Origin of the sequence: Polaribacter sp. ALD11, assembly GCF_002831685.1 — a bacterium.
Lineage (GTDB): Bacteria > Bacteroidota > Bacteroidia > Flavobacteriales > Flavobacteriaceae > Polaribacter.
Genome location: NZ_CP025119.1, coordinates 1,935,344 through 1,993,014, shown reverse-complemented (window position 1 = coordinate 1,993,014; position 57,671 = coordinate 1,935,344). Strand labels below are relative to the sequence as shown.

52 protein-coding genes, 1 tRNA gene, 1 pseudogene and 1 riboswitch (2 of these 55 running past the window's edge) are annotated in these 57,671 nt (G+C 30.5%); of the genes and pseudogenes, 30 read left to right on the top strand and 24 right to left on the bottom strand.

Annotated elements, in window-relative coordinates; translation table 11 throughout:
• From CW731_RS08915 to CW731_RS08880, 8 genes and pseudogenes are all read left to right on the top strand, one after another.
• Positions 1 to 428, top strand: the end of a protein-coding gene (locus CW731_RS08915) for a quinol:cytochrome C oxidoreductase (RefSeq protein WP_100946392.1). The gene continues 1,024 nt to the left of window position 1, outside the view; the window shows 428 of its 1,452 coding nt (coding positions 1,025-1,452); its start codon lies beyond the left edge, outside the window; the stop codon is at positions 426 to 428.
• A gap of 35 nt (positions 429 to 463) precedes the next feature.
• Entirely contained in the window at positions 464 to 1,471 is a 1,008-nt protein-coding gene (locus CW731_RS08910; protein ID WP_100946391.1) for a cytochrome c oxidase subunit II, read from the top strand.
• A 34-nt stretch (positions 1,472 to 1,505) separates the two neighbouring features.
• Positions 1,506 to 3,287 carry a cbb3-type cytochrome c oxidase subunit I gene (locus CW731_RS08905; RefSeq protein WP_100946390.1) on the top strand — a complete coding sequence of 594 codons (1,782 nt, stop codon included), beginning with the start codon at positions 1,506 to 1,508 and terminating at the stop codon, positions 3,285 to 3,287.
• A gap of 132 nt (positions 3,288 to 3,419) precedes the next feature.
• Entirely contained in the window at positions 3,420 to 4,442 is a 1,023-nt protein-coding gene (gene ruvB / locus CW731_RS08900; RefSeq protein WP_100946389.1) for a Holliday junction branch migration DNA helicase RuvB, read from the top strand.
• A 32-nt stretch (positions 4,443 to 4,474) separates the two neighbouring features.
• Entirely contained in the window at positions 4,475 to 6,202 is a 1,728-nt protein-coding gene (locus CW731_RS08895; RefSeq protein WP_100946388.1) for a SulP family inorganic anion transporter, read from the top strand.
• Between the two features lie 147 nt (positions 6,203 to 6,349).
• Entirely contained in the window at positions 6,350 to 7,756 is a 1,407-nt protein-coding gene (locus tag CW731_RS08890) for a rhodanese-like domain-containing protein (RefSeq protein ID WP_100946387.1), read from the top strand.
• Between the two features lie 5 nt (positions 7,757 to 7,761).
• Positions 7,762 to 8,127: a rhodanese-like domain-containing protein gene (locus CW731_RS08885; RefSeq protein ID WP_232734655.1), complete on the top strand. Its 366-nt coding sequence runs from the start codon at positions 7,762 to 7,764 to the stop codon at positions 8,125 to 8,127.
• 47 nt (positions 8,128 to 8,174) lie between these two features.
• A pseudogene (locus tag CW731_RS08880) lies at positions 8,175 to 8,300 on the top strand (hypothetical protein); the annotation flags it as partial.
• A gap of 260 nt (positions 8,301 to 8,560) precedes the next feature.
• Here CW731_RS08880 and CW731_RS08875 read toward each other — a convergent pair.
• The 7 genes from CW731_RS08875 to CW731_RS08845 form a co-directional block, all read right to left on the bottom strand.
• On the bottom strand, positions 8,561 to 9,424 hold the full coding sequence (locus tag CW731_RS08875) for an RNA polymerase sigma factor RpoD/SigA (protein WP_100946384.1): 864 nt from the start codon (positions 9,422 to 9,424) through the stop codon (positions 8,561 to 8,563).
• 294 nt (positions 9,425 to 9,718) lie between these two features.
• On the bottom strand, positions 9,719 to 12,154 hold the full coding sequence (locus CW731_RS08870; protein WP_100946383.1) for a TonB-dependent receptor: 2,436 nt from the start codon (positions 12,152 to 12,154) through the stop codon (positions 9,719 to 9,721).
• A 135-nt stretch (positions 12,155 to 12,289) separates the two neighbouring features.
• Positions 12,290 to 12,380: riboswitch (TPP riboswitch) on the bottom strand.
• 184 nt (positions 12,381 to 12,564) lie between these two features.
• Positions 12,565 to 12,969, bottom strand: coding sequence for an alternative ribosome rescue aminoacyl-tRNA hydrolase ArfB (arfB, locus tag CW731_RS08865; protein WP_100946382.1), 405 nt, complete (start codon positions 12,967 to 12,969; stop codon positions 12,565 to 12,567).
• Positions 12,970 to 13,032: 63 nt separating this feature from the next.
• Entirely contained in the window at positions 13,033 to 13,692 is a 660-nt protein-coding gene (locus CW731_RS08860; RefSeq protein WP_100946381.1) for an AAA family ATPase, read from the bottom strand.
• Positions 13,653 to 14,285: a nicotinamide riboside transporter PnuC gene (pnuC, locus tag CW731_RS08855; protein ID WP_100946380.1), complete on the bottom strand. Its 633-nt coding sequence runs from the start codon at positions 14,283 to 14,285 to the stop codon at positions 13,653 to 13,655. The genes CW731_RS08860 and pnuC overlap by 40 nt, the downstream gene beginning before the upstream one ends.
• A gap of 65 nt (positions 14,286 to 14,350) precedes the next feature.
• On the bottom strand, positions 14,351 to 15,085 hold the full coding sequence (locus CW731_RS08850; protein WP_100946379.1) for a geranylgeranylglyceryl/heptaprenylglyceryl phosphate synthase: 735 nt from the start codon (positions 15,083 to 15,085) through the stop codon (positions 14,351 to 14,353).
• A 29-nt stretch (positions 15,086 to 15,114) separates the two neighbouring features.
• The gene (locus tag CW731_RS08845) at positions 15,115 to 15,900 is read right to left on the bottom strand and encodes a helix-turn-helix domain-containing protein (protein ID WP_232734653.1); all 786 of its coding nucleotides are present in this window, start codon (positions 15,898 to 15,900) and stop codon (positions 15,115 to 15,117) included.
• A gap of 184 nt (positions 15,901 to 16,084) precedes the next feature.
• Here CW731_RS08845 and CW731_RS08840 point away from each other — a divergent pair, with 184 nt between their 5' ends.
• Positions 16,085 to 16,438 (top strand): DUF983 domain-containing protein, encoded by a 354-nt coding sequence (locus CW731_RS08840; RefSeq protein ID WP_100946377.1) that lies wholly within the window; start codon positions 16,085 to 16,087, stop codon positions 16,436 to 16,438.
• A 14-nt stretch (positions 16,439 to 16,452) separates the two neighbouring features.
• Here CW731_RS08840 and CW731_RS08835 read toward each other — a convergent pair whose 3' ends face one another.
• A complete protein-coding gene (locus tag CW731_RS08835; RefSeq protein ID WP_100946376.1) occupies positions 16,453 to 17,079 on the bottom strand; it encodes a 4'-phosphopantetheinyl transferase superfamily protein in 627 nt (208 codons plus the stop codon).
• A gap of 63 nt (positions 17,080 to 17,142) precedes the next feature.
• On the opposite strand from CW731_RS08835, the gene ahcY reads away from it, so the two are divergent.
• Together ahcY and CW731_RS08825 are read left to right on the top strand one after the other, a co-directional pair.
• Positions 17,143 to 18,456, top strand: coding sequence for an adenosylhomocysteinase (gene ahcY, locus CW731_RS08830; protein WP_100946375.1), 1,314 nt, complete (start codon positions 17,143 to 17,145; stop codon positions 18,454 to 18,456).
• A gap of 295 nt (positions 18,457 to 18,751) precedes the next feature.
• Entirely contained in the window at positions 18,752 to 19,558 is an 807-nt protein-coding gene (locus tag CW731_RS08825; RefSeq protein WP_100946374.1) for a DNA/RNA non-specific endonuclease, read from the top strand.
• A gap of 242 nt (positions 19,559 to 19,800) precedes the next feature.
• Here the strand turns inward: CW731_RS08825 and CW731_RS08820 are convergent, their stop codons facing one another.
• The 6 genes from CW731_RS08820 to xrtF form a co-directional block, all read right to left on the bottom strand.
• Positions 19,801 to 20,520, bottom strand: a complete 720-nt coding sequence (locus CW731_RS08820) for a hypothetical protein (RefSeq protein ID WP_100946373.1) — start codon at positions 20,518 to 20,520, stop codon at positions 19,801 to 19,803.
• Positions 20,521 to 20,624: 104 nt separating this feature from the next.
• Entirely contained in the window at positions 20,625 to 21,023 is a 399-nt protein-coding gene (locus tag CW731_RS08815; protein WP_100946372.1) for a heavy-metal-associated domain-containing protein, read from the bottom strand.
• A 43-nt stretch (positions 21,024 to 21,066) separates the two neighbouring features.
• Positions 21,067 to 23,310, bottom strand: a complete 2,244-nt coding sequence (locus CW731_RS08810) for a carboxypeptidase-like regulatory domain-containing protein (protein ID WP_100946371.1) — start codon at positions 23,308 to 23,310, stop codon at positions 21,067 to 21,069.
• Between the two features lie 74 nt (positions 23,311 to 23,384).
• The gene (locus tag CW731_RS08805; RefSeq protein WP_100946370.1) at positions 23,385 to 23,789 is read right to left on the bottom strand and encodes a hypothetical protein; all 405 of its coding nucleotides are present in this window, start codon (positions 23,787 to 23,789) and stop codon (positions 23,385 to 23,387) included.
• A 45-nt stretch (positions 23,790 to 23,834) separates the two neighbouring features.
• Entirely contained in the window at positions 23,835 to 24,266 is a 432-nt protein-coding gene (locus CW731_RS08800) for an exosortase F system-associated protein (RefSeq protein ID WP_100946369.1), read from the bottom strand.
• Complete coding sequence (gene xrtF, locus CW731_RS08795; RefSeq protein WP_100946368.1) at positions 24,263 to 24,799, bottom strand: exosortase family protein XrtF; 537 nt, start codon at positions 24,797 to 24,799, stop codon at positions 24,263 to 24,265. The genes CW731_RS08800 and xrtF overlap by 4 nt, the downstream gene beginning before the upstream one ends.
• A gap of 55 nt (positions 24,800 to 24,854) precedes the next feature.
• On the opposite strand from xrtF, the gene CW731_RS08790 reads away from it, so the two are divergent.
• The 7 genes from CW731_RS08790 (at position 24,855) to rodA (ending at position 32,916) form a co-directional block, all read left to right on the top strand.
• Positions 24,855 to 25,307, top strand: a complete 453-nt coding sequence (locus tag CW731_RS08790) for a GAF domain-containing protein (RefSeq protein WP_100946367.1) — start codon at positions 24,855 to 24,857, stop codon at positions 25,305 to 25,307.
• Positions 25,308 to 25,402: 95 nt separating this feature from the next.
• The gene (locus CW731_RS15885) at positions 25,403 to 25,531 is read left to right on the top strand and encodes a hypothetical protein (protein WP_302849626.1); all 129 of its coding nucleotides are present in this window, start codon (positions 25,403 to 25,405) and stop codon (positions 25,529 to 25,531) included.
• A 256-nt stretch (positions 25,532 to 25,787) separates the two neighbouring features.
• On the top strand, positions 25,788 to 27,317 hold the full coding sequence (purH, locus tag CW731_RS08785; RefSeq protein WP_100946366.1) for a bifunctional phosphoribosylaminoimidazolecarboxamide formyltransferase/IMP cyclohydrolase: 1,530 nt from the start codon (positions 25,788 to 25,790) through the stop codon (positions 27,315 to 27,317).
• Between the two features lie 78 nt (positions 27,318 to 27,395).
• Positions 27,396 to 28,424, top strand: a complete 1,029-nt coding sequence (locus CW731_RS08780; RefSeq protein ID WP_100946365.1) for a rod shape-determining protein — start codon at positions 27,396 to 27,398, stop codon at positions 28,422 to 28,424.
• A gap of 19 nt (positions 28,425 to 28,443) precedes the next feature.
• Entirely contained in the window at positions 28,444 to 29,259 is an 816-nt protein-coding gene (gene mreC / locus CW731_RS08775; RefSeq protein WP_100946364.1) for a rod shape-determining protein MreC, read from the top strand.
• 506 nt (positions 29,260 to 29,765) lie between these two features.
• Entirely contained in the window at positions 29,766 to 31,655 is a 1,890-nt protein-coding gene (mrdA, locus tag CW731_RS08765) for a penicillin-binding protein 2 (RefSeq protein WP_100946362.1), read from the top strand.
• Positions 31,636 to 32,916, top strand: coding sequence for a rod shape-determining protein RodA (rodA, locus tag CW731_RS08760; protein ID WP_100946361.1), 1,281 nt, complete (start codon positions 31,636 to 31,638; stop codon positions 32,914 to 32,916). Before mrdA ends, rodA begins: the two co-directional genes overlap by 20 nt.
• A 568-nt stretch (positions 32,917 to 33,484) precedes the next feature.
• Here rodA and rpsT read toward each other — a convergent pair.
• The 3 genes from rpsT to proS form a co-directional block, all read right to left on the bottom strand.
• Positions 33,485 to 33,736 (bottom strand): 30S ribosomal protein S20, encoded by a 252-nt coding sequence (gene rpsT / locus CW731_RS08755; protein WP_100946360.1) that lies wholly within the window; start codon positions 33,734 to 33,736, stop codon positions 33,485 to 33,487.
• Between the two features lie 33 nt (positions 33,737 to 33,769).
• Positions 33,770 to 33,841 (bottom strand) — tRNA-Glu (locus CW731_RS08750).
• Between the two features lie 105 nt (positions 33,842 to 33,946).
• Positions 33,947 to 35,425 carry a proline--tRNA ligase gene (proS, locus tag CW731_RS08745; RefSeq protein WP_100946359.1) on the bottom strand — a complete coding sequence of 493 codons (1,479 nt, stop codon included), beginning with the start codon at positions 35,423 to 35,425 and terminating at the stop codon, positions 33,947 to 33,949.
• Between the two features lie 179 nt (positions 35,426 to 35,604).
• On the opposite strand from proS, the gene CW731_RS08740 reads away from it, so the two are divergent.
• The 5 genes from CW731_RS08740 (at position 35,605) to CW731_RS08720 (ending at position 40,662) form a co-directional block, all read left to right on the top strand.
• Positions 35,605 to 36,732 carry a hypothetical protein gene (locus CW731_RS08740; RefSeq protein WP_100946358.1) on the top strand — a complete coding sequence of 376 codons (1,128 nt, stop codon included), beginning with the start codon at positions 35,605 to 35,607 and terminating at the stop codon, positions 36,730 to 36,732.
• 29 nt (positions 36,733 to 36,761) lie between these two features.
• A complete protein-coding gene (locus tag CW731_RS08735; RefSeq protein ID WP_100946357.1) occupies positions 36,762 to 38,144 on the top strand; it encodes an OmpP1/FadL family transporter in 1,383 nt (460 codons plus the stop codon).
• A 140-nt stretch (positions 38,145 to 38,284) separates the two neighbouring features.
• A complete protein-coding gene (locus tag CW731_RS08730) occupies positions 38,285 to 39,190 on the top strand; it encodes a NifU family protein (RefSeq protein WP_100946356.1) in 906 nt (301 codons plus the stop codon).
• Positions 39,191 to 39,193: 3 nt separating this feature from the next.
• Positions 39,194 to 39,925 carry a bifunctional demethylmenaquinone methyltransferase/2-methoxy-6-polyprenyl-1,4-benzoquinol methylase UbiE gene (ubiE, locus tag CW731_RS08725; RefSeq protein WP_100946355.1) on the top strand — a complete coding sequence of 244 codons (732 nt, stop codon included), beginning with the start codon at positions 39,194 to 39,196 and terminating at the stop codon, positions 39,923 to 39,925.
• A gap of 2 nt (positions 39,926 to 39,927) precedes the next feature.
• Complete coding sequence (locus CW731_RS08720) at positions 39,928 to 40,662, top strand: porin family protein (RefSeq protein WP_198519799.1); 735 nt, start codon at positions 39,928 to 39,930, stop codon at positions 40,660 to 40,662.
• A 187-nt stretch (positions 40,663 to 40,849) separates the two neighbouring features.
• Here the strand turns inward: CW731_RS08720 and CW731_RS08715 are convergent, their stop codons facing one another.
• Positions 40,850 to 41,581 (bottom strand): RNA methyltransferase, encoded by a 732-nt coding sequence (locus CW731_RS08715; protein WP_100946353.1) that lies wholly within the window; start codon positions 41,579 to 41,581, stop codon positions 40,850 to 40,852.
• 69 nt (positions 41,582 to 41,650) lie between these two features.
• Here CW731_RS08715 and CW731_RS08710 point away from each other — a divergent pair, with 69 nt between their 5' ends.
• From CW731_RS08710 to accD, 3 genes are all read left to right on the top strand, one after another.
• Positions 41,651 to 44,155, top strand: coding sequence for a BamA/TamA family outer membrane protein (locus CW731_RS08710; RefSeq protein WP_100947664.1), 2,505 nt, complete (start codon positions 41,651 to 41,653; stop codon positions 44,153 to 44,155).
• Between the two features lie 116 nt (positions 44,156 to 44,271).
• Positions 44,272 to 45,339: a class II fructose-bisphosphate aldolase gene (gene fbaA, locus CW731_RS08705; protein ID WP_100947663.1), complete on the top strand. Its 1,068-nt coding sequence runs from the start codon at positions 44,272 to 44,274 to the stop codon at positions 45,337 to 45,339.
• Positions 45,340 to 45,538: 199 nt separating this feature from the next.
• Positions 45,539 to 46,411 (top strand): acetyl-CoA carboxylase, carboxyltransferase subunit beta, encoded by an 873-nt coding sequence (gene accD, locus CW731_RS08700; RefSeq protein ID WP_100946352.1) that lies wholly within the window; start codon positions 45,539 to 45,541, stop codon positions 46,409 to 46,411.
• Between the two features lie 68 nt (positions 46,412 to 46,479).
• Here accD and CW731_RS08695 read toward each other — a convergent pair whose 3' ends face one another.
• The 4 genes from CW731_RS08695 to CW731_RS08670 all read right to left on the bottom strand — a co-directional run bounded on the left by CW731_RS08695 (position 46,480) and on the right by CW731_RS08670 (position 52,281).
• Entirely contained in the window at positions 46,480 to 46,977 is a 498-nt protein-coding gene (locus CW731_RS08695; protein ID WP_100946351.1) for a hypothetical protein, read from the bottom strand.
• A 611-nt stretch (positions 46,978 to 47,588) separates the two neighbouring features.
• Complete coding sequence (locus tag CW731_RS15585) at positions 47,589 to 50,966, bottom strand: hypothetical protein (protein WP_157812213.1); 3,378 nt, start codon at positions 50,964 to 50,966, stop codon at positions 47,589 to 47,591.
• Positions 50,967 to 51,022: 56 nt separating this feature from the next.
• Positions 51,023 to 51,517 carry a methylated-DNA--[protein]-cysteine S-methyltransferase gene (locus tag CW731_RS08675; RefSeq protein WP_100946348.1) on the bottom strand — a complete coding sequence of 165 codons (495 nt, stop codon included), beginning with the start codon at positions 51,515 to 51,517 and terminating at the stop codon, positions 51,023 to 51,025.
• Positions 51,517 to 52,281: a TatD family hydrolase gene (locus CW731_RS08670; RefSeq protein ID WP_100946347.1), complete on the bottom strand. Its 765-nt coding sequence runs from the start codon at positions 52,279 to 52,281 to the stop codon at positions 51,517 to 51,519. The genes CW731_RS08675 and CW731_RS08670 overlap by 1 nt, the downstream gene beginning before the upstream one ends.
• A 102-nt stretch (positions 52,282 to 52,383) precedes the next feature.
• Here CW731_RS08670 and CW731_RS08665 point away from each other — a divergent pair, with 102 nt between their 5' ends.
• Positions 52,384 to 53,742, top strand: coding sequence for a DEAD/DEAH box helicase (locus CW731_RS08665; protein ID WP_100946346.1), 1,359 nt, complete (start codon positions 52,384 to 52,386; stop codon positions 53,740 to 53,742).
• Positions 53,742 to 54,107, top strand: coding sequence for a Na(+)-translocating NADH-quinone reductase subunit F (locus CW731_RS08660; RefSeq protein WP_100946345.1), 366 nt, complete (start codon positions 53,742 to 53,744; stop codon positions 54,105 to 54,107). Before CW731_RS08665 ends, CW731_RS08660 begins: the two co-directional genes overlap by 1 nt.
• Before the next feature lie 79 nt (positions 54,108 to 54,186).
• Here CW731_RS08660 and CW731_RS08655 read toward each other — a convergent pair whose 3' ends face one another.
• The gene (locus tag CW731_RS08655; protein WP_100946344.1) at positions 54,187 to 54,906 is read right to left on the bottom strand and encodes a 3-ketoacyl-ACP reductase; all 720 of its coding nucleotides are present in this window, start codon (positions 54,904 to 54,906) and stop codon (positions 54,187 to 54,189) included.
• A gap of 101 nt (positions 54,907 to 55,007) precedes the next feature.
• A complete protein-coding gene (locus CW731_RS08650; protein WP_100946343.1) occupies positions 55,008 to 55,853 on the bottom strand; it encodes an OmpA family protein in 846 nt (281 codons plus the stop codon).
• A gap of 121 nt (positions 55,854 to 55,974) precedes the next feature.
• Here CW731_RS08650 and CW731_RS08645 point away from each other — a divergent pair, with 121 nt between their 5' ends.
• Together CW731_RS08645 and CW731_RS08640 are read left to right on the top strand one after the other, a co-directional pair.
• Positions 55,975 to 56,967 (top strand): FAD:protein FMN transferase, encoded by a 993-nt coding sequence (locus CW731_RS08645; RefSeq protein WP_100946342.1) that lies wholly within the window; start codon positions 55,975 to 55,977, stop codon positions 56,965 to 56,967.
• Positions 56,968 to 57,045: 78 nt separating this feature from the next.
• Positions 57,046 to 57,671, top strand: partial view of a hypothetical protein gene (locus CW731_RS08640; protein WP_100946341.1) — the 5' end (the start) only. Its footprint extends 655 nt past the window's final position; the window shows 626 of its 1,281 coding nt (coding positions 1-626); it begins with the start codon at positions 57,046 to 57,048; its stop codon lies off the right edge, out of view.

The window sequence follows — 57,671 nt, the reverse complement described above, 5'->3', positions numbered from 1 at the left end:
TTATGTTAATATGGTATGCGGATATACCAGAAGAAACGACTTATTTCGTAGCAAGATTTACAGAGTATAAATTACCTTTTTTAGGAATGGTTGTAATGAACTTTGTATTTCCAATATTGTTATTATTAAATAGTGACTTTAAAAGTAAACCTTGGTTTGTTTTTATTGGTGGTATTGTTATTTTAGCTGGTCATTATATAGATGTATTTATCATGGTGATGCCTTCAACAGTAGGAGCAAATTGGTTCTTTGGAATTCCAGAAATAAGTTCTTTATGTTTCTTTATTGGCTTAATGATTTATACAACTTTAAGATCATTTTCTAAAGCAAATACAATTCCAAAAGGAAATCCTTTCTTAAAAGAAAGTGAACATTTCCATTATTATAATATTGAACATTCAGAAGAAGGTTCAGCAGATCATCATTAACAAATAATTGAATTTAAAATTAAGAAAAGATTAATATGCTAGCTCTATTTTATATTTTTATAGGTGTTGCAATCGGTGTAAGTGTTTGGCAGATTACTAGAATCATGGATTTTAGGAGCTCTATTGCAGACGACAAAGATAATGCTGCTCAAGGTAAATACGCCATTGGTTTTATGGCCTTTTTATATGCAATGATGATTTATTGCTTAATCTTCATGAATGTAGTACTTCTACCAGAATCTGCTTCTATCGAAGGGGAACATGATGATAATTTATTTAATATTACATTTTGGTTAATTGGTATTGTACAATTTATTATGCAATTCTTAATATTTTACTTTACGTTTAAATACAGAGGTAAAAAAGGACAGAAAGCAAAGTTTTATGCAGATAGTCATAAATTAGAATTTATTTGGACAGTAACACCTGCGGTTGTTTTAGTTGTTTTGATAGGTTACGGATTGTGGCAATGGAATAACATAATGGATTTATCTGACTTGGAAGATCCTGTTGTTATAGAAGTTTATTCAAAACAATTTCAATGGGAGGCACGTTATGCAGGAGCTGATAATATGCTAGGTGTTGGAAACGTAAACTTTATTAAAGGTATCAACACAATGGGGGTTGATATGACAGATAAAAACGCAATTGATGACAAACAAGTAACTGAATTATATCTACCGAAAGGGAGAAAAATTCATTTTAAGTTCCGTTCGCAAGATGTTTTACACTCTGCTTATATGCCTCACTTTAGGGCACAAATGAATTGTGTACCAGGTATGGTTACAGAATTCGGATTTACACCTAAGTATACTACTGAAGAAATGAGGAATCAATCTGAAGTAATAGAGAAATCTATAGGTATCAATAAAATAAGAAAAGCAAAAGGAGAAGAACCTTATGTTTTTGATTATTTGTTGTTATGTAACAAAATTTGTGGAGCATCTCACTACAACATGCAAATGAAAATTACAGTTGTAGAGCAAGATGAGTATGACAAATGGTTATCAGAACAACCAACATTAGCTGAAGTTATTAAATAATTTATAATATAAAATACTACAAATAAGTAAGATTATGTCAGATCATCATCATAAAGAAACTTTTGTAACAAAATATCTTTTTAGTCAAGATCATAAAATGATTTCTAAGCAGTTCTTAGTAACTGGTATGTTTATGGGAATCATTGGTGTATTAATGTCTATGCTATTTCGTATACAACTTGCATGGCCGGATACCTCATTTTCAATTGTTGAAGCTTTTTTAGGTTCTCATCAAACGGATGGAATTATGGACCCAGATATGTATTTAGCACTAGTTACAATCCATGGTACTATTATGGTATTCTTTGTATTAACAGCTGGTTTAAGTGGTACATTCTCAAATCTATTAATTCCGTTGCAAATTGGTGCTAGAGACATGGCCTCTGGTTTCTTAAACATGGTATCCTACTGGTTATTCTTTATTTCGAGTATCATTATGGTCATATCTTTATTTGTTGAAGCTGGTCCAGCATCTGCAGGATGGACAATCTATCCTCCATTAAGTGCATTACCACAGGCAATTCCAGGTTCTGGAATGGGTATGACTTTATGGTTAATTTCTATGGCTATATTTATAGCATCGTCATTAATTGGTTCTTTAAATTACATAGTAACGGTATTTAATTTAAGAACAAAAGGAATGAAGATGACAAGACTGCCATTAACAATTTGGGCATTCTTTATCACTGCTATTATTGGTGTAGTTTCTTTCCCTGTATTATTATCTGCAGCTTTATTGTTGATTTTCGATAGAAGTTTCGGAACCTCATTTTACTTATCAGATATTTTTATTTCAGGAGAAGTCTTACACTATCAAGGTGGTTCACCTGTATTATTTGAACACTTATTTTGGTTTTTAGGTCACCCAGAAGTATATATCGTTTTATTACCGGCATTAGGTATTACCTCAGAAGTGATATCTACAAATGCTAGAAAACCAATTTTTGGTTATAGAGCAATGATTGGTTCTATAATGGCTATAGCATTTTTATCTACAATAGTATGGGGACACCATATGTTTATTTCAGGAATGAATCCTTTCTTAGGATCTGTGTTTACATTTACAACCTTATTAATTGCAATTCCTTCAGCAGTAAAAGCTTTTAATTACGTTACTACCTTATGGAAAGGTAATTTACAATTGAATCCTGCAATGCTATTTTCTATTGGTTTAGTTTCTACATTCGTAACAGGTGGTTTAACAGGATTGGTTTTAGGAGATTCTGCTTTAGATATTAATGTTCATGATACGTATTTTGTAGTAGCGCATTTTCACTTAGTAATGGGTGTTTCTGCTATCTTCGGTATGTTTGCTGGTGTGTATCACTGGTTCCCGAAAATGTATGGTAGAATGATGAATAAAACATTAGGGTACTGGCACTTTTGGTTAAGTATTATATGTGCTTACGGTGTTTTCTGGCCAATGCATTTTATTGGTTTAGCAGGTTTACCACGTAGATATTATACAAATACAAACTTTCCTATGTTTGATGACTTAGCAGACATCAACGTTGTAATTACAATTTTTGCCTTAGTAGGTGGTATTGCTCAAATTTTCTTTATTGCAAATTTCTTTATCTCTATGTATAGAGGTGAAAAAGCAACACAAAACCCATGGAGATCAAATACTTTAGAATGGACTACTCCGGTAGAACATGTACATGGTAACTGGCCAGGGAAATTACCAGTAGTTCATAGATGGGCTTATGATTATAGTAAGCGTGTAGATGCAAATGATGATGATAGTGATTACTTACATGGAGAAGATTTTGTTTTACAAACAACACCTCTATTAGAAGGTGAAGAGCCATCATAAATTATAAATTTTATCCTTGTGCAAACAAGAACCGATATAAAAATTAAAAAAAACCTTTCCAATTCGGAAAGGTTTTTTTGTTATGTAACAAAAGGTACAACATGGTATTTTATTTAATATTATCTTTGTTTTATGAATGACAATTTAAATCCTGAAAATGATAATTTATCTTACGAAGACTTAGATGTAGAAAAAAAATTACGTCCGTTATCTTTCGACGATTTTACAGGTCAAGATCAAGCAATTGATAATTTAAAAGTTTTTGTTCAAGCGGCAAATCAACGAGAGGAAGCCTTAGATCATACACTTTTTCATGGACCTCCAGGTTTAGGAAAAACAACGCTTGCTCATATCTTAGCCAATGAATTGCAAGTCGGCATAAAAGTAACTTCTGGTCCTGTACTAGACAAACCAGGAGATTTAGCTGGTTTATTAACAAATCTAGATGAACGGGATGTTTTATTTATTGATGAAATTCATCGTTTGAGTCCGATTGTAGAAGAATATTTGTATTCTGCAATGGAAGATTATAAGATTGATATTATGATTGAATCTGGCCCAAATGCTAGAACGGTGCAGATCAATTTAGAACCATTTACATTAATAGGAGCAACCACCAGATCTGGGTTGTTAACAGCTCCAATGAGAGCAAGATTCGGAATAAGTAGTAGATTGCATTATTATAAAACAGAATTACTTACTACAATTATACAAAGAAGTGCACATATTTTAAAGGTTCCTATTTCAATGGAGTCTGCTATTGAAATTGCAGGTAGAAGTAGAGGAACACCTAGAATAGCAAATGCATTGTTAAGAAGGGTTCGTGATTTTGCTCAGATTAAAGGAGACGGAAGTATTACGATAGAAATTGCAAAATATGCATTAAAAGCATTAAATGTAGATGCACATGGTTTAGATGAAATGGACAATAAGATTTTAGCAACCATTATAGATAAATTTAAAGGAGGCCCTGTTGGTATTTCTACAATTGCTACAGCAGTTAGCGAAAATACAGAAACCATAGAAGAAGTGTATGAACCCTTTTTGATTCAACAAGGTTTTATTATGAGAACGCCAAGAGGAAGAGAGGTTACAGATTTAGCATACAAACACTTGGGAAGAGTAAAAGGAATAAATCCGGGAGAATTATTTTAAAATTGCTCTAAGATTTTGAGCATCGTTAATATATGAATATTAAAAAAATAATACCAATTTTAGAATGGTTACCAAACTACAATCCATCACTTTTTAAAGGTGATTTAATTGCTGGTATTACTGTTGGTATTATTTTAATCCCGCAAGGAATTGCATATGCACTTATTGCAGGATTGCCACCAATTTATGGTTTGTATTGTGCATTGGTACCACAAGTAATGTATGCAATCTTTGGTTCTTCAAGACAAGTTGCAATTGGTCCTGTAGCAATGGATTCATTAATAGTAGCAACAGGAGTTTCTACTTTAGCTCTGGCAGGTTCAGAAAGTTATATTGCTATCGCTATTTTATTGGCTTTAATGGTAGGTTCCATTCAATTTATAATGGGGATATTTAGCCTAGGTTTTATTGTGAATTTCCTTTCTAAACCTGTTATTACTGGCTTTACTTCTGCAATTGCGCTTACTATTGGCTTGAACCAGTTTAGAAATTTATTAGGAGTAGATTTTGTTCAAAGTGATCAAATTCAGATTATATTAGAAGATATTTGGCTCCATATAAGTAATTTTAATTACCATACAACAAGTATCGGTCTGGTTTCTGTAATTATAATTATTATCTTTAGAAAGATAAATAAGAAAATTCCAAACGCGTTAATCGTTGTTATTTTGGGGATATTAATTATGAAGTTTTTTGGTAAAAGTTTTGAAGATGTTTCTATTGTGAAAGATATTCCTTCAGGTTTACCTAAATTCGGAATGCCTAGTTTCGACTTAGATCAAATGCGAGAATTGTTGCCAATTGCACTAACTTTAGTAATGGTTGGTTATTTAGAAACTATTTCCATAGGAAAATCATTAGAAGCAAAACAAGATGAATATAGAATAAGACCAAATCAAGAATTAATTGCTTTAGGTCTAAGTAACATGGTAGGTTCTTTATTTAAAGCATACCCCAGTACTTCAAGTTTTTCTCGTTCTGCTATCAACCAAGAAAGTGGTGCAAGAACAGGTATGGCAGCATTAATTTCTGTAGTAATGGTTATAATTACATTATTATTTCTTACGCCATTATTTTATCATTTACCAAAAACAGTTTTAGCAGCAATTATTATTGTAGCAGTCTTCGGGCTGGTAAATTTTAAAGAAGCAAGTTTTCTTTGGAAAGCGAATAAACTAGACTTTTGGTTAATGCTTGCTACATTTTCTGCAACATTGCTACTAGGAATTGAATACGGAATAATTGTAGGCGTAGGTTTATCATTAATTATATTGATATTTAGAACTTCCAGACCCTATGTTGCTGAATTAGGGAAAGTACCAAACTCTAATTTCTATAGGAATAAAGACAGATTTGACGAAGTTATTATAGAAGACGAAATTTTAGTCTTTCGATTTGATGCACAATTGTTTTATGCAAATTCATGTTATTTTAGAGATAAATTAGATGAAATGATGTTAAAAAAAGGAAAAACCTTAAAATTGGTTGTTTTAGATGCAGAAAGTATTAATAGAGTTGATAGTACAGGAGTAGAGATGTTGAAGGAACGGATAAAATATTGTCAAAAAAGAAATATCATTTTTTATTTTGCAGGAGTTAAAGGACCGGTAAGAGATGATTTGTTTAGAAGTGGAATTTTAGATATTATAGATTTAAATCATTTTTTCATGCGTCCAAATCAGGCAGTTAAATTCTATAAAACAGGTGATAGAAAGCATCAAGAAAAATACGCAAAATACATACACCAAGCATACGACTAAAATAAAAATAATTTTCTAATTCCTCAATGCGGTAATTTTTAAAGTAGGCATTTAAGTGAATATAAGAATTAAATAAAACTGATAAATATCATCTACTATAACTTAGTTATTATGTTATTTTGAGGTCTATAAAATGAATATTAAAATATGATTATAGAACAAATTTACACAGGTTGTTTAGCTCAAGGAGCATATTACATAGAAAGTAATGGTGAAGTAGCTATTATAGATCCTTTGAGAGAAGTACAAGATTACATAGATAGAGCAGCAAAAAATAATGCGAAGATTAATTATATTTTTGAAACACATTTTCATGCAGATTTTGTGAGCGGACACGTAACTTTGGCTGAGAAAACAGGTGCAAGAATAGTATATGGTCCAACAGCAAAAACAAGTTTCGATGCAATAATAGCAAAAGACAATCAGGTTTTTAAAGTTGGTGATATTACAATAACAGTTTTACATACGCCAGGTCATACTTTGGAGAGTTCTTGTTATTTATTGAAAGATAAAAACGGGAAAGACCATGCGTTGTTTAGTGGAGATACGTTATTTTTAGGTGATGTTGGAAGACCAGATTTAGCTCAAAAAGGAGCTATTACAGAAGAAGATTTAGCAGGATTCTTGTTTGATAGTTTAAGAAATAAAGTAATGCCATTGGCAGATGATGTAATTGTTTACCCAGCTCATGGAGCAGGTTCTGCTTGCGGTAAAAATTTAAGTAAAGAAACGGTGGGTACTATTGGTAATCAAAAAGAAACCAATTATGCTTTAAGAGCAGACATGACGAAAGCCGAGTTTGTTAAAGAAGTTACAGATGGTTTATTGCCTCCACCAGCTTATTTTCCTTTAAATGTAAAGATGAACAAAGAAGGTTACAAGTCTATAGATGAAGTTTTAGAAAATAGCGCAAAGCCATTATCTGTAAAAGCATTTGAAATTCATGCAAATGAAACAGATGCATTAATTTTAGATGTTCGTCATCAATCAGAATTTATAAAAGGTTTTATACCACAATCTATTTTTATTGGTTTAGGAGGTACTTTTGCACCTTGGGTTGGTGCATTGATTAAAGATATTAAACAACCAATTTTATTAGTAACCCCAGAAGGAGAAGAAGAAGCTACAATTATACGTTTGTCTAGAGTTGGCTTTGACAATGTTTTAGGGTACTTAAAAGGAAGTTTTGCTTCTTGGAAAGAAGCTGGTAAAGAAATTGATACTTTAGAATCTATTTCTGCGGATGTATTAGAACAGAAAATTAAAGAAAAGATGCCTGTTTTCGATGTTAGAAAACCGGGTGAATACCAAAGCGAACATATAAAAGTGGCAGAAAGTACACCTTTAGATTTTTTAAATAACCATATTTCAGAATTTCCAAAGAAAGGAAACTTCTATGTACATTGTGCAGGTGGTTACCGCTCTGTAATTGCATCTTCTATTTTAAAAGCACGTGGTTTTCATAATGTTGTTGATGTTGCTGGCGGTTATGCGGCCATTAGAAACACGTCTATAGAAAGAACCAATGCAGTTTGCCCATCAACTTTAAAATAGAAAAGATGAAAAAGATTGTCTGTATTTTTTTGATGAGCTTCTTTTTTATAAACTGTAGTTCATCAGAAGAAATAAAATCAATCTCTACAAAAGAGTTAAAAGTTTTATTAGAGAAAGAGAATATTCAATTAATGGATGTTAGAAGTCCGAAAGAAATAGAAGAAGGAACTATAAAAACGGCTCTTTTTGCTAATTATTTTGATACTGATTTTCAAGAAAAAGCATCTGAACTAATAGACAAGTCTAAACCTGTTTATTTATATTGTAGAAGTGGAAATAGAAGTGGCAAAGCATCTGTAATTTTAAAAGAAAAAGGTTTTAAAGTGGTAAATATTTTAGGCGGCTATAATCAATGGAAAAAAGAAAATTAGATATTATGATTCTAGAAATAGAAAACTTAAAATGAGGTGGTTGTGCAGCAACTATAAAAAAAGGATTGTTAAGTTTAAAAATTATGAATAAAGTTGAAGTGAATGTAGAAAAATCACTTGTTGTTGTTACTTCAGAAATTGAAAATTTAGCATTGATTAAAGAAAAATTATAGAAATTAGGTTATCCTGAAGTAGGAGATAAAAATACAATAGTCCACTAAGCAAAATACTTTGTTAGTTCTGCTGTTGGTAAAATAGATTCATAATAAAAAAGCGAACTTTTGAGTTCGCTTTTTTAATTTTAGAATTTTGCTAACACTAACATTTTCGTTACTTCCTATAAAGAGAAAAGCAATAAATACAAATACTTAATTTTTAGCACAAAAAAAATCTCAAAATATGAATTTGAGATTTTAGATAGTTGTCATTTTTATTATCCTAAATATGTTCTTAACATGTGTGTCTTAGACTTCGCCTGTAGGCGCTTAATTGCTCGTTGTTTTACTTGTCTTACACGCTCTCTTGTTAAATCGAACCGTTCGCCAATTTCAGACAAACTAGAGGCAACTTCATTACCAATACCATAATACATTTTTATGACTTTTGCTTCTTTAAAAGTAAGTGTGCCTAAAGCTCTTTCAATTTCAATTTTTAAAGATTGATTCATTAACTCCTTATCTGGTTTTGGAGAATCTTCAGATTGTAAAAGGTTGTACAAATTAGAATCTTCACCTTCGTTAAAAGGGGCATCCATAGAAACGTGTCTTCCAGAATTTTTTAAAGACTGTTCTACTTCTGTTTCAGTCATATCTAACTGCTTCGCAATCTCTTTATTGGTTGGCATACGCTGTTCGCCTTGTTCTAACCGAGCGTATATTTTTCTTATTTTATTAATACTTCCTATTTTGTTTAGCGGTAAGCGCACAATTCTAGATTGTTCTGCTAAAGCTTGCATAATTGCTTGACGAATCCACCAAACAGCATAAGAAATAAACTTAAAACCTCTAGTTTCATCAAAACGTTTTGCGGCTTTTACCAAACCTAAATTACCTTCATTTATTAAATCAGACAATTTTAAACCTTGCCCTTGGTATTGTTTTGCCACAGAAACAACAAATCTTAAATTTGCGCTAACAAGTGCATCCAATGCTTTATTATCTCCTTTTTTAATTTTCAAAGCTAATTCTACTTCTTCATCAGCAGTAATAAGTCCAATTTTACTAATTTCCTGAAAATATTTATCTAAAGATTCTGCATCACGATTGGTTACTTGTTTTACAATTTTAAGTTGTCTCATGTGTTTATTTGGATTTTTTTAAAGATTGTTACTATGAAGTTTTAAAAAGAAATACATCTTCTTAAAATTAATGGAAATTGCTCAAATAAATAAAATTTTAAAATGCAGGAAGTGTAAAATTATTCAATTGATAAGCCTCAACATATTGCTCGTTGCTGTTATTGTATGTAAAAGTAGCAGTGTTTATCATAGATTTTTAATATACAAAAAAACGAGCGATTTTTTATTAAAATCGCTCGTTTTGGGTATTTTTTAACACATTTTAATCAGTTTAGATTAAAAATAGACATTTTATTAAAATTTTAAAGTTATACCAACTAAGAAGTTTCTTGTTGCTTGCGGATAATAACCAGCACCATCTGCAGTGGTGGTTGTGCCTGGGTTAGACCAAGTGTCATTAAATGTATAGTAATAACCTCTGTCTACATATTCATTATTAAAAATGTTGTTTATTAAAGCAGAAAATACAATAGATTTAAAAATTTTGGTCGTTTTAATTTTATAAACCACATTAAGGTCTGTAGTAAAATAATTATCTAAAACATCATCATCTGAAATTGCACTGCTAAAATTACTCATAAACTGCTTGCCAACATATTTAGATAATAATGAAAACTGTAAATTATCTTTTGGTTGGTATGTAAAAATATTTCCGACAACAACATCTGGAGAAAAAGATAAATCTGTTTTACCTAAAGGTTGTGGCTCTACAATACCATCTCTAGTAATAAAAAAGTCTCTATTCTTATTAGAACTAAAAGCCGCATTTGGTCTTACAGAGAATTGATCGCTCAAACGAATGTCTGCATCAATTTCTAAACCTAATCTGTAACTGCTACCAGAAGTTGCTCTTATTGGCGCTCCAACATCATCTAAAGCTCCTGTTAAAACCAACTGATTCTTATAATCCATATAATAGATGTTGGTATTTAATTTAATGTTTTCACTTTTTAAACGCCAACCCAGTTCTAAATCATTTAAAGTTTCTGGTGTGGTAACTCCGCCTTCAAAATCATTTCTATTTGGTTCTCTGTTTGCTACAGCAAAAGAAGTGTACAAACTATTATCGTTGTTAATTTTATAGGTTAAACCAAACTTCGGATTAAAGAAATTAAACTGAGCATCTACATCAATCGGTGCTCTTTTAGAAGTAATTCCTTTGGTTTTATAATTTACAAAACGTCCTTGTAAGTCTAAATAACCAGATAGTTTTTCGCTGATATCGAACGTTGCTTTTGCAAAAACAGAAAAATCTGTTTTTTTAGCATCAGAAAAATAATAACGATCTCTAATATTTGCTGTATCTGTAAATTCTTTCCCCCAAATTACTTCACCAAAATGATCTCCTGTATAATTAGAATAAGAAATTCCTGAAATCAAATTCAGTTTGTCCGTTTTGTAATTTGTATTGAAATTAAAAACGTAAAAATCGTTATCTAACCAGCGTCTTACAATTGCATCTGTAATCGGTATTAAAGAAGTGCTTCCGTCATCGTTATCTACAGTTTTTATCTTTGTTCCAGAAAGAATGCCGTTGTAGTTATCAAAATCTAATGTACCGTCTTTGTCTAAATCACTAATTACTTCTGTATCTGCTTTAAATTGCTCAAAATATCCTGAACCTTTTGTATAGTTTAAAGCAACGTTTGTAGACCAATTATCGTTCAATTTTTCGTTCCAATGCAATTGATAATGATTCTGTTCGAAATTATCAACTTCATTCTCGTACGTATATGGGTTTTGTTTTCTGTCTTCTTTTAATTGACCTGCTGTTAAACCTTCCCAAGCTTGGTACGTTCTCTCCTTACCACCAAAAGTAATGGCTTTTATGAGCGTATTTTCATCGGTATAGCTAGCTTGCAAATAGTACGATTTTAAATCTGAAAAAGCTCTGTCTACGTAACCGTCTGAATAAATATTAGACAAACGCCCAGCAACCTCAATATGATCATTTAACTTCCCTGTACTAAATTTTACGGTATGTTTTCTTGTTCCGTAAGAACCAAAAGAATTTGAGATTTCAGCAAAAGCATCTTCCGAAACAGCATCTGTTAAAATGTTTAAACTTGCACCAAAAGCACCAGAACCGTTGGTAGATGTACCAACACCACGTTGCAATTGTAAATTCTGAGTAGAAGAAGCAAAATCGCCTAAATTTACCCAAAAAGAACCATGACTTTCAGCATCATTATAAGGAATTCCGTTTACGGTAACATTAATACGCTCACCGTTAGAACCACGTACACTCATGTAGGTATAACCAACACCAGCACCAGCATCTGAAGACGAAACCACAGAAGGCATATAATTTAGTAAAACAGGAATATCTTGCCCTAAATTACGTTTTGCAATCTCTTTTTTAGACAAGTTAGAAAACGTAACAGGCACATCTGCATTTACACGAACTGCAGAAACCAATACTTCCTCTAAAACGGTAGAATCTGGCTTTAATTGAATGATATATTCTTCATCTTGAGAAATAATAATTTTCTTTGAAATGGTTTTATAACCTAAAAAAGAAACTTCAACTGTATAGGTTCCTTTCTTTAAGTTAATGCTAAAGTTTCCATCAATATTAGTTGATGTCCCTTTTTTAAGTTCTTTAACAAAAACAGAAGCTCCAGTTAAATATTTTTCATTTTCATCTACAACTTTTCCTGAAAAGGTAAAGGATTGGGCGTTTGCAAGTGCACTTACTAGCAAGAATAAAAAAATAGTAATTTTTTTCATTTTAAAAATTTTTAAAACGAATAAAAAGAGGTAATTATTCTTGTATTTAATATTGAATAATTAGTTTTGAACGTTAATGTAAATTGAAAAAAACAGGGCTTTTTCAGTACTCACTAAAAACAGCTATTACCATGTTTCATTAACGTTCGTAATCCCTAAACAGCATTATCTGTTCTAGGTTCATTGGGTATGATCTCAGCTTTTTAAAGCACCCCTTTATGAGAACGCTGCAAAGGTAATTTGGATTTTTGGAATAGGGAACAACAAACGTGTTTTTTTAGTAGCTATTTCCTGCTTTCACTACTCGCTTTTTTTATCCTAAAAAGGAATAAAAAAGAGCTCAAACAAACCGTTCAATCAGGGCTAAACTTGTTTGAGAATTTTTTGTTTTTCTGAAATAAGTTTTATTTTTAATCGAATTTTGGTTTCTTTCTAAGGGCTTTTTTAACAGAAGTTCTTTTTTTAGTTTCAACTCTCCTTTTCATAGCACCTTTACTAGGTTTTGTTTTCCTTCTTTTTTTAGGACGAATTAAATTTGTTCTTATCAACTCTAAAAAACGTTTAATGGCAAGCTCCTTATTTCTGTGTTGAGAACGTGTCTCTTCACAAAAAAGAATGAGTACATTTTCTTTTGTTAGTTTTGATGAAAGTTTCGCCTTTAGAAGTATTATTTCGTTTTCAGAAAGCGCAAGTGAATTCTCTAAATCGAAACTTAATTCAATCTTAGAAGACGTTTTATTTACATGTTGCCCGCCAGCACCAGAGCTTCTAGTTGCTTTAAATTTTAATTCTTTTAAGAGGATTTCTGAATTCATTTTTTTGAAAGAGTTTAGAAAATAGATGCGCTGTTTTGCTTTATTTTCTTTTATATGTTTTATTTAATACTCATAAGAATTACCAAAATCATCCGTATTTTGATGTAGAAAATGCATATCTAAATCATGTAAAGAATCTGAAAATGATTGTAAATTTTCTCTATGAGCAATAATTTTATTTATTGCTTCTGTGGCATTTTTTAATCGTGTTTTTTTATCACCTTTTAATAGAAGATACGGTCTATTATTAGCTATTAAAGATTTCTCAAAAGCAGTAAACATTTCTAGACGTTGTTCTGGTCTATCACGTAAATCATCCTCTTCCCAAGGCGTATCAATATAGGTTAGCAAATACAAATCGTACGTGTTTTTACTTGCTGCTTCATTTAATTTTTCATCTACAAAACCGCCATAAAATTCCTCTGAGTACACTTTTGTTTCTAATAAATCGGTGTCGCAAATTAGAATTTTATCAGCCCTTTTAGCCAATTTATTTTCTAGTTTCATTTGTCCGATTGCAATCGGCAATAAATCTTCTTTTTCACAAGTTTTACGCTCATTATTCCATTTGTCTTGTAAATACTCACGGGCAAATTCTGGTGCCCAAACAGTGTTGTAATACCGTGCTAAATGACGAGAAAGTGTCGTTTTTCCTGAAGATTCTGGGCCAAATAAAACAACTTTTACGATGTTAATTGGGTCTTGTTTAAGTTCTTTTTCCATGCTAAATAACCAAAAATGGCAATAAAAGTAAATCCGAAATATTGAAAGCTCGTAAAAGTAAATCCTTTATAGAAATATAAAGGTATAGAAATTAGATCGCCAACAATCCAGAATAACCAGTTTTCTACTTTACGTTTTGCCATTAGCCACATACCAACAAAGAAAATTCCAGTGGTAATGGTGTCTACATAAGCAACCCAAGTTGTCCATTTATCGAAAGCTTTATAAACGATAAAAACAAAGAGCAACGCAGCAAAAAAGATGGCAACGGAAACTTTTTTTTCTTTAGTTGTTGTTAAAGAAATAGGTGTCACATCTACTTCATCCACTTTACGTGTCCAGATATACCAACCATAAACACTCATTATAAAATAATAGGCATTTATCATCATGTCTCCTAAAAGATCCCATTTATAAAGAAGATACACAAAAATAATTGTGCTAATCATTCCTGTTGGAAACACCCAAATTTTATTTTGTTTGGAATACCAGACTGATAAAAAACCAAAAAATACGGCAATAATTTCTAAAGTAATGTCTAGTTTAGAATAGGTATTGTATTGTTCGAAAAGGAAGTCGAAAATCTCTGACATTTAATTTTGTTTGAAGTTGTAAATTTAAACTTTTTTGTCAGTCTAACCCAAGAACGAGTTTTTTTCTATAATTCGTTGTTTTTAAATTCTTCAATAAAAGTGGTGTTATTTTCAAAAGCAGTGCCAATAACTACCATATCTGCACCCGCATTAAAAGCGCTCTCTAATTGTTTTTTAGAACGGATTCCGCCTCCTACAATTATAGGAATATTTAGATTTCCTTTTACAAGAGTAATAATGTTCTCGTCCACAGGAACTATGGCGCCGGAACCAGCTTCTAGATAAATTAGTTTCTTGCCAGCAAACTGACCAGCCAAAGCAGTATTTAAAATTAAATCTAAGTTTTCTTGAGCAATTGGCTTTGTGTTGCTCACTTTCTGTGTTGCTGTTTCTTTTTTTCCGTCAATTAATATATAACCCGTTGAAAGAATTTCTAAATTAGAATTTTTTAAGATCGGAGCTGCTTTTACTTGTTGCTCAATTAAATACTCAGGATTTCTCCCAGAAATAAGGCTCAAAAATAGGATTCCGTCTGCTTTATGTGAGATTTGCGAAACATCACCAGGAAATAAAATAACAGGTAAATTGGTTGCTTTCTTAATTGCAGTAACTACACTTTCTGTCTGACTATCTTTGTCGGTACTTCCGCCAACAAAAATATGTGTCGCAATAGAAGTATGGATTTTCTTAAAAAAAGCAGGAATATTTTCTAGATTCATTTTTTCAGGATCAATTAGAACTGCTAATAATTTTTTGCCTTCTTCTTTTGCTAATAAAATGTTTTGGTAGATATTCACAATTGCGAAAATAATAAATTACAAGTAGATTTCTACGAAGAATATTTTTTTCTAAAACCCATTGGTGTAAAACCAGTTTTTAATTTGAAAAACTTTGAAAAATAGGCGTAATCTGAAAACTTAAGAGTGTCTGCAATGGTAGTTAAATTGTTTTCAGAGTGAATAATTAACCGTTTTGATTCTAATATTATTCTTTCAGATATTAATTGATTTGTAGTTTTATTCAGTGCTTTTTTAACAACTCTATTCAAATGTTTTGTTGTTATGTTTAATTGGTAAGAATAAAATTTTGGTAGTTTTTCTTTATAAAAATGTTGGTTTATTAAACTTTCTAAACGCTCAAGTATCACAGAGTAACTTGGAGAAACCAACTTTTCTAAATTTACATTAGCAGTATATACTCTTGTTAAATCTATATAAATACTATTAATAATATTTGTTATTTTGAGCTCTCTTAAGGTATTTCTCTGTAGATATTCTGCATATACTTCTTGAAATTTTACTTCTATATTTTTCATTTCCTTTTTAGATAATTCTAATAAAGGTGGATTTTGATTAGAGTAGAAAAAAGGAAACGAGTTAAGTGTATGGTCTAAAAACTTTAATTCATAAAACTCTTGAGAATGGAAAAATATAAATCCTTCTGGTTTTGTTTCAAATTTCCAAGAATGTGTTTGTCCAGGTTTTAAAAAGAAGACTTTACCTGGGTTTACCCTGTAAGAGCTAAAGTCAATTTCATGTTTTCCTGTTCCCTCTGTAAAGAGAACGCATAAATAAAAATTATGACTGTGTGGTTTACTAATTAATTCTGTATTCAATTCAATATGATTTGAAAAAGAATTTATATACAAATCATTTATTGACTTGGACTCGAGAAACTGATTAATCTTTAAAACGGGTATTTTCATAATAATGTCCTAAAAACACAAAAAATGGTGATTATATTATATGCTAAATAACATTTTAGCAGCTTAATTTTGTGGTACTAATAAATTAGATCTTATGGCAAATGTAATAGATATGTTAAAATGTAAATGTCCTAATTGTAAAAAAGGCAAAATGTATAGCAAATTAGGGAATCTTCTTTTATTTAAAGCACCTAAAATGAATGCTCTATGCAAAGAATGTAATTTTAAATTTGAAAAAGAACCGGGTTTCTTTTTTGGTGCTATGTTTGTTAGTTATGCGCTTGTGGCAGCAGAAATGATAGCAAGTGTTGTCTTGTTTAAGTTCTTATTGGGTTTTTCTTATATAAATGTGGTAATTATTGCAATTACAACAGCAATTTTGTTAAGTACTATTAATTTTAGGGTTTCTAGATCTATTTGGGTTTATATGTTTTATAGTGGTGATTAGAAACTTTGTTCTTTTTAATAAGCATACACACAAGTAAAACCTTCAAACTCTAAAAACTGAATGTTATAAGAAGTAGCTTTTCCTTCATATCTAATTTCACCAGAAGTTTTTTCGTCTTCAAACTTAAAATCTTCAATATAGATATGATGTAGAAAGAGCAATTTTTTCTTTCCGTAGATTTTATACAAACTCTCTTTTGCGCCCCAAACAATGGTTAACTTACTAACCAAGGCGTCAGAATTTGCAATGGTTCTATACTCTTCAATAGGTGTGAATTTATGTGCTATTTTTAGAATTTTATCACGTTGTTTTTCAATGTCAATTCCAACATGTAGATCATCAGAAATTATCAAGCCAGAAAATGTAAAAGAATGTGTAATAGAAATAAATTTTCCGTCTTTTAAATGTGGTTTCCCAAACTCATCATAAATTAAATCTGTATCAGAATAACCAGCTTCCTTTAATAAATGGCGTACACTTAAAAAACCTCGTTGATGCAATTCCGATTTCATGCTATCTAAACGAGCTTGACTGTTTTCTGTTAGTAAAACGTTCTTATTTAATTCATTAAAAGATTCTTCAATCTTCCAAATGAGAACTTTTGTATTTTCATTAACCGTTAAACTTTTGTAAAGAGCCATACTTTTTTAAAATGGATGTCGTAACTTTGCAGTTCGAAAAATTAGAATATAAATATACATAATATGAGCACAAAAACAGCTTACGTACCAAACAAAGTTAAGGATATTTCTTTAGCTGCTTGGGGAAGAAAAGAAATTAACTTAGCCGAAGCAGAAATGCCAGGTTTAATGTCTTTAAGAGAAGAATATAAAAACGAGCAGCCTTTAAAAGGTGCAAGAATTGCAGGATGTTTACACATGACCATTCAAACTGCCGTTTTAATTGAAACTTTACAAGCTTTAGGTGCAGAAGTAACTTGGAGTTCTTGTAATATTTTTTCTACACAAGACCAAGCTGCGGCTGCAATTGCTGAGGCTGGAACTGCTGTGTATGCTTGGAAAGATATGACAGAAGAAGAATTTGACTGGTGTATTGAGCAAACCTTATTTTTTGGTGAAGACAAGAAACCATTAAATATGATTTTAGATGATGGTGGAGATTTAACAAACATGGTTTTAGATCGTTTTCCTGAGTTAGCTGCAGGAATTAACGGTTTATCAGAAGAAACTACTACGGGAGTTCATAGATTATATGAAAGAGTAAAAAACGGAACATTGCCAATGCCAGCAATTAACGTGAACGATTCTGTTACAAAATCTAAATTCGATAATAAATATGGTTGTAAAGAATCTGCAGTAGATGCAATTCGTAGAGCAACAGATATTATGTTAGCTGGTAAACGTGTAACTGTTTGTGGTTATGGTGATGTTGGTAAAGGAACAGCTGCTTCTTTTAAAGGTGCAGGTTCTATTGTAACGGTTACAGAAATCGATCCTATTTGTGCATTACAAGCTGCAATGGACGGTTTTGAAGTAAAGCGTTTAGAAACAGTTATCGCAAATTCAGACATTATTATTACAACTACTGGAAACAAAGATATTATACAAGGACGTCATTTCGAAGCAATGAAAGACAAGGTTATTGTATGTAATATTGGGCATTTTGATAATGAAATTGATATGGCTTGGTTAAATAAAAACCACGGAAATACAAAAGATACCATCAAACCACAAGTAGATAAATATAACATCAATGGAAACGATATTATTTTGCTTGCAGAAGGTCGTTTAGTAAATTTAGGTTGTGCAACAGGTCACCCAAGTTTTGTAATGAGTAACTCATTTACAAACCAGACGTTAGCGCAAATCGAACTTTGGAAAAACGCCGATGCTTATAAAAACGATGTGTATATGTTACCAAAACATTTAGATGAAAAAGTAGCCTTTTTACACTTAGCAAAAATAGGAGTAGAGCTTACAGAATTGCGTGAAGAGCAAGCATCTTATATTGGTGTAACTGTAAACGGACCATTTAAGCCAGAGCACTACAGATACTAAATAGTTGTTGTTCTGAATATGTTTCAGAATCCATAAAATTAAAAACCCTTTCATTCATTTGAAAGGGTTTTTATTTTTCCACAATCGTTATTGCGAGGAAGAATGACGAAGCAATCTGTTAGGTCAATTTTATTTTTGGGCTCTTTAATAAACCATTACTATTCACATTGTTGTTAAAAAAAATAATTCAAACAGATAGTCTATCATGTGGGTAGTCGAAAGGTTTAATACTTAACGCTAGCCTCTTTATGTTTCATACCTTTACAACGATTAAGAATTATAAAATAAAAACAACTTGAAGAAAAAACAACTCCTCTCTATAATTGCAATACTCATTTTAGTTGCTGTTTTCGGGTATGAAGAATTTTTAAATTCTAAAGAAGAAGAGGTTCAAATAGAAACAGGTAAAATACCAAAAGAAACTACAAATCAATATTTTTTACCTACAAGTACGACCAATCAAATTGTACATCATCAAAATTATTCATTATCCTATAGCGAGAAGCACGAACAGGCAGAATGGGTAGCTTATGAATTAAAAACATCACATTTAAGTACTACAAATTACAAAAGACCTTATTTTGAAATAGACGGTGCAGTAAAAACGAAAGCGGCACATTGGCGTAATTATAAAAAATCTGGTTTCGATAAAGGGCATTTATGTCCTGCTGCAGACAGGCGTTTTACCAAAGTAGCACATGACGAAACATTTTTAACAAGCAATATAAGTCCGCAAGAACACAAATTTAATGCAGGTATTTGGAATCGTTTAGAACAAAAAGTACGCTATTGGGCAAAGAAGAACGATGGTGTTTTTGTAATTACAGGTGGCGTTTTAGAGCACAATTTAAAAACGATTGGAAGTGAAGCTGTTTCTGTTCCAAATCAGTTTTATAAAGTTATTTTAGATAAAACAAATGGTAAAATTAAAATGTTGGCTTTTTTAATACCTCACAAAGAATCTAATTTACCATTGTATAAATTTGTGGTTTCGGTAGATACAGTAGAAGCGTTAACAGGTATCGATTTTTTTAAAGAGTTAGACGATACTATCGAAGAAAAATTAGAAAACTCTAATAATTACAAAAATTGGAGTTTTTAATAGAAGGTGTTTTTTCTTTTGGGCGTTTTAACAGGCTATTCACTATATCTTTTTTATGAAAAATAAAAAAGGATGCCGTTTCTATCCTTAACGCAGATTTTTGCCTTTTAAGAAAAATATCTTCAAATAAAAAAGCCTCACAATTTAAAAATGTGAGGCTTTTAGAGTTTTAATTGAAACACTGTACACTAAGTGAATTTGATTTTTTATCAAATTTGTGTCGAGATGTTTGTTTGATAAAATTATTTCTTCTTACCCATAATGATAGGGGTTAATTCTTTTTTAATTTTAGAATACTCTACTTTAGTCATAATTTCTAAATCAAATAATTCTTTAGACTCCTTGAGTTTAGCAATTGCTTCACTTCTAGTCATTTTTCTATTTAATAGATAAATTTCACCTTGTTCAATTGCTAGTTCAGTATTCATTACACTTAAGTATTTATTAATACCAAATGCTTTCCCATTGAGTTCACCCAGAACCATTATTAAATACAAAGGCTTCTTTTTACTACCTCTGTGATGTGCTTTTATTTCTTTAACAATCGCTTTTGTGTTAGACAAACTATTTGAGGCCATATTAGCTGCTTCTCCGCTCATAGCATTCATTATTGATCCAAATCCAGCTGGTCTTCCTAGTTTTATAAATTCATAAGTTTTTTTAGAAACACTCCTTGAACTTGTTCTTGCTCCTCTAAGGTTGCTGCCAGCTGCTATTGTGTTTGACCTTGTTGATGTTTCCATTGAGGTTGGTTTTCCAAGAATTACTGTATCACCAACTTTAACTACATTGCGATTAACCGTAGTATATACTTGTATTGAAGTTCTGTTTTTTATATTTTTAAAAAAATTGATATCTTGTGTTTGTTCATAAGTAAGTGAATCTAATTCTCTTTGTGAATAGGTTTGAATTGTAAATACACAAATAAATAATAAGCTTAAGTAAGTTTTCATAATTTTCATAATTTTTCACGAATCTAAGCTAAATTTATTTGTGACCAATTTTCATCTTCATTTTTAAAATTAAAAAAGCCTCACAATTTAAAAATGTGAGGCTTTTTCGTTTGTTAGTTTTTCTTTTTTTTGAGTTCACCTTTATGGTCTTCAATAATTTTGCTGTCTCTATATTTACAACAAGGATGCACAGAATTATAAGCTTCATCTGTAGCTATAAAATCTTTAACATCGTGCCCAACATTGGCAATGTTCTGCTTTACTGTTTCTAGAGATGTTTTACGTTCATCTAAAATGATGTTCATTTGATGCGATTTTACATCCCAAATAGCAAATTTTACACCTTTGGTTTTTAAAGCAGCAGTTTCAATACGTTTTTTACACATACCACAAATACCATTTACTTCAAAAGCAACCTTCGCATTTTTTTTCTTTTTCTCTTGTTTTACATCTTGTGCTTGAGAGGAAAATCCAATCAAGAATAAACTGAATATGAATAGTATTTTTTTCATTGTATTAAATTATTTGTTGTTTTATGTATTTCCACTGTGTGGGTTATTTAATTTTAAATCGTAAACCTGCATACACTGCACGTCCAAAAATTGGCGAATACACAATTGTGGTATCAAAATATGCGCCAAACGGATTATCGCTAGCTAAAATAGGGTTTTTCTGCTGCACATTGGTTAAGTTTTCGCTTCCTAAATATACTTCAAACTTGTTTGAAAACACTTTTGTAATCTGAGAGTTTAGTAAACTATAACGCTCGGTATACTTTGGTAGTTGATATTGGGTAGGGTTTGTTGCGGTATTTGGCAAACGTTGTTTTCCTATATTATTAAAGGTTACATCAAATTTCCATTGAGATCCATTCTCTTTTGCGGTTGTTTCATAAGAAAGGTTTGCAAAGAATCTATTATTTGGCTGAATTGGTTTTTGAAATTTTCCGTTTTTATAATCTGTAGAAATATCAAAATATTTAAAAGCAGTTCTTAAATCAAGGTTTTTTGCTAGTTCATAATTTACTTCGACCTGAAAACTATCTGCAATACTTTTTCCGTCTAAATCATAGAAAGAAATTTCTTGCGGGTTCTCCCAATCTACCACAACTTGATTGCTAAAATCGGTTCTGTAAAAATCAAACGTAATATCTCCTTTTTTATTGAATATATTGAATTTCTGTAAATAAGAAATGCCGTAATTCCATGCAACTTCCGCATTTAGACCGTAAATATTTCCACCTACATCATCAATATTTATTTGTCTAGAACTTGCGAATAATTGCTGGTTTTCGGCAAAAATATTCGCACTTCTTTTTCCTCTTCCTGCAGAGGCTCTAAAAACTCCTTTTTCCCAAGGAACATATCTTACGTGAACTCTAGGCGTAATAAAAGTGCCTAATAAACTATGCGTGTCTGCACGAATTCCGGCAGTTAAACTAAAATTATCCAAATTGTCAAAAGCATATTCGAAAAAGGCTCCGATAGAATTTTCTTTTCTGTTATAATTTGTGCTATTTACAAGTTCATCAAATTTGTCGTAGGTCAAATTAATTCCAGTTTTAAACTTGCTTCTAGTGTCACCAATAATCGAGTTGAAAAGTAAGTTAGAATACAAGCTTTCGTGTTTAATGTCGTAGACATTCAAGCCAAAATAAGAATCTTGCTGATGATTGCTGTACGCTACTTGTAAACCAAAATTTTGAAAAGGTAATTCAGGAAAAACATAGCCTAATTTAAGCGAAGTTTCAAAACGTTTGGTGTCAATTTCACTTCCCCAAGCATTGGTGGTTCCTTTGTCTGTTTCTGGATTAAAATTAAGTTCTCCTGTTTGTTTTTCATCATTTAAAAACCGAACGTTTATAAAACTAACCCAACCATTTTGTGCATCTGTATATTGCCAACGGTTCATTACATTTATTTGATTTGCCAAAGGTGCATCTAGAAAATTATCGTTGTTTTTATCAAATTTTTCTCCTCTATAATTTCCATGAATGTATAAACCTGTCTGCCATTTATCGGAAATTCTCTCGTTAAAATGCGTGTTTAATTCTAACCTACCATTTAAAGAACTATATGCGTTTAGAAAGAATTTATTGTCTGAAAATGGTTTTACCAATTCAGCATTTATTTGTCCGGAAATACTTTCGAAACCATTTACAACAGAACCTGCTCCTTTTGTAATCTGAATGCTTTCTACCCAAGTTCCTGGTGTAAATGTGAGCCCGAATGCTTGTGCAGCGCCTCGAATAGAAGGAATGTTTTCTTGCATGATTTGCAAATACGGACTTTTAAGTCCTAACATTTGTATTTGACGTGTTCCTGTTAGCGCATCAGAAAAACTAACATCTATCGAAGGATTGGTTTCAAAACTCTCCGCTAAATTACAGCATGCAGCTTTTAATAACTCGTCGTTATTTACGGTAAAAGTATTTGCAGTAGCAAATAAAGATTTTTGAACAGCATCTCTTTTAGCTCGAATTGTTACTTCTTCTAAGTCGCTTTCTGAAGTTATAAAATGATGAATTACATCTAGGTTATTAACAAGCAACGTATCGGTTTTATACCCAATGTAACTGACTACTAATTTTTTGTATTCCTTTTTATATGGAATTGTAAACCACCCTTTTTCGTTGGTAATTGCACCAATATTTGTGTTTAGCCAATTTACAGTTGCACCAGAAACACCTAAGTTATCTTTCGGGTTTTGTTTGTCCATAAGCATTCCCTTTAAATTCGTTTGGGCAAAAAGGAAGATTGGAAATAGTAGTATAAAACCACTAAGTATGTATTTTTTCATTGATATTTATTTTATAATAATTAAAACGACGCTTCTTTAAAAAGAAGTTTTTTTAGTTGGAATTAGAATAAAAATCAAATTAGAAAAGATTGGTATAGAACCTGATAATCTAAAGGTTTATCTGGCAGAAATAAGGAGTTATAATTTACTTTAGTTGCTTTGTTTCCTACAAACAAAGTTTGATAAGAGATGATGTTAGTGGCTAAAAATTGTTGTTTTTGAAAACTTATTTTATTTTTAGAATATTGTTGTAATTCTTTCTGACCTTCAATCTTATGAACTTCATCTGAACAACAATCTTTTGTTTTTATAGAAGAATCATTTGTTATGTCGCTTTTACAAACGTCTGCTTCTCCAGTAAAAGAAACAGCAATTAGAGAATCACCACAATAATGACTTTCAACCGTAAAAGAAAAGGTTGAAAATAGCACTAAGAATGCTAATAAAAAAGATGTTATTTTGGTGATACTTATTTTCATTTCAACTGCAAATTTACAATAAGAAACACTAACTTTTTTGTAAAATTACCTGTTACTTAATTTTTGAAAATAAAAAGCTGGTATCAGAATTAATAAGAATAACGGATGAATGATAAATCTACGTATATAAAAAGGTAGTAAATAACCGCTTTCAAACTGATCTCTTAATAAAAAGACAAACAGTACAACTAAAACTATAAACGCAGTCATTAAGAAGAATCCTGTAAATTTTACGTAGTCTTTTCTTTCAAAAAGAACCCAAATGAACCCCAATGTTATTACCGAATTTAAAACATACCTATAAAGCATGTCTATTATTAAAAGCCAAACATCAATTGATGGCATTTTTGCATATAGATAGTCGTTTTTAAAATATTCAATTAAAGGATCATAAAATAATTCAGCAGAAAATGCTCTCACTAAAAATAAGAGTGAGATTAGTATTAAAAGCAATATTATTTTTATGTATGTATTCATTTTTTATAGCTCGAAAATTTGTTAACCCAAATTACCCAAAGTAAAAAGACAGCACCGTAAATTATTGCAGGAAATACTAAGTTGTGTAAAAATTCTTGCTGATTAGGGTACTTATAAATCATTACAGCCAAAAATGCAATTCTAGCAATATTTATACCATATATAAATACACTACCTAAAAAGGCATAAATAATTGTAGCTTTTAAGGAACCTGCAAAAGCAATGATAAAAGCGATGAATAAAATAATGATACTTATAGAGTTACAGCCTTCAATAACCCTTGCGGTATAATTTCCTTCAATTAAAAGTTTAACAGAAAGTTCTTCTTTGTGTTGGTAAGCTCCGGCATCATAATTAAAAAACTCTAATAGATTTACCGTTTGATCTGCAACCAATGTTGTTATAGAAGCCGTTTTAAATGGAGCCACTTTTTGTTGAGAACTTTGTAAGTATGTAGAGTATATTGCGAACAATATAAAATAGGTTGCAAAAAACTTAATTAAAAAAATGACTACGTTTTTATGTTTTTTCACAATGTAAATTCATTTATTTTTGCAACTTCATAATATTAGAACGAATATACAAAAAATGGAAATAGAAAAGTTAAAAAAGAAAGTTGATAGCATCATTTCTATAGGAAGTACTACAGAAATTAAATTACAAGAAATTTGTAATTTGTTAGAAAGTGAAATCTCTTATTACGATTGGGTTGGTTTTTATTTTAAGAACGGAGATAAGAATGAGTTGAAATTGGCGCAATATACTGGTGAGGAAACAGAGCATACAATTATTCCTTTTGGAAAAGGTATTTGTGGGCAAGTTGCTGTAAGTAATGAAAATTTTGTAGTACAGGATGTTTCTGAACAAGATAATTATATTTCTTGTGGTTGGAAGGTAAAATCAGAAATTGTAATTCCTATTTTTGTAAAAGAAGAAAACATTGGTCAAATAGACATAGATTCTCACACTGCAAATGTTTTTACAGACCAAGATGAGGACCTTTTAGAGCATATTTGTAGAAAAGTAGCAACTATCTTCTAGAAAAACGGTGTTTTTAATAAATTTTTATATATTTGTTAAAAACAATGTTAATTTATAGGATATTCTATAATCATTAAACCTCTAGCCCCTAAGTAATGAGAAAAGAACAATACACTGCAGTTGCTGTTAATAGCAATAATCACTCAAATTTTGTTGATAAAAAAAAATCTTGGAAAAATAATTTTGTGCAATGGTTTCATAATTTTTTAGAAACAGCAGAATAATTTTTCACCCCCGCCCATTTTTTTTAATTTCCCTTAAAATGAAGAAATTACATTCAATTTTTTTGTTAAAAGTCTTATTTTTTTAAAAAAAAATGAAGAAAAAAGAGAGCCAAGAAATTACAACGCTTTAGTAGAGGATTTTAAGACAAAAGTTTAAGTAAACTATTTGTTAATTACTTCTTATTTTTGTCACTATTTTTTATTGGGTTTCAAGGTTGGTTTTACTAATTTTGCGTGCTTAACAACACAACACTAAATGAGCACTTCAAAAATAATTAAATCCGCATTAATTTCGGTATTTCACAAAGATGGTCTAGCCCCAATTGTAAGAAAATTAGATGAATTAAATGTTACTATTTACTCTACAGGAGGAACAGAAAAATTCATTAAAGAACTAGGGATAAATGTAGTTCCTGTAGAAGATGTTACTTCTTATCCTTCAATTTTAGGCGGAAGAGTAAAAACATTACACCCAAAAGTTTTTGGAGGGATTTTAAATAGACAAGATCATGCAGGTGATGTTGCTGAATTAGCAGAATACAATATTCCGCAAATAGATTTAGTAATTGTAGATTTATATCCGTTTGAGAAAACAGTTGCTTCAGGAGCTTCTGAAGAAGCTATCGTAGAGAAAATAGATATTGGTGGTATTTCTTTAATTAGAGCATCAGCAAAAAACTTTAAAGATACGTTTACGGTTTCTTCAATGGACCAGTATGACGGTTTCTTATCAATATTATCTGAAAACAAAGGAGAAACTACCATTGCACAAAGAAAGAAATTTGCTGCGAAATCTTTTAATATTTCTTCACACTACGACACTGCAATTTTTAATTACTTTAATAATAACGAAGAACCAGCATTAAAAGTTAGTGAAACGAATGCACAAGTTTTAAGATATGGAGAAAACCCACATCAAAAGGGGTATTTCTTTGGAGATTTAGAATCAATTTTCGATAAGTTACATGGTAAAGAATTAAGCTATAACAATTTATTAGATGTGGATGCTGCTGTAAATTTAATAGAAGAATTTAAAGGAGAAGCACCAACTTTTGCAATTTTAAAGCATAACAATGCTTGTGGTTTTGCACAAAGAGAAACTGTAAAACAAGCATATTTAGATGCATTAGCGGGTGACCCTGTTTCTGCTTTTGGCGGTGTTTTAATTGCAAATACAGAAATAGATGCTGCTACTGCAGAAGAAATTCATAAATTATTTTGCGAAGTTGTAATAGCGCCAAGTTATTCAGATGAAGCTTTATCAATTTTAAAAGGAAAGAAAAATAGAATTATCTTAATTAAGAAAGAAGTTGCATTGCCAACAACAACAATTAGAACTTGTTTAAATGGTAATTTAGTTCAAGATAAAGACAGTATTACAGATCAATTAGAAGATTTAAAATATGTTACAAACAATAAACCAACTCAATCTGAGTTAGATGATTTATTATTTGCTTCTAAACTGTGTAAAAACACGAAGTCTAACACAATTATTTTGGTAAAGAATAAACAATTGTTAGCAGGTGGAACAGGGCAAACAAGTAGGGTAGATGCTTTAAACCAGGCAATTGAAAAAGCAAATTCTTTCAAGTTTGATTTAAATGGATGTGTAATGGCAAGTGATGCTTTTTTTCCTTTTCCAGATTGTGTAGAAATTGCAGATAATGCAGGTATAAAAAGTGTGATACAACCAGGAGGTTCTATAAAAGATCAATTAAGTATAGATTATTGTAATGAGCACAATATATCTATGGTTATGACAGGAACTAGACATTTTAAACATTAATAAGTTATAGGTTATTTACAATCAGAATTTTAGTAGATTTGTGATACTATAGTAAGAATAATACAACAAAGATATTTTATGGGTTTTTTTGATTTTATGACGGAGGATATTGCGATTGATTTAGGGACCGCAAATACTTTGATAATTCACAACGGAAAAGTGGTTATCGATAGTCCTTCAATTGTTGCAAGAGATAGAACTACGGGTAAAATTATTGCAATTGGCAAAGAAGCCAATTTAATGCAAGGGAAAACCCATGAAAATATCAAAACGATTCGTCCCTTAAAAGACGGAGTTATAGCAGATTTTCAAGCTTCTGAAGAAATGATTAAAGAATTTGTAAAGCAAATTCCATCAATTAAAAAGAAGTTATTTCCACCAGCATTAAGAATGGTTATCTGTATTCCTTCTGGAATTACAGAAGTAGAAAAACGTGCTGTTAGAGATTCTGCAAAACACATGAATGCCAAAGAAATCTATTTAATTTATGAACCTATGGCTGCTGCAATTGGTGTTGGAATCGACATTATGGAGCCTAAAGGAAATATGATTATAGATATAGGAGGTGGTACAACAGAAATTGCAGTTATTGCTTTAGCTGGTATTGTTTGTGATCAGTCTGTAAAAGTTGCAGGAGATTTATTTACAAATGATATTATGTATTACATGCGTACTCAACATAACTTACATGTTGGAGAAACTACGGCAGAAAAAATAAAAATTACTATTGGTGCAGCTACTGAAGATTTAGAAACCCCACCAGAAGACATGTTGGTTCAAGGTAGAGATTTACTAAGTGGTAAACCGAAACAAGTACAGGTTTCTTATAGAGAAATAGCAAAAGCATTAGATAAATCTATTTTAAGAATTGAGGATGCTGTTATGGAAACATTATCTAAAACGCCACCAGAATTAGCTGCTGATATTTATAACAGTGGTATTTATTTAGCAGGTGGAGGTTCCATGCTAAGAGGCTTAGATAAAAGGCTTTCTAGAAAAACAGATTTACCTGTTTATGTTGCAGAAGATCCTTTAAGAGCTGTGGTTCGTGGAACAGGAATTGCTTTAAAAGAACTAGGTAAATACAAAAATATATTAATGAAATAATCTTTTAGCAGTTCTATAAATGCAACAACTTATTTACTTTTTTCAAAAGTTTAAGTATTTTTTATTCTTTTTGTTGTTGCAATTAATTGCTTTAACACTTACTTTTAATAATCTCAATTTTCATAAAAGTAAATACGTAAACTCTGCAAATGCTTTAACAGGGGGTATGTACAATCAGATTTCTAGTATTTCAGATTATTTTAACCTTAAACATACTAATACAGTACTTTTAGAAGAAAACGTACGTTTAAGAAATCTTTTAGAGCAAAAAATAAAGATTCCTTTTTCTTTGGATTCAATTGTTATTGACACCGTAAAATATCATCAAAAATATACATTTTCAAACGCGAAGATTATTAACAATAATTATTCTAACGCATTTAATTTCTTAACTATTAACATGGGAAGAAATGATGGTTTAGATAAAGAAATGGCAGTAATTAACTCTAAAGGAATTATTGGTGTTACAGAACATGTCTCTTCAAACTACACGAGAGTTCAATCTATTTTAAATAAAAATAGCGGATTAAACGCAAGATTAAAAAACAGTAGATATTATGGTACTCTAAAATGGAATGGCTTAGACTATAATATTGTTCAATTAGCTGATATTCCAAGACAAGCTCCAGTGAAGATTGGAGATACAATAGAGACTGATGGGAAATCTACTATTTTTCCGGAAGGCATTTTAATAGGAACCGTAATTGAAGTTAACAATAATAATGCTGTAGATAATTCAATTAATGTAAAGTTGTTTAACGATATGAGTAATATTGGGCCTGTTTACGTTATTAAAAATCTACATAAAGAAGAAATTAAATCTTTAGAAAATTAGTAAATGAACAAGACAATCTACTTCGGACTTCTTTTTATATTTCTGGTTCTTCTTCAAGTCTTAGTATTGAATAATATTTTATTTTTAGGGTATATAAATCCATATCTATACATTCTATTTATTTTCTTGTATCCGTTAAAGAAAAATAGATTTGCTTTTTTGTTAGTGTCTTTCCTTTTGGGTTTAAGTGTCGATTTTTTCTCTAATTCTGGGGGTATTCATGCTTTTGCTACTTTAACAACTGCGTATTTGAGGTTGTTTTTTATAAAAGTTTTTTTTAGAAAATACGAAATAGATTACCCTTTTTTTAATTTGAATTTAGAGCCCTTTGGTAAGAAATTTAATTATGTAGTAACTTTAACAGTAATACATCATTTTATATTATTTTCTTTGATTAACTTTAGTTTTCAAAATATATATCACGTACTATTAAATACACTTTATTCAAGTGCTTTTACGTTGATACTGTATTTTTTATCAATTTATATTTTTTCTAAAAAGCAATAATGCAAAAAAGTTTTTTACTTTACTTTTTAATCACAATAGTAGGTGTCGTTTTTATAGGTCGTCTATTCCAACTTCAAATAATTAGAGGAGATAACTATGATCCTATTCATAATTCTGCTGTAAAAATTGATTTCGATTACCCAGAAAGAGGGTATATTTATGATAGAAACGGAGTCTTATTGGTGGCAAATCAGCTTTCTTATGATGTTATGATTCAGCCAAATCAAGTAAAGTCTTTAGATACTTTAGAGTTTTGCAAGCTTTTAAAAATTAATAAAAAAAGTTTTTTAAAGAGATATAATAAAGCAAATAATTATGCATCTTACCTCCCCTCTGTTTTTTTGAAACAATTGGCAAAAGAAGATTTTGCTTTCCTTCAAGAAAAATTACATAAGTACCATGGGTTTTTTATTCAAAAAAGAATCATTAGAAAATATCCTATTAATGCTGCAGCAAATGTTTTAGGCTATATTGGTGAAGTAAATGAGCAACTTGCAAAGATGGATACCTATTATGAACCAGGAGAATTAATTGGTAAAGATGGTATAGAGAAACAATATGAAGGTTTCTTAAGAGGTAGTAAAGGAAAAAAGTATTTTAATCGTAACAATTTGAATAAAGTTACCGGTTCCTTTAAGAACGGAGAGAAAGATACCTTGGCAGAAAATGGTAAAGATTTAATGCTTACGCTAGATATTAAGCTTCAAGAATATGCGCAGAAATTAATGATTGGTAAAAGAGGAGGTATCGTCGCAATAGAACCTTCTTCGGGTGAAATTTTAGCTTTGGTCACTGCGCCAACATACGATCCTAATATGTTGGTAGGTAGAAAAAGATCTAAAAATTCAGCAATTTTAATGGATGCGGATAATTTAGAAAAACCTACTTATGACAGAGGATTAAAAGCTTCTTACCCTCCAGGTTCTCCTTTTAAAATGATGAATGCTTTAATTGGTTTACAAGAAGGTGTTATTACAAAAGATAGTTCATTTAAATGTTATCATGGTTATAAATATGGAAACAGAAAAGGTGAATTTATGAAATGTCATTGTGGTATTGTTGGCAGGCCTGTAAAATTAAAAATAGCTATTGCTAAATCTTGTAATACATATTTTTCTAATACATATAAAAGAATTGTAGAGAAAAATAACAAGCCATCTGAAGGTGTAGATAATTGGGCGAATCATGTAAAAAGTTTTGGCTTAGGAGACTATTTAGGATATGATTTACCTCAAGGAAGCCCCGGTTTAATTCCTACAGGAAAATATTATGATGATGCCTATAGATACAGGTGGAATGCTTCTACAAATATTTCGAATGCAATTGGACAAGGAGAAGTGCAAACAACACCAATTCAATTAGCTAATTTTACTGCTGCAATTGCAAATAAAGGTTTCTTTTACACTCCTCATATTTTAAAGAAAGTTGATAAGAATCCAATTAAAGCACCAAATTTTACAGAGAAAAAACAAACATCTATAGATAAAGAGCATTTTGATCCTGTAATAGAAGCAATGTACGAAGTTTATAAAACGGGTACCGGAAGACGGAATCAAGTCAAAGGAATAGATATTTGCGGTAAAACAGGGACTTCAGAAAATTATGCTGTAGTTAATGGAGAGCGAATAAAATTAGAAGATCATTCTATTCTAGTTGCATTTGCTCCAAAAGACAATCCTAAAATAGCTATTGCCATATTTGTTGAAAATGGTGGTTATGGTTCTAGAATTGCTGCACCAATAACAAGTTTAATGATAGAAAAATATCTAAATGGTAAAATTTCTAAAGCAACAAAATATAGAGAAACTAACATGTTGAATATTAGTTTACAATCTGAGTATGATAAACTAATACCAAAAATAGAAGAAATTGCGTCAGGAACAGAATAACATTTTTGCAGGAATCGATTGGCTTCTGGTAATTTTGTTTACCATTTTAGTTTGTTTTGGCTGGTTGAATATCTATTCGGCTTCAAAAACAAATGAAGATATTGAATTACTAAGTTTTTCAACTAAATACGGAAAACAACTTATCTTTATTTGCTTAACAATACCATTAATTATAATTATTCTATTTTTTAATTCTAAATTTTACGAGAAGTTTTCGAGTGTACTTTACATCATTTCATTAGTATCACTTGTAGGCTTGTTTGTTTTTGGTAAGACAATTAACGGTGCTACTTCCTGGTACAATTTTGGTGTGTTGGGTTTGCAGCCTTCAGAGTTTGTAAAAGCTTTTACAGCATTAGCAGTTGCAAAACTATTAAGTGATAGACAGTATAATTTTAAATTAATTAAAAATCAAATTAAAGCTTTTGTAATTATTTTTACACCGGCCTTCTTAATAACCATGCAGCCAGATGTTGGTTCTGCACTTATTTATTTAGCTTTTTTCTTTGTGTTGCATAGAGAGGGTTTAACTTTAAACTATATTACCTTAGGTACTTTGGTTATTGTATTATTTGTACTTACTATCTTATTTGGTACCTCTTGGGTATTGGTAAGTTTATTTTTATTGATTACTATTTTTACTATATATATTACATACAAAGGAGGAAAACACTTTATTCGTTTTAATTGGCATAAAATTATAGCTGTTTATGCTATTGTAGCTATTTTTATATTAGGAACAGGTTTTGCTTATAATAATGTTTTTAAGCAACACCATAGAGATCGTTTTGAAGTTCTTCTAGGTTTGAAAAAAGACAATCAAGGAATTGGTTACAATTCACATCAATCTGAATTAACAATTAGTTCTGGCGGTTTAAGTGGAAAAGGGTTTTTAAAAGGAGATTTAACGCAAGGAGATTTTGTACCTGAGCAACACACAGATTATATTTTTAGTGTTATTGGTGAAGAATGGGGTTTCTTTGGAAGTTCTTTGGTTATTATTCTCTTTATGTTGATGATGTATAGAGTTATCTATTTAGCGGAAACACACGCAAATAAATTCGGAAGGATTTATGGGTATAGTTTGGCTTCAATTCTGTTTTTCCATGTAGTTGTAAACGTAGGGATGGTTATAGGTTTGTTACCAACTGTAGGAATTCCGCTACCTTTCTTTAGTTATGGAGGGTCTTCTCTTTGGGGCTTTACCATTTTACTCTTTATTTTTATTCGATTAGATGCTCATAAAAATTATGATTGGTAAATTTTAAAGTAATAATAGATGTCTTTAAAGCATAATTTAGAGAGGACCTACAAGTCTTATTTCTATGCTTAGACCCTTTTATATTTCATAAATTACATTACTTCTTGTATTGATTTAAAATATATGCTGATATAGAAAAAGTATATAAATGATATTAAAATTTATAATGAATAAAATATTATTGAAAGATAAAGCAAAGGCTTAACAAGTTGTAAAAGTGTTTCAAGTAGGAAAATAAGCGAAATATTGAGGTTTAGTTATGTTCTAACAAGTTGTTCCCAAATAGTTAAAAACACATACAACTGCTTTGGTAATAGAGTTCTGATCAGTATAGTTATCTTGGGCTCAATGAAATGATAAGTGTCTCTTAAGTAACTAACGTCAGAAGTATTGTACTAGCATTATTTAGATTCTTTAATTTTTTAAGTGTAATTATTAAATCTAACATACTTTGGACTTGATCTTTAATAATTCCAGATTTTAAAAATCAGCTATCATTTAAATTTGAAGCATAAAAAAACTCTGAATATATATTCAGAGTTTTAAATTTTTGTTAAGAGTTAAAATCTTACAATGCAGCTACGTGCTTTGTTAATTTAGATTTTAAGTTAGCAGCTTTATTCTTATGAATAATGTTGTTCTTAGCTAGTTTATCTAACATAGATAGCACAGTATTTAATTTACCTTCTGCTTCTTTCTTGTCTTCAAATGTACGTAAATCTCTTACAGCATTCCTTGTTGTCTTGTGCTGGTATTTGTTACGTAATCTTTTAGCTTCGTTACTTCTAATTCTCTTTAATGCTGACTTGTGATTTGCCATAATTTCTTAATCGTTTTTTTATATTAAAACTTGTAGTCCGTACGGGAATCGAACCCGTGTTACATGGATGAAAACCATGCGTCCTAACCCCTAGACGAACGGACCATAACAATCAATCTTTGTTAGTTGTTCCTGATTGCGGGTGCAAATATACAACGTTTTTTGACTTGTGCAATTGTTTTTCAAAAAAAAATGCATTTTTTTTTAAATTTAATATGCTTTTGCAAAAAGCACCCTTTTATAAGACGGTTTTCCACTAAAAACACACGTCCCAATTTCTTCTTTAGCGTCATTAGGAATGCATCTAATGGTAGCTTTGGTTATTTCTTTGATCTTATCTTCCGTTTCCTCTGTTCCGTCCCAGTGAGCAGAAACAAAACCACCCTTATTTTTTATTGTAGCTTTAAAATCTTCAAAATTATCGACTGAAGTTGTGTGTTCACTTCTAAAGTCTATTGCTTTCTTAAATAAATTCTCTTGAATTTCTTCTAAAAGGTTACTTACAAAATCTACAACGTCGGTTTGAGCAACAGTTTGTTTTTCAAAAGTATCTCTTCTTGCGACTTCTACAGTACCATTTTCTAAATCTCTCTTTCCAATAGCAATTCTTACAGGAACCCCTTTTAATTCATATTCAGCAAATTTTGCTCCTGGTCTATAGGTGTCTCTGTCATCAAATTTTACAGAAACGCCTCTTTTACGCAATTCTTTTACAAATACAGCTACTTTCTCTGAAATAGCTTCCAATTGCTCTTCACCTTTATATATCGGCACAATTACAACTTGAATGGGTGCTAGTTTAGGAGGAAGAACTAAACCACTATCATCTGAGTGTGTCATTATCAAGCCACCAATCAAACGTGTAGAAACTCCCCAAGAGGTTGCCCAAACATATTCTTGTTTTCCTTCTTTAGAAGTAAATTTAACATCAAATGCTTTTGCAAAATTCTGACCTAAAAAATGACTTGTACCAGCTTGTAGAGCTTTTCCATCTTGCATTAGAGCTTCAATAGTTAAGGTGTCTTCTGCACCAGCAAAACGTTCGCTATCAGATTTAGATCCTTTTACAACAGGCATTGCCATGAATTCTTCAGCAAAAACAGAATACACATCTTGCATTTGTTTTGCTTCTGTTATAGCTTCTGCTTTTGTTGCATGTGCTGTATGGCCTTCTTGCCATAAAAACTCTGCAGTTCTTAGAAATAAACGTGTTCGCATTTCCCAACGTACAACATTTGCCCATTGGTTTATTAGTAACGGTAAATCTCTGTAAGATTGAATCCAACCTTTATAGGTGCTCCAAATAATTGCTTCCGAAGTAGGACGAACTACTAATTCCTCCTCTAATTTAGCATCAGGATCTACTCTTAATTTCCCGGGATTATCAGGGTCGTTTTGTAGTCTATAATGCGTAACTACTGCACATTCTTTAGCAAAACCTTCTGCATTTTTTTCTTCAGCTTCAAATAAACTTTTAGGAACAAACAGCGGGAAATAGGCATTCTCATGTCCTGTTTCTTTAAACATTCTATCTAATTCTGCTTGCATTTTTTCCCAAATAGCAAAACCGTATGGTTTTATAACCATACAACCTCTTACGGCAGAGTTTTCTGCTAAATCTGCTTTAACAACTAACTCGTTATACCATTTAGAATAATCGTCTGCTCTTTTTGTTAAATGTTTACTCATATGTTATAAGTTTGGCACAAATATTGTTACCTTTAAAGTGAAATTTATGTTAAAAGAATGTTTTGTATTTATAAAAACAATACAAAATTACTATAAAAAGGTTAGAGACCAAGTAAAGTTTAGATTTTTTTACGTAACAATTTTTTATCAAAATTAATGTTTACTAAAAAACAAGTCTTATGAAACTATCATATAAAAAACGCAACATAAACCAATTCATCTTATTTATTACAGCGAATTTACTTTTAGCTTCTTGTGGTACTTACCAAAGTACTTATAATGATGATGGTATTTATGGTAACGATACTAATAATCAAAGAGAAAGAAAAGTTGTTGTTGTAGATGAAGCAGGATATGAAAATTACAACAATAACTATTTTACAAACGAATTAGAACGTCTTGATAATTTAAATGATGGAGATGTTTTTACAGATGTAGATTCTTACAATTCTCCTGATGATTCTTATACAGAAGATAATTTAAATTATAATACTAATGCTTCTTGGGGAAGCAATTCTAATAATGATGTTGTTGTAAATATAAACTTAATAAATGATCCTTATTGGAATAATTTTGGACCTGCTTATAATAACTGGGGGTATGATTCTTATGGTTACAACAATTGGAGCTACAGAAATAGATGGGGGTATAATAATTGGGGATACAATCCTTATTGGCACCCATATCATAATAACTATGCTTGGGGATGGAATAATGGTTTGTACAATCCCTATTACGGTTATAGGGCGCCATATAGATATAACAACTATAGTAACAGGTATTACAGAAACACCAATTACGGAAGAAGAACAACGTACAATAATACGTACAGACGAAGTAATGTAAACTCAAGAAATTCTTCAACTACTTCAAGAAGAAGAACTACCAATACAAGGCCAAGTTCTTCTACAACTAGAAGAAGAAGTGCTACAACTACAACGCCTACAAGAAGAGCTACATCTACAACAAGGAGAAGTTCTTCTAATACTTCTAGAAGTTCTAATAATACAAGACGAAGTTCATCAACAAGAAGTTCATCAACAAGAAGAAGTAGTGGTTCATCTAGTACAAGACGAGGTTCATCATCATCTAGAAGGGGGAATAATGTAAGTAGTGTAAATAGAAATTCAAATTCTTCGAGAACGAGAAGTTCTGCTACCACAAGTACACCTAGAAGAAGTTCTTCGAATACTTCAAGAAGTACAAATATACCTTCGAGAACAAGATCTGCTTCTAGAAGTACAGCTTCAACAAGAAGTAGTTCTAATAGAGGTTCATCTTCTTCATCTAGAAGAAGAAATAATTAAGGTTTTATAAAATTAGAAAAGATATTAATATGAAAAAATATGTAACATTAGCGGTATTGTTCGCAGTAACACTAACATCCTATTCTCAATCTTTAGGATACCAAGATTTAGCATTGTTGTTTTCTCAAGATGATGCTAACGGAACTGCCAGATTTACCTCTATGAGTGGTGCGTTTGGTGCTCTAGGTGGAGATGTTTCTGTAATGAATATAAACCCCGCAGGTTTAGCAGTGTATAATAATAGTTCTTTTGCGGGTTCTCTTAGTTCTAGAAACACAGAGATAATGTCTAATTATTATGGTACCTCTAGAAACAATCAAGATAATTTTTTTAATTTATCTCAAGCAGGTGCTGTTCTAGTTTTTGACAGCGCTTATAAATCTGATTGGAATAAATTTGCCATCGGTTTTAATTATAGAATAAAGAAAGATTTTACAAATAGTTTCGATGTTAGAGGAAATAGCGGAATTGCAACGTTTAGAGATTTTCCTTTAGATAATAATACACCAACTAAAAGCTATGACATCGCAGAAGAACAACGTTTTTTTAACAACTATGCGGGAGAAATAAGTGAAATGAATATTGCGTTCTCTTCAGTTCATAAAGACAAATTATATTTAGGTGTTGGTTTCAATTTTTACGATTTAAGTTTTACACAGCGTTCAAGTTTAATAGAATTGAATAAGGACTCAGATGGAAACACATTAGATGCAAACCTGTATCAAGAAAACTTTACATCTGGGGCAGGTGTTTCTATAAACCTAGGTTTTATTTATAAAGCTCATCAAAATTTTAGACTTGGGCTGTCTTACCAAACACCAACTTGGTTTACAGAATTATTAGAGGAATCTAATATTGTAGATAATGACGGCTTTAAAGGAGATACTGAGATTAAAGTTAGTAACAATACAACTATTTATAATAATACGTCTAATGGAAATTTTCCATCGCAAAGCTTTATATATAGATTTAAAACACCAAGTAAATTAACATTAAGTACCGCCTTTATTTTTGGTAAAAATGGTTTGTTGAGTATTGATTATATCAACAAAAATTATAAAAACATGAAATTATCTAACGCAGATTTTTCAAATGAAAACAATTTTTTTCAAGATGAATTAAGAAACACACATTCGTTAAATATAGGTTCAGAATGGCGTTTCGATCGATTTAGCATAAGAGGTGGTTATAAGTTTGAACAAAGTCCGGATAAGTTAGCATTAGATTCAGATAATTTAGAAGGCTATTCTATTGGTGGAGGTTATGATTTTGGAAACTTTAAGTTAGATTTTGGGTACAGTGATAATAATAAAACGGCACCTTATAATTTTTATCCTGGTTTTAATGTAAACTCAGCGAATTTAACAATAGACAATAAAGTTTTTACAGCTACAGCGACCATAAATTTGTAGATTACATATACTTATAAAGCAAGACTCTGTTTGATTTGGCATTAAAAATGTCATTTCTAGCGGAGTCTTAAAGTTTTTATCTCTTTAAAATAATCTTATCTATCTTTTTTCCCTTAATTTTGCAATTCAATTTTTAGAACATGTCAGATACTAAAATTACCATACAAGAAACTACAAATAATACCATTATTAAATATAATAGTAACACTATTTTAATTAATGGAGGTAGTTATGAGTTTAACAATATAGATGAAGCTAAAAACTCTCCTTTAGCGCAAGAATTATTTTATTTACCATTTGTAAAAAAGGTATTTATTACTGCAAACTTTATAGCGATTCAGCGTTTTGATATTCTAGAATGGATCGACGTTCAGGAAGAAGTAAAAGAGCAGATAGAAGCGTATTTAAATGATGGAAATGTTGTTGTAAACGAACAAAAAACATCAAAAAAAGAAGCTATTGAAGTGTATGCAGAAGTAACACCAAACCCAGCAGTAATGAAGTTTGGCACAAACAAAGCATTAACACAAACAGATGTTGAGTTTAAAAATATAGATGAAGCAAACGCATCATCGCCTTTAGCACAAGCAATCTTTAATTTTCCATTTGTAAAAGAAGTTTTTATTTCTGATAATTACATTTCGATTACCAAATACGATATGGTAGAATGGGGAGATGTGTACGGAGAAGTTAGAACTTTTATTAGAGAGTATTTAGCAGATGGTAAAACAATTATAAAAGAACTACCAAAAGAAGAAACTGCTGCCGCAGACAATGAAATGGAAACACCAGTAGTAGCTTTAGAAGGAATTGCTGCTCAGATTGTAGATATTTTAGATGAATACATTAAACCTGCAGTTGCTGGAGATGGTGGTAATATTGCTTTTCGTTCTTATGACGAAGAGAATAAGGTAGTTAGTGTAATTTTACAAGGTGCATGTAGTGGTTGCCCTTCTTCTACAGCAACTTTAAAAAATGGAATAGAGAATTTATTAAAAGAAATGCTTCCAAATCAGATTAATGAGGTGGTTGCAATAAATGGGTAAAAAATGTCAGCAGAAAAAATAAATCCATATAAAGATTCTAATTTAGGTAAGAAAGAACAAGTAGCAGAGATGTTCGATAACATTTCTGGGAATTATGACGGATTAAACCGTGTAATTTCTTTAGGAATCGATATGAAATGGCGTAAAAAAGTAGTTGAAATTATAGGAAAGAATAATCCGAAGCAAATTTTAGATATAGCAACAGGAACAGGGGATTTAGCTTTAATGATGGCTGCTTTAAAACCAGATAGAATTGTAGGTTTAGATATTTCTGCAGGAATGTTAGACGTTGGAAAACAGAAAATTGCCAAAGCAAATCTTTCTGATAAAATAGAAATGATTGTTGGCGATTCTGAAGATATGCCTTTCGAAGATGATACTTTTGATGCAATTACAGTGTCTTTCGGTGTGCGTAACTTTGCTAATTTAGATAAAGGAATTAAAGAAATTGCCAGAGTTTTAAAACCAACAGGAGTTTTGGTTATTTTAGAAACCTCTAACCCCGTGAAATTCCCTTTTAAACAAGGGTATAAATTATACACAAATTTATTTTTACCAATTGTAGGTAAATTATTTTCTAAAGACAAAGTTGCTTATTCATATTTATCTGAATCTGCAAATTCTTTTCCTTTCGGAGAAGCGTTCAACAATATTTTACAAAAAAATGGGTTTACCAATACAGAACACAAACCTGTAACTTTTGGAGTTGCAACAATTTATACTGCACGTAAATAATTATGAGTAAAAGAATCTTAATTTTTGGTTTTTTCCTATGGTCTTCAATCGCTTTTTTTGCACAAAGAGAACGTGTAGAATATTTACCAACGTTTGATAGGAAACTGTTGCATTATGGTTTTTATTTAGGATTAAATCAGAATGATTTTAAATTAAATTTTACAGATAAACAAATACCTATTCCCGGTTCGCCAGGGATGTTTTACGCTAAACCTAATGTTACCGTAGAAGCAACAACAGGTTTTAATGTAGGTCTAATAGCAGATTTACGATTGCATAAAAATTTAAATTTACGTTTAGAACCAGGTTTAGTTAGTAATTCTAAAAGAATAATATTTAATCATTTAAAGAATAGCACTAATCAAGACAGTATTAGAGAAGTTGGGTCTACGTATTTGCATGTTCCTTTGGTGTTTAAATTTAGTACAGACAGGTATAAAAATATTCGTCCGTATTTATTAGGAGGAATATCCTACGATTACAATTTTTCTAGTAATGAGGGTAATCAAGAAGATAATTCTGCCAGTCAATTTAGAATGAAAACCCACAACTTTATGTATGAAGTTGGTGTTGGTGTAGATTTCTATTTGTATTATTTTAAGTTTTCTCCATCGATTCGCGGAGTTTTTGCCATGAATAATGAGATTAAATACGACGATGATCCAAATAGTAGATGGACAGCACCTGTAAACTTTATGGGAACTCGTGGTGTTTTCTTGAATTTTGCTTTTGAGTAAATAAGTTTTAATATTTCACAGAGTTACAAAAAGTTTTTCGCATAGATTCTTAGAGGAAAAATAATGTAATCTAGATCTTTATGTTTGTTGATACAACATAGACCTCACAGGTTTTTAAACCGGTGAGGTCTTTTTAGGTTTACTATACTACGGTACAAACAAGCTTACAGAAAATAGCAACAGCTTACTAAGCATCTCTTTTAAATTCACTCAATAAAATAGCAGTTGCAGTAGCAACATTTAAGCTTTCCGTTTCTTGCGTTTCCCCAAATCTAGGAATCGATATTTTATGCTGAATTATTTTTTTAATTTCTTCGGAAACTCCATTTGCTTCATTTCCCATAATTAGAATCCCTTCCTTTGGTAAATCGGTTTTATATACATTTGCACCATCCATGTCTGCAATAAAGGTAGATAAATTACTTTGCGATAAATAGTCCTTCAAATCAGTATAGTGAATTGAAATTCGAGTTAAAGAGCCCATAGAAGCTTGTACAACTTTCTGGTTGTAACAATCTACTGTATCTTTAGAGCAAATTAGTTGAGATACGCCAAACCAATCACATAACCGAATAATGGTTCCTAAATTTCCAGGGTCGTTAATTGCGTCTAAGACAATAATTAAACCAGCATCTTGAAGTTGTTTTTCTTCAGGTATTTTAAAAATTCCTAAAACTTTGTTGGGAGATTTTAAAGTGCTAATTTTCTTTAGTTCAGTTTCAGAAATTCGTGTAACTTTATCTTTAGAAATAATAGTTTCAAAATCATCTGTACAAAAAAGTGTTTCAACTTCAAAAGTTGAATGTAGCAATTCATTTATCACTTTTATTCCTTCAGCAACAAATAAATTATGCTTTTGTCTATACTTTTTTTGCGATAAACTTGTTATTAACTTTAGTTGATTTTTTGAGATGCTCATTAATTGTTTCTAATTGGAAATAAACCGTTGAAAAATACTATTTTTGATATTAAATGTATTGCTAAAGTAATGAAAAAACTTTCTTTTTGCTTTTTACTTATTTTATTTTTTGCCGCTTGTAATTCTACAAAACATGTTGCCGAAAATGAGCACATGCTCACGCAAAATTATATTTTTATAGATAGCGTTAGAGATAAGAGTGCAGCGTTAGAAAAATACATTCTTCAAAAACCAAATCCTAAACTGTTAGGAGCGCCTATAGGGTTGTATTTTCATAATTTAGGAAATCATAATAAGCCAAAAACAGCATTAAAATGGGGCGAAAAGCATCCGAAGAAATATAAAATTATTAAAAATATTTTTTCAGAAAAACAAAGTATCGCCTATGCAAATTCATTTATTAAATTAAATAATTGGTTTTTAAGTTATAATGCTCCTGTAATAATAAGTGAAAATAAAGTAAAAAGAACAGAAGATAATTTATGGTCTTATTACAAAACACAGGGTTATTTCGAATCTCAAATTAATTCTAAAATTATTAGAGATTCTATTCATAAAAAAGCAGTAGCAGAATATCGCATAATAAAAGGTAAACCAACTTTATTAGATACAATTAAACTAAAAATTGAATCGCGTGTTTTAGATTCTATCTATAAAGATTCTGGTATGCGTTCTTTATTAAAAAGTGGAGATCAATATAACGACAAAACTTTTAGAAAGGAAGCCAGCAATGTTGTTAAACTCTTTAAAAATAGTGGTATTTACTATTTTTCTGAATCTGCTTTAGGTTTTTATGTAGATTCCACAAGAACAGATTATAAAACAAATGTAGAGTTTTTAATTGCTAAAGACCGTTTTAAAGATGACAATGGTGTTTATGTAAAGAAAGATTATAAAGTACACAGAATTAAAGAAATTAATGTTTTTACAGATTACTCGCACATTAATAAGAACGATGTATATAATGACTCTGTTTCCTATAGAGGAATAAACTTTCTAGCTCATAAAAAATTAAAGTACAATCCGAAATATTTAGCGCAATCTATCTTTTTTAGTTCTGGAGATGTTTACAAAGACACCTTAAGGAACCTGACAAGAAATCATTTAAAGTCACTTAATAATTTTAAATCAACAAACATTACGTTTACACCAATTAAAGGTTCAGAGAATGAGTTGAAAATGGATTTATTCTTAGCTCCTAAAGAAAAATATACATTAGGTTTTGAAACAGAATTAACACACTCTAATATTAGAAATATAGGTTCTTCAGCTAAATTTTCTCTTACGAATAGAAATGCATTTAGAGGAGCGGAATTATTAAAGTTTTCTTTTTTAGGGTCTTATTTTAATGCAAAGAATGGTCCTGGTTGGGAAATTGGTGCAGATGCTTCTTTAGAGTTTCCAAGGCTTATCGCTCCATTTGGCTTAAGTAGATTAGTACCAAAAAGAATGTCGCCAAGAACGCTCTTTTCTTTGGGTTCTAGTTTTCAAAAAAATATTGGTTTAGATAGACAAACGTTTACACTTTTATCAGACTATAAATGGCAATATAATAACAAAAAAACCATTCAATTAGAGGTTTTTAATACACAATATATTCAGAATTTGAATATAAACAGGTTTTTTGATATTTATAGTTCTGAGTTTACCAATCTAAACACGGTCGCAAAAATTTATGATAGTGCAAATGGTACCTCATATTCCCCTTTATCAACAGATATAGAAAAACAGGCTTCAGAATCTTTAAGTTTTATAAAGGCAGTTGCTAGTAATCCTGGTTTTAAAGCATCTAATTCAGACGAATATAACACCGTTTTAAATATTCAGAATAGATACAATATTGTTACTTCAGATTTCCTAATTCCTACGTTGGCCTATACTTATACCTATAATAGTCAGGTAGATTTTAAAGACAATAATTTCTCTTTTTTTAAAGCAAGAATTGCTAATTCTGGAAATGTTTTAGGGTTGTTTTCTAAAGACTATAATGCGAATGGGAAGAAAACTCTTTTTAAAATTCCGTTAGCTCAATATTTTAAAACAGATTTAGAATACAAACGTTTTTGGAATGTTGGCTCAAATTCAGTTTTCGGAGTTAGAACTTTATTGGGAGCAATTTTAACGTATGACAATTCAGATATTCCTTTTACAAGAAGTTATTTTGCTGGTGGTTCGAATGATATTAGAGCGTGGCAAACGTATGAATTAGGTCCTGGAAGCAGAAATAGTGGTTTAGAATTTAATGTTGGTAGTTTTAAATTTTTAACAAGTGCAGAATATCGGTTTGACTTATTAAATAGCTTAAAAGGAGCTTTGTTTGTAGATGCTGGTAATATTTGGGACATTTCTGGTTCTGAATTTGTAGATGAAGATTCGAAATTTAAAGACTTATCATCATTAAAAGACATTGCTATTGGTTCTGGATTAGGGGTAAGGTACGATTTAAATTTTTTTGTATTAAGACTTGATGTTGGTTTTAAAACCTATGAACCGTACTTAGAAGGAGGTAAATGGTTTAAAAACTACAATTTTGCAAGTGCGGTATATAATGTAGGAATCAATTATCCTTTCTAACGAAATTAGCTAAAAGTCTATAACGTTTTCGTTATTTTATGCTTTCTTCAAACAAAAAAACACCTATTTTTAGTATTTTTGATGAAATTAAGAATCAACAAATTAAAATATATAACATGAGTCACAACATAAAACCTGGAGTTGCAACAGGAAAAGAAGTTCAAGAAATTTTTAAACTTGCAAAAGAAAAAGGATTTGCATTACCAGCTGTAAATGTTGTTGGTTCTAACACAATTAATGCTGTTTTAGAAACTGCAAAAGATTTAAATGCGCCGGTTATTATTCAGTTCTCAAACGGTGGGGCTCAATTTAACGCAGGTAAAGGTTTGTCTAATGAAGGTGAGAAAGCAGCAATTGCTGGTGGTATAGCTGGTGCAAAACATATTCATGAATTAGCTGTTGCTTACGGTGTTCCTGTAATATTACACACAGACCACGCAGCAAAAAAATTATTACCTTGGATAGATGGTTTGTTAGATGCTTCTGAAAAGCATTTCGAAGAAACAGGAAAGCCTTTGTACAGTTCTCACATGATAGATTTATCTGAAGAGCCATTAGAAGAAAATATAGAAATCTGTAAAACGTATTTAGCTCGTATGAGTAAAATGGGTATGACTTTAGAGATTGAATTAGGTATTACAGGTGGTGAAGAAGATGGTGTAGATAATTCGGATGTAGATGCATCAAAATTATACACACAACCAGAAGAAGTTGCCTATGCTTACGAAGAGTTATTAAAAGTTTCTCCTCAGTTTACAATTGCTGCAGCATTTGGTAACGTTCATGGTGTTTACAAACCAGGAAATGTAAAATTAACTCCAAAAATTTTAAAGAATTCTCAAGAATATATTTCAAAAAAATATAACGTAGCACACAATCATATCGATTTTGTATTTCACGGGGGGTCTGGCTCTACAGTAGAAGAAATTAGAGAAGCTATTGGTTACGGAGTTATAAAAATGAATATTGATACTGATTTGCAGTTTGCTTTTACAGAAGGAATTAGAGATTACATGCAGGGTAAAGCAGCTTATTTAGCAACTCAAATTGGTAATCCTGAAGGAGTAGAGCAGCCAAATAAAAAGTATTATGACCCGAGAAAATGGTTGCGTGAAGGAGAAGTAACTTTCATAAACCGTTTAAAACAAGCGTTTCAAGACTTAAATAACATAGATACTTTATAATCTATTCTTTATAATAACTTAAAAAAGCATTTTGAAATTTTTCAAGATGCTTTTTTTTGTTTAAAAAAATATTTTTTTCAAGTGAATAATCATTTGAAGAAGAAAGTAGAATTAGAAAAAATCTTTTACATTTGTAATTCATATTTTATTTCTAAATAGTTTTTATTTTAGAAGTATTAAATTAAAACAAACGCATAACATGGCTTGGTTTAAAAGAACAGATAAAGGAATTCAAACTTCTACGGAAGATAAAAAAGACACTCCTAAAGGCTTGTGGTACAAGACTCCTAGTGGAAAAGTTATAGATACAGAAGAATTAAAGAGAAACCTATATGTAAGTCCAGAAGATGGTTATCATGTAAGAATAGGAAGTAAAGAATATTTCGAGTTATTTTTTGATGATAATAAATTTAAAGAATTAAATGAAAGTCTTACCTCTAAAGATCCTTTAAAATTCGAGGACACTAAAAAATATCCAGACAGATTAAAGGCTGCACAGGAAAAAACAAAATTGAATGATGCTGTTAGAACTGCAGTAGGAAAGTCTTTAGGGAAAGACATTGTAATTGCTGCAATGGATTTTGCTTTTATTGGAGGTTCTATGGGTTCTGTAGTTGGAGAGAAAATTGCAAGAGCAATCGATTATTCAATAAAAAATAAGATTCCGTTTCTAATGGTATCTAAATCTGGTGGTGCAAGAATGATGGAAGCATCACTTTCTTTAATGCAATTAGTAAAAACATCATCTAAACTGGCTCAATTAGCAGGTGCTAAAATACCTTATATTTCTTTATGTACAGATCCAACAACTGGTGGTACAACAGCTTCTTATGCAATGTTAGGTGATATTAATATCGCAGAGCCAAACGCATTAATAGCTTTTGCAGGACCAAGAGTTGTAAGAGATACAACAGGTAAAGATTTACCAGAAGGTTTTCAGAAATCTGAATTTGTTTTAGAACACGGTTTCTTAGACGCTATTTATGAGCGTAAAGAATTAAAAAAACAAATAAACTTATACATAGATTTAATACAGAATCTTCCTATTAGAAAAGAAGAAGTAGTTGCATAATAATCTATTTTACACAGAAAAAAGCCAGCTTACGCTGGCTTTTTTAGTTTTATAAAGAAGTTGAAAGCTTAAAATCTCCAACCAACATTTACACCAACTCTTGGCACTAGTATTGGAGAATCTGTACCAAAAAGATTTCTACCTAAACCACCATAAATATCAATAACCAAACCACCTTCAGAAGAATATTTTGTTCCTATAGCAACACCTAAGGCTGCGTCTGTATATTTTAAATTATAATTACCAGAATCTTCTTCAGACTCTATTTTACCAGAATTTATACCTAAAAAACCTTCACCAAAGAAGTTCCATTGTGCATCTGAAGTAAAGTAATGACGAAAATAAGGTGTTATCATCATATTCTCATTATATCTAAAATTAGCTTCTTGTTTTGCTAAATTGAATAAAGCAGAAATACCGAAAGAATTTTCTACACTAATATAATTTTCATAAGAAAACTCTAAACTTCTTATAACCAATGCATCTGCTAGATCTAATTTTAATTCTTGTTGAGAAAACCCAAAAGAACTAACTAAAATTGTAAAAATTAAAATAATTTTTTTCATAGTTTATATTTTTAATTAACTTTTTAAAGCATGATTTAAACATACTACATTTTAAGTATTTATTTTAGAATCTATATCCTAAAGAAATACCTCCTCTATCAACAGCTTCTAAAGAATTACTATCTTTCCCTAAACCTAAATAAATTCAGTTGTAAAGCTGTCTTTTAGGAATAAGTTTACCCTCACTGAGAACTCTGTTTTAATTTATAAAGTATTAGAATTATTACTTTTATTAAAAAAAATAATTGTTGTGTTCGCATGTATGTAACATCATGAACCCTTTAATAAAAAACCTTTTGCAAATTTATTAGAAAAAAATCTTCTATAATAGGGGATTAATGAAAATTTTCCATAATTTTTTAAGTTATTAGAACCTATTAAGGCTCCAGGGCCAAAAGTTGATTCTTCATTAATTAAATACTCACAAGAAACATCTAACCATTCAAAAGCTAACAAACCTAAGGTATTAATTTTAACTTCATATTTTTAGGATGTGTTTGCTTCCTTTCTTGAGGAGTAAATTGTAAACTTGTTGCTATTAGCAACAAGTTTAAGATACTTTTTTTCATTTTTATTTAAGACAAATATATTAAAAATTAGCTTTCTTTTTGTTAAAAAACAGCACGCAATTGAACGCTTCCTGTATGAATTGTTTTAGAGTTCTCGCTTTTTCTTCCTGAATAATTTAGATTCAAATTTAAAAAGGAATTTAGTTTTCTATTGAATAAAAGATTCCAAGTGTGATTTTTTCCTGCTTGTAAACCTTCTAACATTTGATAGGCAACAGGTGTGTTTGTATTGCCTTTAAAATCATTTAAAAACACATTTATGTTTGCCGTTACTTGGTTCTTTTTACTTCCCAGGTAGAAATATTCTAATCCAAATTTTTGTTGATTCAGTTCTTCAAATTCTTCTAAACTATTTACTTTCTTTTTGTAGTGATAAAAAGCAGTTAGTTTGTTGTTTGGGTTGTATAAAAAACTAATTTTTGGCTGAACTTCCTTTCCTTTAATACTATAATTCCGATTATCGAAGTTTTCTGTTTGCAAATCATTTTTAGAAAATTTCCCCATCAAATCAAGTAACCAGAAAGTGGCAAATTTATGTGCAAAATCAATTTGATGTGTTTTTGTATTATTTTCTTGGGTTCCTATAAAGTATTGTTGCTTGTTTTTTAGTTTTCCAAAAGTGTATGTAGTACTATAGTTCTGAAGGTTTTTATTGAAGTATAAACTGTTTCTTAAACTAAAATTTAAACCAATGAGTTTGTTTTTATCAAAATTAAACGGATTGAAGTTGAATGAATTTTCAGCTCTAGATTGTTCATTTTCGATGCTTAAAAAACTTTCGTTATTAAAATGAGAAAGTGTTTTTTTGAAACCTTTTTTTACTTTCCATTGAATAAAATTAAGATTAATGCCTTGTCTAAACGTTGCTCTTTGTGTTGCTAAAAAACGTAGATTTGGCTTTGGAACGCGTAAATAATTTGCTTGATCTTGAAATTCTGCAATTTCAAATTCATCAAAATCTTGAATGCCATCACTATTATAATCAATCCAAGTATAATACCCTAAACCTGGCTCTGTTTTTATGTATAAATACTCTTGTCTAGCCACATTACCAGAAGAAGTTTCATACATTGTACTTAGATTTACAAAGTTATTAAATAATTTTTGATTGAAAATAAATCTTGAATTTAAAGATTTTTCATCTTCAGAGAAATTGTTTTCAGTAATTCTGTAGTTTGCAAACACACGTAAATTTGTGTTCTTATTTTGAATTAATTTACTATTAATATAAAACGATTTCCTATTATTAACCTCTGTAAATTCATTAGACTTTATACTATCATTATTTCTATAATTAAATCCGAATTTTGCAAATACTTTTGCAGTATCGCCAATACCCAAATAAGTTTCAAATTCCTTAAATCTGTGACTTGTATTGATATAATTATTAGAACTACTATTTTTTCTGCTATTGGTTTCTAAATTAGTAAAAGCACCTAACCAACTTTTGTTAAAAGAATGTTCTGCAGTTGCTTTTGCTCTTAAAAACGTATTGTCTTCTATAGTTGAGGTATTTGTTAAGAAGCTTCCATCTATAAAAAAAGTGGTGTTGTTCAGTTTTATTTTAGATTGAAGTTCATGCTTATTTCCAGTATAGATATCTAGATAACTTAAGTGATTGTATCGGTATAATAAAAAATCGTTCTTCTTGTTTTGAAGATTCAATTCTGATTGAAAATAGTTTTTTGTAGCATTATTTGTTAGTAAATTCCAATCTCTATTAAACTCTATAGATTCCCATCTTTGTAAGGTTTTAAAATTTTGATGTGCATATTCATGATTTAGAACACTTGTTAATTTCCACTTTTTATCAATTAGAACTTGTTGCCAACCAATTTTTGCTGCAAGACCTGTATTTTGATTGTTATCAATTGCTGAAAATAAATTGGCATCGTTATTACTAATTGCTATTTCTGATGTTATTTTTGTCTTTATAGTAGCATTATAATCAGATTTTAATACGAAAATTTGCGATTTTGTTGGCGGAATTAAACGTGTTATTGGTGCGTAATTTCCTAGATTTACACCAACATAATTATAAATTGTACCAATTGCTGTACTTCTGTCTATAGCATAGTCTCCATTATTTGCACCAACATTTCTAAATGTTACAAAGTACAATTCGTCATTTTTATTGGTTGCATATTCAAAATTTTCTACGGCACCATTTGTAATTTTTCTATACAAGATTTTGTTTTCGTCAAAAGCATCTATAAAAGCGCTTTCTGCAAACATTAAATCGGTATTATTTCCTGCATCTGCTAAAATTTGTTTTTGTTCGTCTGTTAATGCTTGTTGTAAAGGTTGATTTTTAGCATCATTTTCACTGTAGAAAAAGCCATTAATATTTAATTTTTCTGTCTTGTAACTCACAGATTCATAGGTAACAAAGCGGGTGTAATTTCTATCGGAATATTGAAAATCAATGGTGATTCTCATGTCATTTGTAATAGGATAGGTGGTGTTAAAAGTAATTTCGCCTAAATTATAATCTACTGTATACTCATTATTCTCTCCTTTTTTAAGTTGAATTCCGTTAATATAAACCTGTTCACTTCCACCAATTATTATAATATTAGGTTCATTATTTGCGCCAACAATTTTATAAGGGCCTTGGTTTCCTTCACGACCAACAATTGTAAACGTATTAAACTTACCACGCACAATTGCGCCAGAAGCACTCAACTTTAAGTTGTCTGTTATATTTGCTGCGACCTCTAACCCAGAAACTTGTTTTGTAAAAGGAGCAAAGTAACTTTCTTTGTTTTCTAAGGATAAATCTCCTGCTTTTACACGCCAATCATCTGTAAACATTTCAATAAAAATTCGATCGAAATCTGTAATGTTTTGCGAATATCCGTTTTCTTGAATAGGAATGTTTGTATCCCAAATATTTGCTCTTAACGTTACTTTGTTAGATAATTTACCAGAAATTTCTAAATCTAAAGCAGCATTGGTAACCGCATTCTGGTTATTACCAGAAGTAATTCCTCTAGAAATAAATCCTTTTGTTTGTAAACCTTCAAATAATTTAACTTCCGAAGCTTTTTTATTGGTCGTTAAACTGTATAATTTACCGGTGTTTGTGCCATTTGGTACAATTAGACTTTCATCAAAAGGTGTATATACTTTGGTAATAAAGTCTGGAAAGCGAAAATATTCTATAGTAATCTCTTGATATACTTTTGCATTTATAATAAGCGTTGCATTATTATAATCTATAAAATAGTTAGAAATGGCTATCGGTTTTAGTGTCTCGTTTAAAACTTTAAAGCGCTGCGGATTTATCGCGACAGAATCAAACTTTATAGTGTCTTTTTGAATTAGAAATTTGGTGGATCTAAAATCTGTAGATACTATTTGAGATTGGATTGAAAATCCAATAATCAAAAATAAAAAAAAGAGATTTTTTTTAAACATTTACAACTATACGTTCTAAACGTAAAAATAGTATTTTTAATATCTGAAAATGGAATTTAAAAAAGCGATTGCTGTTTTACAGGATTTTCATGTGCTAATAACCATTTTTTACGCCAAATTCCGCCAGCGTAACCCGTTAGAGAACCATCTGAACCAATAACTCTGTGGCAGGGAACAACGATCCATAACGGATTTTTGCCATTTGCAGAAGCAACGGCTCTTATGGCTTTTACATCGCCTAAAAACTTACTTTGCTCTAAATAGCTTTTCGTTTTTCCGTAAGGAATTTCTAATAAAGCTTTCCACACTTTCTTTTGAAAAGTAGTTCCTTTCGGATTTACTGTTAAATTGAAACTAGCTCTTTTCCCTTTAAAATATTCTTCTAATTGAATAACACAAGCTAGCAAACAGTCAGGAGTTTTAGTATTCAGTAATTCTTCTGAAATTGAATTTTCATCTAAAACAGACACAGACTGAATTCCGTTTTTATCACCAACAATTTTTGCGATTCCTATGGGTGTTTTGTAATATGTAGTTGCTGTTTCTAACATTATACGCCAAAAACATCCTTAGAATTCTGTGTCGTAATTTCAGCTATTTCTTTAAATGAAAGTCCGTATATATCTACCAATTTATCAACAACATTAGTAATGTAAGCACTTTCATTTCTTTTTCCTCTGTAAGGAGTTGGCGCCAAATAAGGTGCATCTGTTTCTAAAACAATGTGCTGAATGTCTATTTCATTCAGAAATTTATCAATCTTACCATTTTTAAAAGTTGCAACGCCACCAATACCTAACTTCATGTTGTAAGAAATAGCTTGCAATGCTTGCTCTTTAGTTCCTGTGAAACAGTGAAAAATCCCTCTTAAATCAGCTCCTTTTTCTGCTTCTAAAATTTCAAAAATTTCATCAAAAGCATCTCTACAATGAATTACTATTGGCAATTTTTTCTCTTTAGCCCATTTAATTTGAGTTCTAAATGCTTCTTGCTGTTGGGATAAAAAAGATTTGTCCCAAAATAGATCTATACCAATTTCACCAATTGCGTAAAAATCCTTTTTATCGATCCATTCTTTTACATGTGCCAATTCTTCTAAATAATTTTCTTTTACAGAAGTAGGGTGTAAGCCCATCATTAAATACACATCTAAAGGAAAATTTTCTTCTAGTTGCAACATACTTTCTGTGTACGTAGAATCTATTGCAGGAATAAAAAACCGAGAAACACCCGCATCTTTAGCGCGTTGTATCATCTCTTTCTGATCTTCGTTAAACTGGCTAGAATATAAATGTGTGTGTGTATCTGTAATCATTATTGTTTGTGATAAATTTCTGCAAAATTACAAATTAATCCAACGTTGAAGACTTGTTGTATAACATTTTATAAAACGTACCTTTGCACAAAATTTTATAAGATGACTTTTGAAGATTTAGATTTATCAAATCAATTACAATATGCAATTGACGATTTGGGTTTCGATACACCAACGCCAATTCAAGAACAAGCATTTTCTGTTGTAAGATCTGGTAAAGATGTTGTGGGAATTGCGCAGACTGGTACAGGTAAGACTTTTGCATATATGTTGCCAATTCTTAGAGACTTGCCATTCTCTAAGCAACAACATCCAAGAGTTTTAATATTGGTGCCAACAAGAGAATTGGTTTTACAGGTTGTAGATCAAATAGAACAATTATCTAAGTATATTAATACACGTGTTTTAGGAGTTTATGGTGGTGCAAACATTAACACTCAAAGGCAAGCTATAATGCAAGGACAAGATATTATTGTAGCAACACCAGGTAGGTTATATGATTTGGCAATCAGTAATTCTTTAAAATTGAAGTCTATTCAGAAATTGGTAATTGACGAAGTAGATGTAATGTTAGATTTAGGTTTTAGATTTCAATTGATGAATATCTTTGACGTGATTCCTGAAAAAAGACAAAACGTCTTATTTTCTGCAACCATGACAGAAGATGTAGATGCCTTAATTTATGATTTCTTTAAAAATCCAGAGAAAATATCTGTTGCAGTTAGTGGAACTCCGCTAGACAATATAGAGCAAGTTTCTTATAATATACCTAACTTTTTTACGAAAGTGAACTTGTTGCATCATCTTTTAAGAGATAAAGAAGAGTTTAGTAAAGTGCTAATATTTGTTGGTTTTAAAAGAACTGCAGATTTATTATTTAAGCATTTAGAAGAAGTTTTTAATGATGAGATGTGTGTAATTCACTCGAATAAAACTCAGAATTACAGAATAAGATCTATAAAACAGTTCGATGAAGGAAAAAACCGAATTTTGTTAGCTACAGATGTAATGGCACGTGGTTTAGATTTTGATAAAGTTTCTCATGTAATTAACTTTGATACGCCAGATTTTCCTGAAAACTATATGCACAGAATTGGTAGAACAGGACGTGCAGAAAAGGCAGGAAAAACAATTCTATTTTCAACACCAAAAGAACAAGAAGCAAAAGCAGGAATTGAAACATTGATGAATTATGAAGTTCCGGTTTTAGAGCTTCCAGAAGAATTAGAAATTTCTACAATGTTAACAGAAGACGAACGCCCAAGAGAAGATCAAGGGATTTCGAAAAACAGAACTTCTTTAGAATATGTTCCTGGGCCAGCATTTCATGAGAAAAGTGAAAAGAATAGCCAAGTAAATAGAGGTGGTTCATATAGAAGAGAAATTGCTATAAAATATAAGAAGCCAAAAACAAAAGGAGATAAAAATTACAACAAACATAACAAGAAAAAGAAAAAATAATGCAAGTTTTAACGGCGCAAGAATTGCACAATTTGGCGATGAATACTGTAGGGGAGAAGCTCGAAAAAATGGGCTATGAATTTCAGGCAATTAACAGCACGTTAAAAAGACATCCTCAATTTGTGCTGTTTAAAAAAGGAGAACAAACTATTTTCGTATTGGTGAAGGTATCTAGCAATATGCAAAACCCTAATGAGTATGATGTTTTATGGATGGAAACTTTTAAAGACCACGCTAAAAAACAAAATGCAAAAGTTTGGTTTGCTGGTGTAGGTATTGCAAACGCAGAAAGTGTAGAGAATCCGGTTTTTAAAGACCAACCTTACTATGTTGCTTTTGATGATTTTATTAAGATTTTAGAGTAGTTTTAAGCTGTTTTTAGCTATAAAAAAAGGAGTATCGTTTTTAAAACGATACTCCTTTTTTATTTCTTAATGAAGTTAATTATGGATTCGTAGACCATAAAGCAGCACTTTTAAGCATGGCTCTTCTTGGTAATTTTAAACCAGCAACTATTAATTCTGCAAAATCTTCTGGTTGTAAAACACTGTCTTCAGAATCTTTATTTGCAATACCTAATTCTATAGACATATCAGAAGCAATAGTACTTGGTGTTAGCGTACAAACTCTAATATTATTTTTTCGAACCTCTTTCATTAAAGATTCTGACATACCAATAACAGCAAATTTTGATGCAGAATAAGCAGAGGTGTTTGCATTTCCGTTTAAGCCTGCTGTAGATGCTACGTTAATAATATCACCAACATTATTTTCGATTAAATGAGGTAAAACTTCTTTGGTAACATAATACATTCCCATTACATTGGTTTGAATAATTTGCTCCCATTTATTTACTTTCATTTCATTAAAAGAACCAAAAGCAGCAATTCCTGCATTGTTTACTAGAATATCAATAGTACCAAACTCATTAATAATATTTTTTATACTCGCCTTTACCTCATCATAATTACCAACGTCAAATACAGCGTACATAGCATTTACGCCAATTTTTTTTAGTTCGGTAACTGTTTCTTTTAAAACAGTCTCATTTCTACCTGTTATAGCAACGTCTATTCCTTCTTTAGCAAATGCAATTGCAGTTGCTTTTCCTAAACCTCTTCCTCCTCCGGTTATTATTGCTTTTTTATTCTTTAAGTCTTTCATGTTTATTTGTTATTTAAGTATGCTCCTGTAAAAATACTTGTTATAAATGTAAAAAACCACTCAAAAAAGAGTGGTTTTTTATTTTCAAAAGAAATTTAAATTTATTTAGCATCTTGTTCTAATAAATCAAAAAACTGATTTAATTTAGGCATGATGATAATTTTTGTTCTTCTGTTTTTTGCTTTATTTGCAGGAGAATCATTTTCTACTAAAGGTACATATTGACTTCTAGCTGCAGCGATTAAACGACTTGGTTTTACACCAAACTTGTATTGTAAAATTCTTGTAATAGAAGTTGCTCTTAAGGCAGATAAATCCCAGTTATCTTGAATTATTTTTCTGCTAATTGGTGTAGAATCTGTATGACCTTCAATCATCACTTCCATTTGTGGCTGGTCATTTATAACCTTCGCAATTTTCTCTAAAACAGTATACGCACCGTCTGTTGCATTGTAGCTTCCGCTTTTAAATAATAATTTATCAGAAATAGAGATAAAAACAACTGTTTTTTCAACATTAACTTCAATATCTTTATCTTGAATACCGTCTGTTAGGTTTCTTGTTAAATGATATTTTATGGCAAGATTTAATGAATCTTTTTGAGTCATTGCTTTTCTAACACCATTAATATATTTGTCTTTTTCACTTAACTGAGCAATAACAGTTTTAATATTGTCTGAAGAAGATTGTGTTAAAACCGTTAAGTTTTCAACTTGTTTTAAAGCAGTTTTTTTATCTTCTTTTAAGTACTTTACTTGTTCTGTTAACGCAAAAATCTGTCCGTCTTCTTTTTCCCTTTCAATTAAACATTTCTGTAAATTTGTTTTTACAGCTAGTAACTCCTCTTCCGTTTTTATTTTTTCTGTTTGCAACGCTGCAAATTCTTTTTTTGAAACACAAGAACTTAGTGCAATTGCAGATAATAAGATTAAAGATATTTTTTTCATTATTTTGTGCTTAAGATTTATTTGTAAAGACAAATTTAACAAAATGAATGAACAAAAAGAACGATTAACAATAAATTGTGAAAAAATTATACACTATTTTTGTTTCTCTTAACAATTCTCAATGAAACACTATCATTTTTTTTTCGTCTGCTCGATATTCCTTCTTTTTTCAACCTGTAAAAGGGAAGAGGTTTTTAAAGATTACACTATAGAAGGAGCTGTTTTTGGCACAACTTATAAAATTACTTATTTGAATGCAAACACTAACTATCATATAAGTATCGATAGTTTGTTTTTAAAAATGAATTCATCATTATCAACGTATATACCAACTTCAGATATTTCTAGAATAAACAAAGGCGAAACTAATGTAATCGTAGATGATTTCTTTATTGAAGTTTTTAAAAAAGCAAAAAGAATTTTTATTGAAACGGATGGTTTTTTTGACCCTACTGTGGGTAATTTGGTAAATGCTTGGGGTTTTGGTCCAAAAAAAACAAAAATAAACTTAACAAAAGAACAAGTAAATAGTCAAATGCAATTTGTTGGCTTAGATAAGGTTCAGCTTATAAATAATAAGATTGTAAAAGAAAATTCAGAGGTTTATTTAGACTTTAACTCAATTGCAAAAGGCTTCGGAATTGATGTTGTTGCTCGTTTTTTAGAAAGCAAAAAAATAAATAATTATTTGGTTGAAATTGGTGGAGAAATTAGAACAAGTGGTTTTAAAAAGAATAAAGAACCTTGGTCTATAAAATTGGTTGATCCTATAGAATCTGAATCTAACTCAGGCTTTAAAACTCTAAATTTATCAAATAAATCTATGGCAACATCTGGTAATTATAGAAAATTTAGAATAACAGATTCTGGTAAAAAATATGTACATATTGTGAATCCTATAACAGGTTATGCTACCGAAAGTAACCTTTTAAGTGTTTCTGTTATTGCAGGTTTAGATTGTGCAGATGTAGATGCGTATGCAACTGCTTTTATGGCGATGGGTTTAGAAAAAACAAAATACTTTCTTACAAAAAAAACAGAATTAGGAGTTATTTTACTGTACACCAATACCGAGGGGAACCTAGAAGAATATACCAATTATACCTACAGGTAGGTAGTGTTAGTGCATTTTAAGTGAATGTTTTTTTGTTATATTGCATGTCTTTAAAAGGCTACAATACACTATAATATTATGAGAAAAATATTTTTAACACTTTTTTGTACTGCATTCTTTTCTATTTCATTTGCTCAAAATAACTCTGAAATTGCAAATGTTTATATAAATAGAGCAAATACGGTTATTGAAGAGAGCATTGATTTTAAACAAGCTTTAGTGCTTTTCGAAAAAGCAATGAAATATACAGACACTATCACGAAACCCAATGTAGCTAATTTAGGGGCTAAAATCTATTTTGAATTAAAAAACTACAAAGAAGCTCAAAAGTATTCTAAACAATATTTTCTAATAGCAAAAAATAAAAACTCTGAAGATTATTTACAGCAGTTAGAGTTGTTTGTAACAATAAACGAAGAACTAGAACTTCAATTAGCGGAAGAAAAAAGATTAGAACAAGAAAAAATTAAAAAAGCGAAAGAGTTAAGAAGAATAGATTCTTTAAAAATTATTTGGAAGAATACATCTAAGGAGTTTTCTGTACAAGTTGATAGTATTTATCAGTTTAATGCTAATAATTATGCTTTGTACCGTAAAAACAGCAAATTTGGCATTATAAATGATAAAGCAGAAATTATTATAGGGGCAAATGAATATGCTAGTGCTTTAAGTTATGCGGGGTATATTTTGCTGAAAAATAAAGA

Bases quoted from the DNA above. Each gene is read 5' to 3' on its own strand.
- CW731_RS08910 (WP_100946391.1), top strand. From the start codon at position 464: ATGCTAGCTCTATTTTATATTTTTATAGGTGTTGCAATCGGTGTAAGT.
- CW731_RS08905 (WP_100946390.1), top strand. From the start codon at position 1,506: ATGTCAGATCATCATCATAAAGAAACTTTTGTAACAAAATATCTTTTT.
- ruvB (WP_100946389.1), top strand. From the start codon at position 3,420: ATGAATGACAATTTAAATCCTGAAAATGATAATTTATCTTACGAAGAC.
- CW731_RS08895 (WP_100946388.1), top strand. From the start codon at position 4,475: ATGAATATTAAAAAAATAATACCAATTTTAGAATGGTTACCAAACTAC.
- CW731_RS08890 (WP_100946387.1), top strand. From the start codon at position 6,350: ATGATTATAGAACAAATTTACACAGGTTGTTTAGCTCAAGGAGCATAT.
- CW731_RS08885 (WP_232734655.1), top strand. From the start codon at position 7,762: ATGAAAAAGATTGTCTGTATTTTTTTGATGAGCTTCTTTTTTATAAAC.
- CW731_RS08875 (WP_100946384.1), bottom strand. From the start codon at position 9,424: ATGAGACAACTTAAAATTGTAAAACAAGTAACCAATCGTGATGCAGAA.
- CW731_RS08870 (WP_100946383.1), bottom strand. From the start codon at position 12,154: ATGAAAAAAATTACTATTTTTTTATTCTTGCTAGTAAGTGCACTTGCA.
- arfB (WP_100946382.1), bottom strand. From the start codon at position 12,969: ATGAATTCAGAAATCCTCTTAAAAGAATTAAAATTTAAAGCAACTAGA.
- CW731_RS08860 (WP_100946381.1), bottom strand. From the start codon at position 13,692: ATGGAAAAAGAACTTAAACAAGACCCAATTAACATCGTAAAAGTTGTT.
- pnuC (WP_100946380.1), bottom strand. From the start codon at position 14,285: ATGTCAGAGATTTTCGACTTCCTTTTCGAACAATACAATACCTATTCT.
- CW731_RS08840 (WP_100946377.1), top strand. From the start codon at position 16,085: ATGGCAAATGTAATAGATATGTTAAAATGTAAATGTCCTAATTGTAAA.
- CW731_RS08835 (WP_100946376.1), bottom strand. From the start codon at position 17,079: ATGGCTCTTTACAAAAGTTTAACGGTTAATGAAAATACAAAAGTTCTC.
- ahcY (WP_100946375.1), top strand. From the start codon at position 17,143: ATGAGCACAAAAACAGCTTACGTACCAAACAAAGTTAAGGATATTTCT.
- CW731_RS08820 (WP_100946373.1), bottom strand. From the start codon at position 20,520: ATGAAAATTATGAAAACTTACTTAAGCTTATTATTTATTTGTGTATTT.
- CW731_RS08815 (WP_100946372.1), bottom strand. From the start codon at position 21,023: ATGAAAAAAATACTATTCATATTCAGTTTATTCTTGATTGGATTTTCC.
- CW731_RS08810 (WP_100946371.1), bottom strand. From the start codon at position 23,310: ATGAAAAAATACATACTTAGTGGTTTTATACTACTATTTCCAATCTTC.
- CW731_RS08805 (WP_100946370.1), bottom strand. From the start codon at position 23,789: ATGAAAATAAGTATCACCAAAATAACATCTTTTTTATTAGCATTCTTA.
- CW731_RS08800 (WP_100946369.1), bottom strand. From the start codon at position 24,266: ATGAATACATACATAAAAATAATATTGCTTTTAATACTAATCTCACTC.
- CW731_RS08790 (WP_100946367.1), top strand. From the start codon at position 24,855: ATGGAAATAGAAAAGTTAAAAAAGAAAGTTGATAGCATCATTTCTATA.
- CW731_RS15885 (WP_302849626.1), top strand. From the start codon at position 25,403: ATGAGAAAAGAACAATACACTGCAGTTGCTGTTAATAGCAATAATCAC.
- purH (WP_100946366.1), top strand. From the start codon at position 25,788: ATGAGCACTTCAAAAATAATTAAATCCGCATTAATTTCGGTATTTCAC.
- CW731_RS08780 (WP_100946365.1), top strand. From the start codon at position 27,396: ATGGGTTTTTTTGATTTTATGACGGAGGATATTGCGATTGATTTAGGG.
- mreC (WP_100946364.1), top strand. From the start codon at position 28,444: ATGCAACAACTTATTTACTTTTTTCAAAAGTTTAAGTATTTTTTATTC.
- mrdA (WP_100946362.1), top strand. From the start codon at position 29,766: ATGCAAAAAAGTTTTTTACTTTACTTTTTAATCACAATAGTAGGTGTC.
- rpsT (WP_100946360.1), bottom strand. From the start codon at position 33,736: ATGGCAAATCACAAGTCAGCATTAAAGAGAATTAGAAGTAACGAAGCT.
- proS (WP_100946359.1), bottom strand. From the start codon at position 35,425: ATGAGTAAACATTTAACAAAAAGAGCAGACGATTATTCTAAATGGTAT.
- CW731_RS08740 (WP_100946358.1), top strand. From the start codon at position 35,605: ATGAAACTATCATATAAAAAACGCAACATAAACCAATTCATCTTATTT.
- CW731_RS08735 (WP_100946357.1), top strand. From the start codon at position 36,762: ATGAAAAAATATGTAACATTAGCGGTATTGTTCGCAGTAACACTAACA.
- CW731_RS08730 (WP_100946356.1), top strand. From the start codon at position 38,285: ATGTCAGATACTAAAATTACCATACAAGAAACTACAAATAATACCATT.
- ubiE (WP_100946355.1), top strand. From the start codon at position 39,194: ATGTCAGCAGAAAAAATAAATCCATATAAAGATTCTAATTTAGGTAAG.
- CW731_RS08720 (WP_198519799.1), top strand. From the start codon at position 39,928: ATGAGTAAAAGAATCTTAATTTTTGGTTTTTTCCTATGGTCTTCAATC.
- CW731_RS08715 (WP_100946353.1), bottom strand. From the start codon at position 41,581: ATGAGCATCTCAAAAAATCAACTAAAGTTAATAACAAGTTTATCGCAA.
- CW731_RS08710 (WP_100947664.1), top strand. From the start codon at position 41,651: ATGAAAAAACTTTCTTTTTGCTTTTTACTTATTTTATTTTTTGCCGCT.
- fbaA (WP_100947663.1), top strand. From the start codon at position 44,272: ATGAGTCACAACATAAAACCTGGAGTTGCAACAGGAAAAGAAGTTCAA.
- accD (WP_100946352.1), top strand. From the start codon at position 45,539: ATGGCTTGGTTTAAAAGAACAGATAAAGGAATTCAAACTTCTACGGAA.
- CW731_RS08695 (WP_100946351.1), bottom strand. From the start codon at position 46,977: ATGAAAAAAATTATTTTAATTTTTACAATTTTAGTTAGTTCTTTTGGG.
- CW731_RS15585 (WP_157812213.1), bottom strand. From the start codon at position 50,966: ATGTTTAAAAAAAATCTCTTTTTTTTATTTTTGATTATTGGATTTTCA.
- CW731_RS08675 (WP_100946348.1), bottom strand. From the start codon at position 51,517: ATGTTAGAAACAGCAACTACATATTACAAAACACCCATAGGAATCGCA.
- CW731_RS08670 (WP_100946347.1), bottom strand. From the start codon at position 52,281: ATGATTACAGATACACACACACATTTATATTCTAGCCAGTTTAACGAA.
- CW731_RS08665 (WP_100946346.1), top strand. From the start codon at position 52,384: ATGACTTTTGAAGATTTAGATTTATCAAATCAATTACAATATGCAATT.
- CW731_RS08660 (WP_100946345.1), top strand. From the start codon at position 53,742: ATGCAAGTTTTAACGGCGCAAGAATTGCACAATTTGGCGATGAATACT.
- CW731_RS08655 (WP_100946344.1), bottom strand. From the start codon at position 54,906: ATGAAAGACTTAAAGAATAAAAAAGCAATAATAACCGGAGGAGGAAGA.
- CW731_RS08650 (WP_100946343.1), bottom strand. From the start codon at position 55,853: ATGAAAAAAATATCTTTAATCTTATTATCTGCAATTGCACTAAGTTCT.
- CW731_RS08645 (WP_100946342.1), top strand. From the start codon at position 55,975: ATGAAACACTATCATTTTTTTTTCGTCTGCTCGATATTCCTTCTTTTT.